Source organism: Streptomyces sp. NPDC044044 (assembly GCF_056434405.1).
In genome coordinates this window covers 224502-281396 of sequence record NZ_JBWKFG010000007.1, presented here as the reverse complement: position 1 = coordinate 281396, position 56895 = coordinate 224502, and the positions used below count along the sequence as shown (strand labels likewise).

55 protein-coding genes (2 of these 55 running past the window's edge) are annotated in these 56895 nt (G+C 70.7%); 38 read left to right on the top strand and 17 right to left on the bottom strand.

The window, feature by feature from the left end:
* From AC07AG_RS26865 to AC07AG_RS26830, 8 genes are all read left to right on the top strand, one after another.
* A protein-coding gene (locus tag AC07AG_RS26865; protein WP_478758365.1) for a carbohydrate ABC transporter permease crosses the window boundary here: on the top strand, positions 1-69 show its final stretch. It extends 876 nt beyond the left edge of the window; the window shows 69 of its 945 coding nt (coding positions 877-945); the start codon falls outside the window, past its left edge; its stop codon occupies positions 67-69.
* Positions 66-992 (top strand): carbohydrate ABC transporter permease, encoded by a 927-nt coding sequence (locus tag AC07AG_RS26860; RefSeq protein WP_478758364.1) that lies wholly within the window; start codon positions 66-68, stop codon positions 990-992. Before AC07AG_RS26865 ends, AC07AG_RS26860 begins: the two co-directional genes overlap by 4 nt.
* A gap of 66 nt (positions 993-1058) precedes the next feature.
* Positions 1059-2843 (top strand): alpha-galactosidase D, encoded by a 1785-nt coding sequence (locus AC07AG_RS26855; protein ID WP_478758362.1) that lies wholly within the window; start codon positions 1059-1061, stop codon positions 2841-2843.
* Positions 2844-2899: 56 nt separating this feature from the next.
* Positions 2900-5320 (top strand): glycoside hydrolase family 95 protein, encoded by a 2421-nt coding sequence (locus AC07AG_RS26850; RefSeq protein WP_478758360.1) that lies wholly within the window; start codon positions 2900-2902, stop codon positions 5318-5320.
* A complete protein-coding gene (locus AC07AG_RS26845; protein WP_478758358.1) occupies positions 5317-6561 on the top strand; it encodes an SGNH/GDSL hydrolase family protein in 1245 nt (414 codons plus the stop codon). The genes AC07AG_RS26850 and AC07AG_RS26845 overlap by 4 nt, the downstream gene beginning before the upstream one ends.
* A 73-nt stretch (positions 6562-6634) precedes the next feature.
* Positions 6635-7708 (top strand): NAD(P)/FAD-dependent oxidoreductase, encoded by a 1074-nt coding sequence (locus AC07AG_RS26840; protein ID WP_478758356.1) that lies wholly within the window; start codon positions 6635-6637, stop codon positions 7706-7708.
* Positions 7709-7866: 158 nt separating this feature from the next.
* Complete coding sequence (locus tag AC07AG_RS26835; RefSeq protein ID WP_478758774.1) at positions 7867-8280, top strand: DUF6010 family protein; 414 nt, start codon at positions 7867-7869, stop codon at positions 8278-8280.
* A gap of 156 nt (positions 8281-8436) precedes the next feature.
* On the top strand, positions 8437-8856 hold the full coding sequence (locus tag AC07AG_RS26830) for a hypothetical protein (RefSeq protein ID WP_478758355.1): 420 nt from the start codon (positions 8437-8439) through the stop codon (positions 8854-8856).
* Between the two features lie 41 nt (positions 8857-8897).
* Here AC07AG_RS26830 and AC07AG_RS26825 read toward each other — a convergent pair whose 3' ends face one another.
* Positions 8898-9791, bottom strand: a complete 894-nt coding sequence (locus AC07AG_RS26825) for an SAM-dependent methyltransferase (protein ID WP_478758354.1) — start codon at positions 9789-9791, stop codon at positions 8898-8900.
* A 281-nt stretch (positions 9792-10072) separates the two neighbouring features.
* Positions 10073-10363: a hypothetical protein gene (locus tag AC07AG_RS26820; protein ID WP_478758353.1), complete on the bottom strand. Its 291-nt coding sequence runs from the start codon at positions 10361-10363 to the stop codon at positions 10073-10075.
* Positions 10364-10563: 200 nt separating this feature from the next.
* Here AC07AG_RS26820 and AC07AG_RS26815 point away from each other — a divergent pair, with 200 nt between their 5' ends.
* Both AC07AG_RS26815 and AC07AG_RS26810 read left to right on the top strand, forming a co-directional pair.
* Complete coding sequence (locus AC07AG_RS26815; RefSeq protein ID WP_478758351.1) at positions 10564-11865, top strand: MFS transporter; 1302 nt, start codon at positions 10564-10566, stop codon at positions 11863-11865.
* Complete coding sequence (locus AC07AG_RS26810) at positions 11786-12415, top strand: TetR/AcrR family transcriptional regulator (RefSeq protein WP_478758772.1); 630 nt, start codon at positions 11786-11788, stop codon at positions 12413-12415. The genes AC07AG_RS26815 and AC07AG_RS26810 overlap by 80 nt, the downstream gene beginning before the upstream one ends.
* A 16-nt stretch (positions 12416-12431) precedes the next feature.
* Here AC07AG_RS26810 and AC07AG_RS26805 read toward each other — a convergent pair whose 3' ends face one another.
* On the bottom strand, positions 12432-12974 hold the full coding sequence (locus AC07AG_RS26805; RefSeq protein ID WP_478758350.1) for a four-helix bundle copper-binding protein: 543 nt from the start codon (positions 12972-12974) through the stop codon (positions 12432-12434).
* Positions 12975-13148: 174 nt separating this feature from the next.
* Between AC07AG_RS26805 and AC07AG_RS26800 the strand changes: the two genes are divergently transcribed.
* Positions 13149-14561: a PepSY-associated TM helix domain-containing protein gene (locus AC07AG_RS26800; RefSeq protein WP_478758349.1), complete on the top strand. Its 1413-nt coding sequence runs from the start codon at positions 13149-13151 to the stop codon at positions 14559-14561.
* 21 nt (positions 14562-14582) lie between these two features.
* Here the strand turns inward: AC07AG_RS26800 and AC07AG_RS26795 are convergent, their stop codons facing one another.
* The gene (locus AC07AG_RS26795; RefSeq protein WP_478758348.1) at positions 14583-14930 is read right to left on the bottom strand and encodes an ArsR/SmtB family transcription factor; all 348 of its coding nucleotides are present in this window, start codon (positions 14928-14930) and stop codon (positions 14583-14585) included.
* A 78-nt stretch (positions 14931-15008) separates the two neighbouring features.
* Here AC07AG_RS26795 and AC07AG_RS26790 point away from each other — a divergent pair, with 78 nt between their 5' ends.
* The 7 genes from AC07AG_RS26790 (at position 15009) to AC07AG_RS26760 (ending at position 19794) form a co-directional block, all read left to right on the top strand.
* Entirely contained in the window at positions 15009-16139 is a 1131-nt protein-coding gene (locus AC07AG_RS26790) for a cation diffusion facilitator family transporter (RefSeq protein WP_478758346.1), read from the top strand.
* Between the two features lie 59 nt (positions 16140-16198).
* Positions 16199-16642 (top strand): hypothetical protein, encoded by a 444-nt coding sequence (locus AC07AG_RS26785; RefSeq protein WP_478758345.1) that lies wholly within the window; start codon positions 16199-16201, stop codon positions 16640-16642.
* 129 nt (positions 16643-16771) lie between these two features.
* Positions 16772-17437, top strand: a complete 666-nt coding sequence (locus AC07AG_RS26780; protein WP_478758343.1) for a DUF3105 domain-containing protein — start codon at positions 16772-16774, stop codon at positions 17435-17437.
* 137 nt (positions 17438-17574) lie between these two features.
* Positions 17575-18312 (top strand): hypothetical protein, encoded by a 738-nt coding sequence (locus AC07AG_RS26775; RefSeq protein WP_478758341.1) that lies wholly within the window; start codon positions 17575-17577, stop codon positions 18310-18312.
* The gene (locus AC07AG_RS26770) at positions 18312-18608 is read left to right on the top strand and encodes an ArsR/SmtB family transcription factor (RefSeq protein ID WP_478758339.1); all 297 of its coding nucleotides are present in this window, start codon (positions 18312-18314) and stop codon (positions 18606-18608) included. The genes AC07AG_RS26775 and AC07AG_RS26770 overlap by 1 nt, the downstream gene beginning before the upstream one ends.
* Before the next feature lie 64 nt (positions 18609-18672).
* Entirely contained in the window at positions 18673-18843 is a 171-nt protein-coding gene (locus tag AC07AG_RS26765) for a winged helix-turn-helix domain-containing protein (RefSeq protein ID WP_478758337.1), read from the top strand.
* An 18-nt stretch (positions 18844-18861) separates the two neighbouring features.
* Positions 18862-19794: a DNA-binding protein gene (locus AC07AG_RS26760; protein ID WP_478758335.1), complete on the top strand. Its 933-nt coding sequence runs from the start codon at positions 18862-18864 to the stop codon at positions 19792-19794.
* On the opposite strand, the gene AC07AG_RS26755 is transcribed toward AC07AG_RS26760, so the two are convergent.
* The gene (locus AC07AG_RS26755) at positions 19763-20758 is read right to left on the bottom strand and encodes an NAD(P)-dependent alcohol dehydrogenase (RefSeq protein WP_478758334.1); all 996 of its coding nucleotides are present in this window, start codon (positions 20756-20758) and stop codon (positions 19763-19765) included. The genes AC07AG_RS26760 and AC07AG_RS26755 overlap by 32 nt on opposite strands.
* A gap of 97 nt (positions 20759-20855) precedes the next feature.
* Here AC07AG_RS26755 and AC07AG_RS26750 point away from each other — a divergent pair, with 97 nt between their 5' ends.
* Both AC07AG_RS26750 and AC07AG_RS26745 read left to right on the top strand, forming a co-directional pair.
* Positions 20856-21629, top strand: coding sequence for a TetR/AcrR family transcriptional regulator (locus AC07AG_RS26750; protein WP_478758333.1), 774 nt, complete (start codon positions 20856-20858; stop codon positions 21627-21629).
* Between the two features lie 106 nt (positions 21630-21735).
* Positions 21736-22212, top strand: a complete 477-nt coding sequence (locus tag AC07AG_RS26745; protein ID WP_478758332.1) for a hypothetical protein — start codon at positions 21736-21738, stop codon at positions 22210-22212.
* On the opposite strand, the gene AC07AG_RS26740 is transcribed toward AC07AG_RS26745, so the two are convergent.
* Complete coding sequence (locus AC07AG_RS26740; protein WP_478758331.1) at positions 22213-24528, bottom strand: FUSC family protein; 2316 nt, start codon at positions 24526-24528, stop codon at positions 22213-22215.
* Between the two features lie 167 nt (positions 24529-24695).
* Between AC07AG_RS26740 and AC07AG_RS26735 the strand changes: the two genes are divergently transcribed.
* Positions 24696-25007 (top strand): hypothetical protein, encoded by a 312-nt coding sequence (locus AC07AG_RS26735; RefSeq protein ID WP_478758329.1) that lies wholly within the window; start codon positions 24696-24698, stop codon positions 25005-25007.
* Here the strand turns inward: AC07AG_RS26735 and AC07AG_RS26730 are convergent.
* Positions 24973-25548, bottom strand: a complete 576-nt coding sequence (locus AC07AG_RS26730; RefSeq protein ID WP_478758327.1) for a TetR/AcrR family transcriptional regulator — start codon at positions 25546-25548, stop codon at positions 24973-24975. The two genes, AC07AG_RS26735 and AC07AG_RS26730, sit on opposite strands and share 35 nt — an antisense overlap.
* Positions 25549-25850: 302 nt before the next feature.
* Between AC07AG_RS26730 and AC07AG_RS26725 the strand changes: the two genes are divergently transcribed.
* Genes AC07AG_RS26725 through AC07AG_RS26710 form a run of 4 tightly spaced genes read left to right on the top strand, consistent with a single transcriptional unit; the run spans position 25851 to position 30673 of the window.
* Positions 25851-26408 carry a 2Fe-2S iron-sulfur cluster-binding protein gene (locus AC07AG_RS26725; RefSeq protein ID WP_478758325.1) on the top strand — a complete coding sequence of 186 codons (558 nt, stop codon included), beginning with the start codon at positions 25851-25853 and terminating at the stop codon, positions 26406-26408.
* Positions 26405-27397: an FAD binding domain-containing protein gene (locus AC07AG_RS26720; protein WP_478758323.1), complete on the top strand. Its 993-nt coding sequence runs from the start codon at positions 26405-26407 to the stop codon at positions 27395-27397. The genes AC07AG_RS26725 and AC07AG_RS26720 overlap by 4 nt, the downstream gene beginning before the upstream one ends.
* Entirely contained in the window at positions 27394-29529 is a 2136-nt protein-coding gene (locus AC07AG_RS26715; protein ID WP_478758322.1) for a xanthine dehydrogenase family protein molybdopterin-binding subunit, read from the top strand. Before AC07AG_RS26720 ends, AC07AG_RS26715 begins: the two co-directional genes overlap by 4 nt.
* Positions 29522-30673 carry an XdhC family protein gene (locus AC07AG_RS26710; RefSeq protein ID WP_478758320.1) on the top strand — a complete coding sequence of 384 codons (1152 nt, stop codon included), beginning with the start codon at positions 29522-29524 and terminating at the stop codon, positions 30671-30673. The genes AC07AG_RS26715 and AC07AG_RS26710 overlap by 8 nt, the downstream gene beginning before the upstream one ends.
* Positions 30674-30727: 54 nt before the next feature.
* On the opposite strand, the gene AC07AG_RS26705 is transcribed toward AC07AG_RS26710, so the two are convergent.
* Both AC07AG_RS26705 and AC07AG_RS26700 read right to left on the bottom strand, forming a co-directional pair.
* Positions 30728-33688, bottom strand: a complete 2961-nt coding sequence (locus AC07AG_RS26705) for an FAD-binding and (Fe-S)-binding domain-containing protein (protein WP_478758318.1) — start codon at positions 33686-33688, stop codon at positions 30728-30730.
* Between the two features lie 52 nt (positions 33689-33740).
* The gene (locus tag AC07AG_RS26700) at positions 33741-34907 is read right to left on the bottom strand and encodes a pyridoxal-phosphate-dependent aminotransferase family protein (protein ID WP_478758317.1); all 1167 of its coding nucleotides are present in this window, start codon (positions 34905-34907) and stop codon (positions 33741-33743) included.
* 97 nt (positions 34908-35004) lie between these two features.
* Here AC07AG_RS26700 and AC07AG_RS26695 point away from each other — a divergent pair, with 97 nt between their 5' ends.
* Positions 35005-35784 carry an IclR family transcriptional regulator gene (locus AC07AG_RS26695; protein ID WP_478758316.1) on the top strand — a complete coding sequence of 260 codons (780 nt, stop codon included), beginning with the start codon at positions 35005-35007 and terminating at the stop codon, positions 35782-35784.
* 283 nt (positions 35785-36067) lie between these two features.
* Positions 36068-37456, top strand: a complete 1389-nt coding sequence (locus AC07AG_RS26690) for an SLC13 family permease (RefSeq protein ID WP_478758314.1) — start codon at positions 36068-36070, stop codon at positions 37454-37456.
* 45 nt (positions 37457-37501) lie between these two features.
* Here the strand turns inward: AC07AG_RS26690 and AC07AG_RS26685 are convergent, their stop codons facing one another.
* Both AC07AG_RS26685 and AC07AG_RS26680 read right to left on the bottom strand, forming a co-directional pair.
* Positions 37502-38248, bottom strand: coding sequence for a YqjF family protein (locus tag AC07AG_RS26685; RefSeq protein WP_478758312.1), 747 nt, complete (start codon positions 38246-38248; stop codon positions 37502-37504).
* Between the two features lie 184 nt (positions 38249-38432).
* Entirely contained in the window at positions 38433-38837 is a 405-nt protein-coding gene (locus AC07AG_RS26680; protein WP_478758310.1) for a DUF5997 family protein, read from the bottom strand.
* Between the two features lie 58 nt (positions 38838-38895).
* Here AC07AG_RS26680 and AC07AG_RS26675 point away from each other — a divergent pair, with 58 nt between their 5' ends.
* A complete protein-coding gene (locus AC07AG_RS26675) occupies positions 38896-39732 on the top strand; it encodes a LysR family substrate-binding domain-containing protein (RefSeq protein ID WP_478758308.1) in 837 nt (278 codons plus the stop codon).
* A 59-nt stretch (positions 39733-39791) separates the two neighbouring features.
* On the opposite strand, the gene AC07AG_RS26670 is transcribed toward AC07AG_RS26675, so the two are convergent.
* The gene (locus AC07AG_RS26670) at positions 39792-40811 is read right to left on the bottom strand and encodes a YdcF family protein (RefSeq protein ID WP_478758307.1); all 1020 of its coding nucleotides are present in this window, start codon (positions 40809-40811) and stop codon (positions 39792-39794) included.
* 186 nt (positions 40812-40997) lie between these two features.
* Between AC07AG_RS26670 and AC07AG_RS26665 the strand changes: the two genes are divergently transcribed.
* From AC07AG_RS26665 to AC07AG_RS26640, 6 genes are all read left to right on the top strand, one after another.
* The gene (locus AC07AG_RS26665) at positions 40998-41228 is read left to right on the top strand and encodes a hypothetical protein (protein ID WP_478758305.1); all 231 of its coding nucleotides are present in this window, start codon (positions 40998-41000) and stop codon (positions 41226-41228) included.
* A 97-nt stretch (positions 41229-41325) separates the two neighbouring features.
* A complete protein-coding gene (locus tag AC07AG_RS26660) occupies positions 41326-41634 on the top strand; it encodes a hypothetical protein (protein WP_478758303.1) in 309 nt (102 codons plus the stop codon).
* Positions 41635-42192: 558 nt separating this feature from the next.
* Positions 42193-43281, top strand: a complete 1089-nt coding sequence (locus AC07AG_RS26655) for a DUF1996 domain-containing protein (RefSeq protein ID WP_478758302.1) — start codon at positions 42193-42195, stop codon at positions 43279-43281.
* Between the two features lie 110 nt (positions 43282-43391).
* Positions 43392-45146 carry a discoidin domain-containing protein gene (locus tag AC07AG_RS26650; protein ID WP_478758300.1) on the top strand — a complete coding sequence of 585 codons (1755 nt, stop codon included), beginning with the start codon at positions 43392-43394 and terminating at the stop codon, positions 45144-45146.
* A gap of 90 nt (positions 45147-45236) precedes the next feature.
* Entirely contained in the window at positions 45237-47699 is a 2463-nt protein-coding gene (locus tag AC07AG_RS26645; protein ID WP_478758298.1) for a glycoside hydrolase family 3 C-terminal domain-containing protein, read from the top strand.
* Positions 47700-47762: 63 nt separating this feature from the next.
* On the top strand, positions 47763-48803 hold the full coding sequence (locus AC07AG_RS26640; RefSeq protein WP_478758296.1) for a LacI family DNA-binding transcriptional regulator: 1041 nt from the start codon (positions 47763-47765) through the stop codon (positions 48801-48803).
* Between the two features lie 15 nt (positions 48804-48818).
* Here the strand turns inward: AC07AG_RS26640 and AC07AG_RS26635 are convergent, their stop codons facing one another.
* Positions 48819-50441 (bottom strand): oleate hydratase, encoded by a 1623-nt coding sequence (locus AC07AG_RS26635; RefSeq protein ID WP_478758295.1) that lies wholly within the window; start codon positions 50439-50441, stop codon positions 48819-48821.
* Between the two features lie 137 nt (positions 50442-50578).
* On the opposite strand from AC07AG_RS26635, the gene AC07AG_RS26630 reads away from it, so the two are divergent.
* Entirely contained in the window at positions 50579-50767 is a 189-nt protein-coding gene (locus AC07AG_RS26630) for an antitoxin (protein ID WP_478758293.1), read from the top strand.
* Positions 50768-50931: 164 nt separating this feature from the next.
* On the opposite strand, the gene AC07AG_RS26625 is transcribed toward AC07AG_RS26630, so the two are convergent.
* Positions 50932-51675, bottom strand: coding sequence for a metallophosphoesterase (locus AC07AG_RS26625; protein ID WP_478758292.1), 744 nt, complete (start codon positions 51673-51675; stop codon positions 50932-50934).
* 150 nt (positions 51676-51825) lie between these two features.
* Here AC07AG_RS26625 and AC07AG_RS26620 point away from each other — a divergent pair, with 150 nt between their 5' ends.
* Positions 51826-52437, top strand: coding sequence for a CGNR zinc finger domain-containing protein (locus AC07AG_RS26620; RefSeq protein ID WP_478758290.1), 612 nt, complete (start codon positions 51826-51828; stop codon positions 52435-52437).
* Here the strand turns inward: AC07AG_RS26620 and thpR are convergent.
* Complete coding sequence (gene thpR, locus AC07AG_RS26615) at positions 52434-53012, bottom strand: RNA 2',3'-cyclic phosphodiesterase (protein WP_478758288.1); 579 nt, start codon at positions 53010-53012, stop codon at positions 52434-52436. The genes AC07AG_RS26620 and thpR overlap by 4 nt on opposite strands.
* 271 nt (positions 53013-53283) lie before the next feature.
* Here thpR and AC07AG_RS26610 point away from each other — a divergent pair, with 271 nt between their 5' ends.
* On the top strand, positions 53284-54786 hold the full coding sequence (locus tag AC07AG_RS26610; RefSeq protein ID WP_478758287.1) for an SGNH/GDSL hydrolase family protein: 1503 nt from the start codon (positions 53284-53286) through the stop codon (positions 54784-54786).
* 140 nt (positions 54787-54926) lie between these two features.
* Positions 54927-55478 carry a carboxymuconolactone decarboxylase family protein gene (locus AC07AG_RS26605; RefSeq protein WP_478758286.1) on the top strand — a complete coding sequence of 184 codons (552 nt, stop codon included), beginning with the start codon at positions 54927-54929 and terminating at the stop codon, positions 55476-55478.
* Positions 55479-55533: 55 nt separating this feature from the next.
* Here AC07AG_RS26605 and AC07AG_RS26600 read toward each other — a convergent pair whose 3' ends face one another.
* Positions 55534-55761, bottom strand: a complete 228-nt coding sequence (locus AC07AG_RS26600) for a hypothetical protein (protein ID WP_478758285.1) — start codon at positions 55759-55761, stop codon at positions 55534-55536.
* 147 nt (positions 55762-55908) lie between these two features.
* Positions 55909-56895, bottom strand: partial view of a glycine betaine/L-proline transporter ProP gene (gene proP, locus AC07AG_RS26595; protein ID WP_478758284.1) — the 3' portion only. 558 nt of this gene lie beyond the right edge of the window; 987 of the gene's 1545 nt are visible here — the last part of the coding sequence; its start codon lies off the right edge, out of view; its stop codon occupies positions 55909-55911.

Genomic DNA, 56895 nt, shown 5'->3' with positions numbered 1-56895 from the left:
CTGCTCGTCGTCTCCCTGCTGGCCATCTGCGCCTTCCTCGTACAGACCTTCCGCAAGGAGGACCAGTGACCGCGACCGTCACCCCGCCGGCCGCAGGCCCACGCACCCGCCGCGCACCGCTCTCGGGCGACGGCCCGCCGCGCCCCAAGCGGCAGACCGGCAGGCACCTCCTCCTCGGCGGGATCGCCCTCCTGTGGCTCGTCCCGCTGCTGTGGGCGATCTACACCTCACTGCGGCCCTACGAGGACACCGCGAAGCACGGCTATCTGTCCTGGCCGCACGGCATCAGCCTGGAGAACTTCTCCAGCGCCTGGAGCCAGTCCGGGATGCCGCACTTCTTCTGGAACTCCGTCCTCATCACGATCCCCGCTGTGCTCGGCACCCTGCTGTTCTCGGCCGCCGTCGCCTTCTTCGTCTCGCGCTTCGACTTCCGGTGGAACATCGCCCTGCTCATGTTCTTCACCGCGGGCAACCTGCTGCCCGCGCAGGTGCTCATCACCCCGCTGTACCGGCTCTACCTGCAGATCCCGCTGCCCGGCTGGATGAGCGACTCGTTCCTGCTCTACGACTCCGTCTGGGGCATCATCGCGATCCACATCGCCTACCAGTGCGGCTTTTGCACCTTCGTCCTCAGCAACTACATGAGGACGATCCCCAAGGAGATCACCGAGGCCTCCCTGGTGGACGGCGCTCCCGCGTGGCGGCAGTTCTTCCAGATCGTGCTCCCGCTGTGCCGGCCCGCGTTCGCGGCGCTCGCCACCCTGGAATCGATCTGGATCTACAACGACTTCTTCTGGTCGCTCGCCCTGATCGACACCGGCGACAAGCGGCCCATCACCTCCGCACTCGCCAATCTCCAGGGCCAGTACTTCACCAACCCCAACCTCATCGCGGCCGGTGCGCTGCTGACCGCGATCCCCACGCTCCTTGTGTACTTCGCGCTCCAGCGCCAGTTCATCAGCGGACTGACCATCGGTTCCGGCAAGGGCTGACCCGATCGGCCGCGCGTACGTCCCGCACCCCCGACACGCTGCCCCCGACTTCAGGAGGTCCGGCCCATGCGGTCGTCCCTGTACTCCTCCCTGCTCGTCCTCGCCCTCGCCGCCGGTCTGACGACGGCCGTGCCCGCCGCCGCTGATCCCGTGGCCGAGGCTAAGCCCGCCGCGGATCTTGCCCGGAAGCCCTACATGGGCTGGACCAGCTGGAGCATGCAGTCCTCGAAGTACCCCGGGCTCAACCCCGACGGCGACTACAGCTACCTCACCGAGAAGAACGTTCTCCAGCAGACCGGCGCCATGGCTTCCAAGCTCAAGAAGTACGGCTACGAGTACGTCAACATCGACGCCGGCTGGTGGCGTGACATGGCGTGGAAGCCGGAGTTCGACGCCTATGCCCGCCAGGCACCGAACGCGGGCCGCTTCCCGCGCGGCATGAAGCCCGTCGCCGACGACATCCACGCCAAGGGCCTCAAGGCGGGCATCTATCTGCCGGTGGGCCTGGAGAAGGAGGCGTACGGCGAGGGAAAGGTGCCCATCTGGAACGCGGAGGGCTGCACGACCGCCGACATCGTCCACGACGACCTGCGCACCACCAACGGCTGGGACAGCGCCTACAAGCTCGACTTCTCCCGGCCCTGCGCGCAGAAGTACATCGACTCGCAGGCCCAGCTCTTCGCCGACTGGGGCTATGACTTCCTCAAGCTGGACGGCGTGGGCCCCGGCTCCTCCAAGAGCGGCGACAACTACAACAACGTCGCCGACGTGGCCGCCTGGAAGAAGGCGATCGCCAAGGCCGGACGCCCGATCCACCTGGAGATCTCCTGGGCGCTCGACATCAACCACGTCGCCGACTGGAAGCAGCACTCCAACGGCTGGCGCATCGACACGGACGTCGAGTGCTACTGCAACACCCTGGTGTCGTGGGAGAACTCCGTCGACGACCGCTGGGACGACGCACCGGGCTGGACCCGGCACGCCGGTCCCGGCGGCTGGAACGACCTCGACTCCCTGAACGTGGGCAACGGCGAGATGGACGGCCTGACCAAGGCCGAACGGCAGAGCTACGCGACGCTGTGGGCCATCGCCAAGTCTCCCCTCTACACCGGCGACGACCTCACCCGCCTCGACGACTACGGTGTATCGCTCCTGACCAACCGCGAGGTCATCGCCCTCAACCAGGGCAGCACGCCGCCCGCGAGGCCCATCACGGCATCCGGCGACCGGCAGGTATGGAGCGCGAAGAACGCCGACGGCAGCCACACCGTCGCCCTGTTCAACCTCGGCGACTCGCCCGCCGCCGTCACCGCCGACTTCTCCACCCTCGGCTTCACGGGCCGGGGCAAGGTCCGTGACCTGTGGAACCACGAGGACCTCGGCACCTACAAGGACAAGGTGACGCAGACGCTGCCCGCGCACGGCTCGCGCCTGTTCACCGTCGCACCCCGAGGCCCCGAGCAGCAGATGACGGGGTACGAGGCCGAGTCCGCCGCCAACACCCTCAGCGGCAACGCGACGGTCGGCGACTGCGCCGCGTGCTCGGGCGGCAGCAAGGTCGGCAATCTCTACCAAGGCGGAAAGCTCCGGTTCAACGACATCGTGGTGCGCGAGGCAGGGCGATACGTGATCGACGTCGCGTACGTCAGCGGTGATCCGCGCACGGTCCAGGTCTCCGCCAACGGCCAAGGCTCCACCGCCCTGAAGTTCCCCTCCACCGGTGACTGGGGAACCGCCGAGACGATCGGCGTGCCGGTGACCCTGAAGGCCGGCAGCAACACGGTCACCTTCGACAGCGGTGACGGATACGCCCCTGACGTCGACCGGATCGGCGTACCGAAGCGTTCCTGACAGGCAAGCCTCCCCGCACCTCCCGCACGCACCATCCCTCCGGAATGGAGTGCCTCGTGGACGACGACCAGCACACCGAATCGACACGCCCCAGACCGAGCCGCCGCGACATCCTCTCCGTGGCCGCCGCCGCGGGCGCCTTCACCGCACTGGGCGGTCTGCCCGCCTTCGCGGCTTCCGCCCCCGTGGCCCGGGAGACGGACTCGCCCCTGCTCGCCGCAGCGGAGACGACCCGCTTCTGGTACCAGGCGCCCGCATCCGACCGGGCGATGATCGAACAGGGCCTGCCCGTGGGCAACGGACGTCTGGGCGCGCTCACCGGCAACGACCCCGCCCGCGAACTGCTCCTCATCACCGACGCCACGATGTGGACCGGCGGCCCGAACGCCACCCTCGACGCCGACGGCCAATTCCCGTACGGCCGGGACAACTTCGGCTCCTTCACCCTCCTGGGCCGCCTGACCGTCGACCTACCCGACCACGACCTCTCGGCGGTCTCCGACTACCGCCGCGAGCTCGACATCAGCCAGGGGCTCGTCACCACCTCGTACGTCCGCTCGGGGGTGAAGTACCGGCGCCGGATCTTCGCCAGCCATCCCGACGACGCCATCGTCCTGCACTTCTCACAGCAGGGCGGCGGCCGTTACACGGGAATGGTCACCCTTGCGGGGACCCACGACGAGACCACCACCGCACACGGCCCCCGTTCCGCCTCGTTCGGTGCCGCCTTCCCGGACGGCGGTCTTCGCTACGGCGCCGCGGTGACGGCGTACAGCACCACCGGCACGGTGGCCGTCGACGGCTCGCGAATCTCCTTCACCGGATGCAAGGAGCTCACCGTCGTGGTCAGCGGCGGCACCAACTACGCGCCGGACGCGGCCGCCGGCTACCGCGACCCCGACCTCGACCCGCAGCGGCTCGCGAGGACCAAGGTCCTCGCGGCGGCCCGCCATTCGGCGACCACGCTCCTGCACTCCCATGTCGCCGACCATCGGCGCCTGTTCGAGCGGATGGCCGTCTCGCTCGGCACGTCGTCGCGGACACAACGCGGCCTCGACACCTGGGAACGTGTGCAGGCGCGCGACCGGAGCGGCGATGCGGACCCCGAACTGGAGGCGTCCTATCTGCAGTTCGGCCGCTACCTCATGATCGCCGGATCCCGCGACAGCCTGCCGCTCAACCTCCAGGGCCTGTGGCTGGACGGCAACGACCCGGACTGGATGGGGGATTACCACACCGACATCAACATCCAGATGAACTACTGGTTGGCGGACCGGGCGGCACTCTCCGCCTGCTTCGACGCGTACGCCGACTACTGCCTGGCGCAGCTTCCCTCCTGGACCGAGCTCACCAGGACCCTGTTCAACGACCCGCGCAACCGCTACCGCAACTCCAGCGGGAAGATCGCGGGCTGGACCGTGGCCATCTCCACCAACATCCACGGTGGCAACGGCTGGTGGTGGCATCCCGCGGGCAACGCCTGGCTGTCCAACTCCCTCTTCGAGCACTACGAATTCACCCAGGACAGGGCCTACCTCGCCAGGATCCACCCACTGCTCAAGGGAGCCTGCGAGTTCTGGGAGGCGCGGCTGCTCACGACGACCGTCACCGACGAGGCGACCGGCAAGGGCCGCGAGGTCCTGATCGCCGACAGCGACTGGTCCCCCGAGCACGGCCCGCTCGACGCCAAAGGCATCACGTACGCACAGGAACTGGTCTGGGCGCTCTTCGAGAACTACCGCACGGCCTGCTCCGTCCTCGGCAGGGACGCCGCCCACGGCAGGAAGGTCGGCAAGCTCCAGGACCGCCTCTACCTCCCTCAAGTCAGCTCGAAGACAGGCTGGTTGGAGGAGTGGATGTCACCCGAGAATCTCGGCGAGACCACCCACCGGCACCTCTCCCCGCTGGTCCAGCTCTTCCCCGGTGACAGGATCCGCCCCGACGCATCGACCCCGAAGGCCTTGGTCGAAGGCGCGACGGCGCTGCTCACCGCGCGCGGCATGGAGAGCTTCGGGTGGGCGAACGCCTGGCGGAGCCTGTGCTGGGCCCGGCTGAAGGACGCGGACAAGGCGTACCAGCTGGTCGTGAACAATCTGCGGCCGTCGACCGGCGGGAGCAACGGCACCGCGATGAACCTCTTCGACATCTACGAGGTCGAGAAGGGCCGCGGCATCTTCCAGATCGAGTCCAACTTCGGCACCGCGGCGGCGATGCTCGAGATGCTGGTCTACTCACGGCCGGGACACGTCGAACTGCTGCCCGCTCTGCCCGATGCCTGGGCGCGCTCCGGCTCGGTCACAGGCGTCGGCGTGCGCGGCGGCTTCGTGGTCGACGTGCGGTGGCGGGCGGGGAAGGTCACCGAGGCCAGGCTGCGCAGTGTCGGCGGACGCGGCACCACGGTGTCGTACGGGGGTGTGACCAGGAAGGTCGTCCTGGAGCCGGGCGGTTCCATCACGCTGCGGGGGGAGGGCAGTTGAGGCCCCGCGAGTGGTGCGCGCGCCGTGCGCGGGCCGTCGGGATCGCCTGCGGGCTCGTGTTCGCGCTGTGCTTACCGGCGACGGCGACGGCGACGGCTTCGGCGGCGACGGCTTCGGCCGCAGGGGAGGCGAACCGGCATCAGGTCGTCACGTGGGGAGCGAGCGCCGACCGGCTCGGCCAGGGGCTCGCCGACCGCAGCTACCGCCTCGTCGTCAGGACGAGCGTCGGCGGCGCCCATCCGCGCATCAGGCTGTCCAACGCCTTCGGCGACCAGCCGGTGACCTTCGGCAGCGCCTACGCCGGAGCGCGTGCGGAGGGCGCGCGGCTCGTCCCCGGCAGCAACCGCAGGGTCACCTTCGGGGGCGGGCGGTCCGTCACGGTGGCGCCGGGCGAGAGCGTGACCAGTGACCCGTTGCCCGGACGGCTCGCTGCACAGAGCGATCTGGTCGTCAGCCTGTACGTGGCCGAGGCCGCGGGCCGGGCGACGGGGCACGGCATGGCCATGCAGACGTCGTACGCGGCGGTCGGTGACCATGCCGGGGAGGAGGGCGAGGGCAATTGGGGCGAGCGGATCGGCTCGTGGTTCTACCTCGACGCGGTGAGTGTGGAGAGCGGGGCGGGCACGGGCGCCGTGGTCGCCCTCGGCGACTCCATCACCGACGGCTGGCAGTCCACCGGTGACACGAACCGTCGCTGGCCCGACTACCTGTCGCGGCGGCTGCAGAGTGCGTCCGGAACCGGCATCAGAGGTGTCGCCAACGAGGGCATCTCCGGCAACAAGGTGCTCGCCGACGGGGCCGGGCAGAGCGCCCTGGCCCGGCTGGAACGAGACGTCCTCTCCCAACCCGGCGTGCGCACGGTGTTCTTGTTCGAGGGCATCAACGACATCAAGGCGCACACGGGTGTCACGGCGGGTCAGCTCATCGCCGGATACCGGCAGATCATCGAGCGGGCGCACGCGGCGGGCAAGTGCGTCGTGGGCGGAACGGTGCTGCCCTTCAAGGGCTGGTCGGAGTTCGACGCCGAGGGTGAGGCGGTGCGCCAGGAGGTCAACGACTTCATCAGGGACAGTGGCGATCTTGACGCCGTCACCGACTTCGACAAGGTGCTCCGCAGCCCGTACGACCACGAGCGCCTGCTCCCGGTCTTCGACGGCGGGGACCACCTCCATCCCAACGACAAGGGCATGCGAGTGATGGCCGAGGCCGTCGACCTGAGGGATCTGGAGTGCGGGCGGTGAGGACGGCGAGGGCTACTTGCTGAAGTGGCAAAGAAGATTGCCGATCCGCGGCGGTCAGGCGCACGGTGTCCGCATGACTGAGACGAATGAGCAAGACGTGGATGTACTGGTGGTCGGGGGCGGCGCGGCCGGTCTTTCGGCCGCGTCGACCCTGTCCAGGGCCAGGCGTTCGGTGCTGGTGGTCGACTCCGGGGAGCCTCGCAACGCTCCCGCCGGCGGGGTGCACGGGTTCCTCACCCGTGAGGGCCTCGCGCCGGGCGAACTGCTGCGGATCGGCCGGGACGAGGTCGCCGGGTACGGCGGGCGGATCGTGTCGGACCTGGTGACGGGCGTCCGTCGGGTCGGCAAGCGCTTCGTGGTGGAGACCGCAGGCGGCCGTAGCCACGGCGCGCGACGCCTGCTGGTGACGACGGGGCTCGTGGACGAGCTGCCCGATGTGCCAGGCCTGCGGGAGCGGTGGGGCCGTGACGTCCTGCACTGCCCGTACTGCCATGGCTGGGAGGTGCGCGACGAGCCGATCGGCGTCCTGGCGACCGGTCCGATGGCGGTGCACCAGACGCTCCTGTTCCGCCAGTGGTCGCCGGACGTGACCCTGTTCCTGCACACCGCGGGTGAGCTGACCGGGGAGCAGTGGGAGCAACTGGCCGCCCGTGACATCGCCGTGGTCGACGGCGAGGTGACGGGTCTCGATGTCGAGGCGGACCAGCTCTCCGGCGTACGGCTGGCATCGGGCAGGCGCATCCCGGTGCGGGCTCTCGCCGTGGCGCCGCGGTTCGAGGCGCGCGGCGCGGTCCTTGCGGGGCTGGGCCTGACGGGCGTGAACCACCCGATGGGCGTGGGCAGTTACGTCGAGTCGGACGCGACCGGTCTCACGAGCGTCCCGGGGGTGTGGGTCGCGGGCAACGTCACCGATCTCGTGGCCGGAGTCATGGTGTCCGCGGCTTCCGGCATGACGGCCGCGACAGCGATCAACGCCGACCTCGTGGCCGCCGACACCGCGGCGGCGGTGGCGGCGCGGCACGTGGTGGAGTCCTTCAGCCCGGCCGCGGAAGCCGCCAACTGCCATCGGGTGCTGGGGGAGCGGCGGCACGGGATCGAGTCCGTCCTGGCCGGTGGCGAGGCGGGCCATCGCGGGGCCGAGGGGTAGTGAGGGGGGCGGGTGAAGGGTCCGTTCTGCCGGTGTCGCTATCCCGTTGAAGGCTGTCATTAATGCCACTGGGAGGCGGCCACGGCCCCGGATAACTTCGGCGGTGATCCCGGCACGGACCGGGCGCGCGCCACCAGTGAAGGAACTCCATGCAGGTCATGCCCTATGTCGCACCGGTACTGATCGGCGTCCTCTACGCCCTCGCCATGTCCCTGATCCGCGAACCGAACCGGCGCCGCTTCAACGCGATCATGGTGGCCGGTGCGGGAGCGGCCTACCTGAGCGGCGGCGGATTCGGAGGCTGGGAGTTCCTCTTCACCGCCGCCGTCACGTACTGCGCCTACCGGGGCCTGGAATCCTGGACGTTCATCGGCATCGGCTGGCTGCTCCACACCGGCTGGGACCTGCTCCACCACATCAAGGGCAACCCGATCATCCCTTTCGCCCACGACTCGTCCCTCGGCTGCGCCATCTGCGATCCCGTCATCGCGCTCTGGTGCCTGCGCGGCGGCCCCTCGCTGATCGCGCTCGTCCGGGGACGCCGGGCCGGAGACCACGCGGCCGAGCTGTGAGGGTAGTTGCGGTGCTGTGACCGGTTTTACCGGATTCCGTTACGCGCTCTCCGGGTGATCGCAATGTCGGGTGCATACGTTTATGTTCCTCATTGTGCGGCTCGTTGCACGACGAGGACCGCGTACTGACCGACGACCAAGGGGATCACTGCCGTTATGCGAAACATTCGCCGCCACAGCCTTCTGCGCACCGCCGCCGTCTCCGCCATCGCCGGATCGGTCCTGTTGATCCCCGCCACCGCCGCGCTGGCCGCCGGATCGGGCCCGGAGCCCGTCCCGGCGCAGGCCGCAGCCAAGCCCGCCCCGGCCACGCTCACGGCGAAGGCATCCGTCTCCCACGTCCGCGCCTGGCAGGAGCTGCGCATCACGGGCAAGGCGACCGGGCTCAAGGCCGGCAGCAAGGTGACCCTGCAGCAGAAGCAGCACGGGGTGTGGAAGGCCCTGCCCGCGAGCACGGTCACGAACACGTCCGGGAGCTACGGCCTGCGCGCCAAGCTCGGCCTCAAGGGCAAGAACGAACTGCGTGTCGCCAGTGGCGCGACCGTCTCGCCGGTCGTCAAGGTGACCGTGAGCTGACCCGCGGCGCGCCCACCGCTCGTGCCCGAGGCCCTGCCCCGTCAGGCCTCGGGCACGCGCACGACGAGCAGGTAGTAGTCCATGTGGTCGCGGCAGAAGGAGCGGTAGGGAGCCATGAGCGGATCGGTGTGGGCCAGGGCCTCCTTGCCGAACCGCTCCTCGATCTCGCCGCGCCGGTCCTCGTAGAGCACGCACATGAGCTCGCCGCACAGGGCCGCGTTCGCGGTCATGTCGCGCACGGACTCCACATGGAAGCCCGCCTGTTGGAGCTCGCCGACGAGCGTGGCGAAGGGGGTGAGCGGGGGACAGGTCCACATCCGCGTATAGGCCGCCACTTCCTCGGCGGTGGGGCTGCCGCGCAGGGCGAACTCCGTGAACAGGAACCGCCCGCCGGGACGCAGCACCCGCAGGGCCTCACGGAGCCCGGCGGGCCGGTCCGAGAGGTGGGGGACGCAGTCGATGGACCACGCGGCGTCGAAGGCCGCGTCCGCGTAGTCCAGCCGCATGGCGTTGCCGTAGGCGAAATCCACCCGCTCGGCCAGGCCCTGGGCCGACCGGCCCCGGGCCTTGAGGCGCTCCTGGCATCGGGCGAGCTGGCTCTTGCTGACGTTGATCCCGGTGACGCGGGCGCCGGTGCGCTCGGCCAGGCGGACGGCCGGGCCGCCGGTCCCGCAGCCGATGTCGAGCAGATGCTCGTGGGGCGCCAAGTCGATGGTGTCGACGAGGAATTCGGTCTGACGGTCCTGGGCGAGGTCGGCCAGCGCGGTCAGCGTGGTGACGGGCGGGCGCTCGCCGTGCGGCGCGTACATGCCGATGTGCACGGCGGTGGAGCCGAGTGTCAGGGCGAGCATGTCGCCGAACTGGTCGTACATCGCCCCGACTTCCTCGGGGGTGGGGGCCGTCGTGCCGCTTGCGCCGGTGTCTTCCACGGTCATGGGTGCATCCCTTTCAGCGACGGGCGGTCGGTCGTCAAGGAATCGCGCTCGATGAGTTCGAGAAGTTCGACAAGGCGTGCTCGATCGACAAGGCGTGCTCGATCGAGAGGGCGTGTTCGATCGGGAGCGCGTGCTCAAGAAGGCGTGCTCAAAAAATGGACGATGCAGGGGCGTGCGCGGTACGCGCCGGACGCTGGGACGCTAGCACCGGGCGCCGTCGCGGTGGAGCCCCGAAAGCGCCAAGCGGCTCTGCGGCTCAGCCGCCTGGCGCCCGGTGGCGGTCACTCACGCTCGGCGGGCTCCTGAGGTGCGGCGGAGCCCTCCGCCTCGGCGTGCGCGTCGACCTGCCGCCCCACCTCACGCGCCTCGTCGGTCAGCATCCGCAGTCTGGCCTCGGCCTGATCCGCGCGGGCCTGGAGACGCGCGGTGTCGTCGGCGATGACCTGGCAGGCCAGATCCATCGCGGCGTCCACGTCCTCGGCGGAACCGCGCTCCGCCAGCTCCTCCAACGCGCTCTTGACCGCGGGGATGCCGCCGCGGTGGTGGATGTCGTTCCAGAACTCATAGTCCATCCGGGCAGTTTGCCGGATCGGCGACCGCGGAGCGAACCGCGGGCTCGGAGCCGCGCATCGCCCTTCCCGTGATCAGGGCCCGCCCCTCCCGGAGGCCACCCGTGATAGAAAGTGGGACGTTCGTTCAAGTTTCTCGTGATGCGCTGCGGAGGCCCGAATGCACCACTTCCTGCTGTCCGGAAACGACCGGGGGGCGCTCGATGGCTAACCCCTACCGCGCACTGTTCTCCGCGCCGGGGGCCAAGGGCTTCTCCGCGGCCGGGCTGCTCGCGCGGCTGCCGCTGCCGATGACCCACATGGGCATCCTCACCATGCTGTCCGAGCTGCGCGGCGAGTACGCGCTCGCGGGCGCCGTCGCCGGGACGTTCACGCTGTCCATGGCCCTGATAGGCCCTCAGATATCCCGCGTGGTCGACCGGTTGGGGCAGGGGCGCGTCCTGCTCCCGGCCACAGGTGTCAGCGTCGCAGCCCTGGGCGGGCTGCTCCTGTGCGCGTACGGCGACGCGCCCGTGTGGACCCTCTTCGTCTTCGCGTTCCTGGCCGGGTTCATGCCGAGCATGGGCGCGATGGTCAGAGCCCGCTGGACCCACCTGTACCGCGGTTCGCCGCGGCTCAACGCCGCGTACTCCCTGGAATCCGTGGTCGACGAGCTCACGTACATCATCGGGCCCGCCATCGCCGTGCTCCTGGGCACGGCCCTCTTCCCCGAAGCGGGGCCGATGGTCGCCGCTGTGCTGCTCGTCGTGGGCGTACTGCTCTTCGTCCCGCAGAAGCGCACCGAACCTCCCGTGCAGCCGCAGGCCCACGGTCGGGGGCGGTCGGCGATCCGGTCGGGGTCGCTCCTCGCGATGGCGCTCACGCTGCTGTTCGGCGGCGCCATCGCGGGGACCGTCGACACGATGGGGCTCGCCTTCGCCCAGGAACAGGGGCAGAAGGGAGCGGCGGGGATCGTCTTCGCGGTGTACGCCGTCGGGTCGGCCGTCTCGGGGCTGACCTTCGGGGCGCTGAAGTGGAGCGTGCCGCTCCCAAGGCTCCTCGTGATCGGGGTGACGGGCACGGCCCTGACGACGCTGCCGTTCCTCGTCGTGAACAGCATCGCGACCCTGTCGGCCGCGGTCTTCCTCGCCGGCGTGTTCTTCGCGCCGACCATGGTCACCATCATGGGCATCGTCGAGAGGCTCACTCCCGCGGCCCGGCTCACCGAAGGCATGACCTGGATGATCGCGGGCCTGCAGATCGGCGTGGCGCTCGGCGCCGCAGCCTCGGGGCAGGTCGTGGACTCCTTCGGAATCCGCGCCGGCTTCACCGTGTCCCTGGCCATGGGCGCCCTCGCTCTCCTGACGACCCTGCTCAGCTACCGCCACGTGAGCGCGGAGACGGCACGCGCGGCCGGGCGGGAGCGGGAGGAGGCCACGAGGGAGCCTGAGCGGCCAGGTATCGTCGCGGAGACCGCCGCAGGACAGGAGTCGCACACTGAACGAGCCGATCACCGACGGCCGTAGAGCCAAGGGCGAACGCCGTCGGCGTGAACTGATCGAGGCCACCTTGCGCGTGATCGCCCGGGACGGCGCCTCCGGGGTGACGCACCGCAAGGTGGCGCGCGAGGCGGAGCTGCCGACGACCGCGAGCACGTACTACTTCGAGAGCATCGACGCCTTGCTGACCGCGGCGCTCACGTCCTGCATGTACGAGGACTCCGAGCGGCTGCGCGGGCTGATCGAGGCACCCGACGACGGTACCGACAAGCGCGGCGCCCTCGCCCGTCTGATGGCCGACCTGCTCACGGCCCCCGGGCGGCTGCTCGCCGAGTTCGAGCTGTACCTGCTCGCCTCGCGCAGGCCCGAGCTGCGAGGGTCGACACGGCACTGGACGGACACCCTGAGCGCCTTCGCCCGGCTCTTCACCGACGACCCGCTGCGCGTCAGGCTCTTCGCCAACGCCTACGACGGCATGCTTCTGCAGGCGCTCCTCGCCGACACGCCCGTCACGGCCGACGAGTTCGAGGCCATGCTGCGCGAGCTGCTCCCCGGGGACGCCAGGACGGACGCCTGAGCCCGGACCCGGCGCGCTAGCGGCGCAGGCTCCGCAAGGCCTCGCGGCAGGCGGTCGCCGCACGGTCGGTGGCCTCGGAACACAGGCGGCAGTGCTCGTGCTGCGGCGCGTGCTGGGAGCACAGCTCGTGACTGTGCTCGCAGGCCATCACGCACGCCTGCAACTGCGCGGCCAGCGGCGCGTGATCGGCGTCCGTGCCGCGCGTCAGGACCCGCCGGGTGGCGCGGGCCACGTCGGCACAGTTGAGGTCGCGGTCGATGGCGGCCCGCAGTTCATCGGCCTCCTTCTCGGTGAGCATGCCGACCACGCAGGCGGTCACGGCCAGTTCGCACGCGGAGAGGGCGTCGGCGGCGGTGGCCAGGGACTGGTTGTCGAGGTGGTCGGCACGGGAGGCGAGGCTGTCGAAGACAACTCGCGCGTCTGGAGCATCGCGTCTCCAACGGAGTCTTGAGGGGCCCCGGTTCCGGGGGTTCCCGGACCTGAGGACTCCCGGTCCCTCGACGCTGGTCCCGCCCCCCGCCGCCGGTGAAGGGCGCGGGGTACGCCCATCGCAGCGCACGAGCGTCCGCCGGATCCTCCCCGTGGACCCGGGGCTCCCGTACCGGACTGTGTGGTGCGCATCACACGACTCGTGGCCGTCGCCGGGAACTCATGCGCCCCCACGGCCGACTCCTGCACCGGCCCGCCCGCTAACGGCCGCTCCGCACCACCCCTTCATCCAGGAGAGCAGCTCATGTCCGCCGAACCCACACTCCTCGCCCCGGACGACGGGCGGGAGACCCAGGAGGCGCAGCCCTCCGCAGGACGGTCCGGATGGGCGGCGCTGCGTCCGCTCGTGCTGCGCCTGCACTTCTACGCCGGGGTGCTCATCGCGCCCTTCCTGCTCGTCGCCGCCACCACGGGACTTCTGTACGCCTGCTCGTACCAGGCCGAGAAGATCGTGTACTCCCACGAACTGCGCGTCCCCGTGGGCGAGAACAAGACCGAGCTGCCGCTCTCGAAACAAGTGGCCGCCGCCCGCAAGGCGCACCCCGAGGGCACGGTCAGCGCGGTACGGCCCTCGCCGGAGGAGGGCGCGACCACCCGCGTGCTCCTGTCCGGAACGCCGGGCGTGGACGCCGACCACACGCTCGCCGTGTTCGTGAACCCGTACAACGGCGAGGTGCGCGGCGCCCTGGAGCAGTACGGCTCCACCGGCGCGCTGCCGCTGCGCACCTGGATAGACGAGCTCCACCGCGATCTGCACCTGGGTGAGACCGGCCGGCTCTACAGCGAACTCGCCGCCAGCTGGCTGTGGGTGATCGCGGCCGGCGGTCTCGTGCTGTGGTTCGGACGGCGAAGGTCCCAGCGCAAGCTGCGCGGGGCCACCGGCCGCAGGCGCACGCTCTCGCTGCACGGTTCGGTGGGTGTGTGGGCCGCCGTCGGGCTGATCTTCCTGTCGGCGACGGGTCTTACCTGGTCGACGTACGCGGGAAAGAGCGTCGGCGACCTGCGCGAGGCCATCGGGCAGACGACACCGGCGCTGGCGGCGACCGCCGCGGGCGGGGGAGAGCACGCGGGGCACGGTGGATCGGGCTCGTCGGGCGCGACGAGTGGTGACGGTGCCGGGCTCGACGCCGTACTGAAGGCGGCCCGTGCCGAGGGGCTCTCCAACCCGGTCGAGGTCGTGCCGCCCGCCGACGCGTCGTCCGCGTACGTCGTGAGGCAGATCCAGCGCAGCTGGCCCGAGAAGCAGGACTCCGTCGCCGTCGACCCGGCCACGGGTGAGGTCACCGAAGTGCTGCGGTTCGCCGACTACCCGGTGCTCGCCAAGCTGACCCGCTGGGGCATCGACGCGCACACCGGAACGCTGTTCGGGCTGGTCAACCAGATCGCCCTCGCCGTACTCGCCCTCGGCCTGATCCTGATGATCGTGTGGGGGTACCGCATGTGGTGGCAGCGTGGGCGCGGCAGCTCCTTCGGGCGTCCGCTGCCGCGCGGTGCGTGGCAGAACGTACCTGCCCACGTCCTGGTGCCGTTGATGGCGGCGATCGCCGCGCTCGGCTACTTCGTGCCGCTGCTCGGCATTCCGTTGGCGGCTTTCCTCGCCGTGGACATCGTGCTGGGGGAGATCGCCTACCGGCGCGGCAGGCGCACCTACGCCTGAGGCCCGCTCAGGGGTCTCCGCTCAGTCGTGGGTGGCCGCACCGCTGAGGTGGTGGTCGGCGAGGTTCAGGACCTCGTCGACCACGCGGCGCAGATGGCCGTCGGGCGGGCCGTAGACCATCCGTCGCCCCTCCTTGCGTACGGAGACGAGCCCGGCGAGGCGCAGTTTGGCCAGGTGCTGGCTGACCGCAGGGCGCGCCGCGCCGCACGCGGCGGTCAGGGTCGTGACATCCGCTTCGCCCTTGCCGAGGGTGTGCAGCAGGGCGAGCCGGGTGCGGTCCGAGAGGAGGCCGAGGACCTCGGCGGCATGGGCGAAGTGCTCGGTGCCCGGATCTTGCGGGTGCGCATCGTGCGCAGGTGATAGGTGCATGCGTGCGCTCATACGCACATAATGGGTGCGGGCGCCCAGGGGTGTCCACTCTCCGTCCCGCGTCGGAAGGCCGTACCTGTGAGTGAGCAGCACGGACACCCGCACCCGCACCCGCGCCCGAACCCTTCGCACGAGCACGAGCACGAGCACCACGGCCACGAGCGCGACCACGGCCACGAGCATGAGCACGACCACGGTCATGAGTCCGGTGGCGCGAGGCACTTGGCCCGGTGGCGGCACAAGGCCGGGCATCTCCTGAAACCCCACTCGCACGAGACCGCGGACAAGGTCGACCCGGCACTGGAGTCGTCCGCGCGCGGCATGCGCGCGCTGTGGATCTCACTGGCCGTCCTGGGCGTGACCGCCGGGGCCCAGGCGGTGGTCGTGGTGCTCACCGGTTCGGTCGCGCTCCTCGGCGACACCGTGCACAACGCGGCGGACGCGCTGACCGCGATCCCCCTCGGTATCGCCTTCGTCCTGGGCCGGCGGGCCGCCACGCGCCGCTTCACCTACGGCTACGGCCGCGCCGAGGACCTCGCGGGCATCGTCATCCTCCTGACGATCGCCGCATCCGCGGCCTTCGCGGCCTGGGCGGCCGTCGACCGGCTGCTCAACCCCCGTGCCCTGGACCACCTTTGGGTGGTGGCCGCCGCTGCCGTCATCGGTTTCATCGGCAACGAATGGGTCGCCCGCTACCGCATCCGAGTCGGCCGCGAGATCGGCTCGGCCGCTCTGGTGGCCGACGGTCTGCACGCCCGTACGGACGGATTCACCTCTCTGGCCGTTCTGTTGAGCGCGGGCGGCGCCGCCCTGGGCTGGCGGCTCGCCGACCCGATCGTGGGCCTGCTGATCACCGTGGCCATCCTGCTGGTGCTGCGGGACGCGGCGCGCGAGGTGTTCCGCCGGGTGATGGACGCCGTCGACCCGGCCCTGGTCGACGCGGCGGAGGAGGCCCTCCTGGCGGTTCCCGGCGTACGCGGTGTCGGCGAGCTGCGCCTTCGCTGGATCGGCCACAGGCTGCGTGCCGAAGTGGCGGTCGTCGTGGACGGAGAGCTGTCCGTACGGGAGGCGCACGAGGTCGCGGTCGACGCGGAGCACGCCCTGCTGCACGCGGTGCCGAAACTGACCGCCGCCCTGGTGCATGCCGACCCGGCGGTCGTGCCCGGAGCCCCGGACCCGCACAAGGCCCTCGCGCACCACGGGACGTGATCGGGAAGTCCGTGCCCGGGAGGCAGGCGGTGACTTGGCAGCGGCTACTATCTGCGGCCATGGCGTCAGGTCTGCGGGACACGGTGTGCGAGGAGCGGCGCATGGCCGCGCGCTGCGCCGCGTTCGGCATCAGCCTGGCCACCCTGCTGGCCGTCCTGTGCGTGTGCTTCGGCTCGGCCGCCCATCACGACGACACGCGCGCCAGTGACGTGGAGGCTTCCGTCTCCGCCGCGTCCGCCGTCTCCGCCGCGTCCGCGGGCGAAGACGGTGGCGCGTCACCCGCCGAGGAAGCCGCACTCGGCCACAGCTGTCCGCCCGGCGACCGGTGCGCCTCCGCCACGCACGCCGCGGCGACGGCTCTCCCGGCCCCCGAACCCTCGGTGCCGATGACCCTGGTGGAGACGGGACTGCCCGCGGCCCCGGCCACCTCACATCCCGTGCCGCGGAAGCCTGTTCACCGTCAGGCCCCGGATCTCCACGTCCTTCAGGTGCAGAGGACCTAGGCCGCACCTTCGCGCGACCGGACCCGTCCGTTCACGGACGTGGTCGCGGTCGCGCGCTTGCGCCGCCCACCTCACACACCATCACCACTGCCGCGCCCCGGGCACGGCGGGGACAAGGACATCCCGGACATGGGCACCTCCAAGACAGGCAAGAAGGCCGCGACCACCGCCGCACGCAAGGCCCGCATCCAGGAGTTGCGCCGCGCCGAGCAGGCGCGCGACCGGCGCAACCGCGTCATCGCCATCACGGCGGGCGTGGCCGTGCTGGCCGGGCTCGCCGGATTCGGCTCGTACGTCCTGCTCGACGCGTCGGAGAAGAAGGACAAGGAAGAGGCCGCCGCGCAGGCCCCCGTGAGGGGCGAGAAGACGTGGGACGCGAAGAAGCTCGGGCGCAACCACGTCACGAAGGAGGTCGACTACCCGATGACCCCGGCAGCGGGCGGCGACCACAGCCAGGCGTGGGCCAACTGCCAAGGAGATGTGTACGACAAGCCGCTGGGTGAGGAGAACGCCGTCCACTCGCTGGAGCACGGCGCCGTCTGGATCACGTACAACGACAAGGCGTCGGACGGGGACATAAAGACGCTGAGCCAGAAGGTCAAGGCGACGCCCTACACGCTGATGAGCCCGGTCGAGGAGCAGAAGGGCGCCCTCACGCTCACCGCGTGGGGCAGCCAGCTCACCGTGGACAGGGCGTCCGACCCCCGGGTCGGACAGTTCCTGGGCAAGTACGTCCAGGGCGAGCAGACCCCGGAGCCCGGCGCGGCCTGCACGGGCGGGGTCGGACCGGCGTGAGCTGAGGGTCGGCGTCCGAGCGGGAGAGGGCGGCGGGAGCGGGCGGTGGGCAGGGCGGGCACGGATCCATGCCTCCAGGCCCGCCGCCTTGCTCCCGCCGCGTGCCATTGAGGAGTGGTACGCCTAGTGTTCGTGGTGTGCTGAGCATCGTGGATGATCTGGCCGGGTTCGGACCGCTGCGGATGTGCGCCCACGCGCCGTCGGCCGACGATCCCGATGACCTGACCGGTCTGCGCGTGCTGCTGGTCGCGGACGTCCTGGCCCGCGTCGCCGAGCTGCGCGGCCGGACCGTCCTCATCGGATGGACCTGCCCACCGGCGGCGTCGGCCGACGCCGCCGGTATCCGCCCGGCCGACGCCCACGGCACCCCGGACGAGATCGCCGAAGCTCTCGGCGGCCCGCCGGCCGTGCACCTCACCAGCCGTACGTATGAAGGAGCGGGCGGTCTGTCCCTGCACGTCGGTGAAGCCGTGGCCGGGGGAGGCGCGGATCAGGACGCGGGCCGGGACGCGGGCAGGGATGCGCTCGCCCTGCGGCTGTTCCTGCTCGGCCACCCGCACCACGAATCCGTCGACGTCACCGCGGAAGCCGTCGCCGCCGCAGGCGAGAGGCTGGCCAAGTGGCGCAAGGCCGTGGCCGCTTGGGCCGATGAGCCGTCCAAGGCGATGCCCGCCGACTTCGTGGACCGGGCACGGGCCGCCCTGGAGAACGGCCTCGACACCCCGGCCGTGCTACGGCTCCTGGGCGGCCTGGAAGCGGCGGTCGACGTACCGGGCGGCGCCAAGTTCGAGACGTTCGCCCACCTCGACCGCGTGCTCGGTCTGGAGGTGGTCCGCGACGTCGGCCGCTCGCACCCCGCCGAGGTGTACCGGTGATGGAGCGCGCTCGTGCGGAGCGCATCGCGGGCGTGCTCAAGGCGATCGCGGACCCCACCCGCCTGCAACTGCTTGACCTGATTCGGTCCGCCCCCGCCGGTGAGGGGTGCGTGGGGGATCTGACCGAACGGCTCGGGCTGCGGCAGCCGACGGTCAGTCATCACCTGAAGACGATGACCGCGGCGGGTCTGCTCGCGCGCGAGCGGCGCGGGACGTGGGTCTGGTACTCGGTGGATCCGGACGGCATGGAGGCGGTGCGGGAGATTCTGCGCGCGCCTGCACGGGCAGCTTCTTGACGCCTCGTCAAGAATTCTCCTGTCTCCCTCAAATGCCCCGGGTGTTACGGGAGTTCGATGCGTCGTGGGCCGCCGCAAGATCCTGTGCGAACTGTGGGGCGACGAACTCACCGACACCAACACGCTCACCGTCCACATCAAGCGACTGCGCGAGAAGATCGGTTCGGAGTCCGGCAGTTGCTGCACCATCGACACGGTCCGGGGGCTCGGATACCGCCTGGAGTCGGCCAGTTGACCGACGGAAGGTCGACGCGTGGCGGATCATGGCAATGTGCTCCCTCTGGCCGTCCACACCATCGAGCGCCTCGTGGCCCTCGACGCCACGTCCGGCGCGACCTCCGCGATGCCCGCCGTGCGCGAGGCCATGAGGCGCATTCCGGACCTGTCGGCTGATCCCGCAACCCTCCGTGCCCGGGGGAGCGACCGGTTCGCGGCGCTCGCCGAGCTGTGCGAGGTCATCGGGTGGATCCTCTTCGACGCGGGTTTCTACCGCGAGGCCCACCGGATGAACGCACGGGCGCTGGCCCTCGCGGAGCTGTGCGGCGACCGCTGGACGGCCCGCTTCGTCCTGCTGAACGACAGCATGCTCAAGGCCCATACGGGGGCGCCGCGCGCCGCCCTGGAGACCGCGGCCCGCGTGAGCGGGGCGCGAGCGCTCCCCGCCAGGGTCAGCAGTCTCGTCCTGATTCGCCAGGCGCACGCGATCGCCATGCTGGGCGGCCACCGGGAGCCCAGGGACCTCATGGCCCGCGCCCAGAGCCGGTTCCTCGACGGCATCTCGCGCCACGATCCGCCCTGGGCCTGGTGGATCGACCGCACCGAGCTGCTCGGCCACCGGGGCTGGGTCCTCGCCCGGCTGCGCCAATGGGACCAGGCCATCCCCCTCCTGTACGAGGCGGCCACGGCGCCAGGCCCGTCCTACCGGAACCTGTTCACCGCGCAGCTCCTCTCGGCCCTGGCCCGAGCCGGAGCCTGGAGGGAGGCGGAGGACCTCATCGCCGAGCTGGCCCCCGGCGCCGCCCGCACCGGATCCGTACGCACGACCCAGACACTCAGGCGGACGGCATTCCACCTGCTCAGGAGGCCCGGCGCCCCGGCGCAGCTGCGGGAGGCGGCAGCGTTCCTCCTGGAGTCCCTGCCCGCGCCACAAGCCGTCAGCTCACGTCCACGGCCTGCGACGCCCTGACGTCGACCACGAGCTTTCCACGGACTCCGCCCGCCTCGAGCGCGCGGTGCGCGCCGGCGATGTCGGCCAGCGGGTACACCGTGTCCACCACGGGCCGGATCGCCCCGCTCTCGGTCAACCGGGTCAGTTCCGCGAAGAGTTGGTGGCCGGGATTGCCGCTGAAGAACCGCACACGCCGCGGACCGAACACCGCGGATCCGAAGATGTAGGAGAACGACGCGGCCACGCGCCGGGCGTCGAACGTGACGGACACCATGCGGCCTCCCGGTGCCAGCAGCCGGCGATACGCGCCGAACTCCGTGCCGACCGTGTCCAATACGACGTCGAAGGGGCCGAGGCCGGCCGCGCCGGTCGTCGCGTAGTCGAAGGCCTCATCGGCGCCGAGGTCCCGCACGAAGTCGAGGTTCCTGGCCCCCGCGAGCGCCGTGACATGCGCGCCGTACGCACGCCCGAGCTGCACCGCCACGCTCCCGACGCCGCCGCTCGCACCGCGCACGAGCAGCCGCTCACCCGCCGCGAGCCGTGCCTTGTCCCGTAGCGCCGTGATCACCGTCGTGCCGACACCGGGCAGGGCCGCGGCCTTGACCGGATCAAGACCGGCCGGTGCCAGGGCCAGCTGCCGAGGGCGCACGACCACGTACTCCGCGGCGCTGCCGAATCCCTGGGACCGCGCCATGGCACCCCACACCCGGTCACCCGTCGCCAGGCCGGGCATGGGCGAGCCGAGCGCCGCCACCTCACCTGCGAAATCGACCCCCGTGCGCTTGGGCCAGCCCCGCCCGGCCAGGCCCGTCACCAGACGCACCTTCCCCGCCCGGCCCATCAGTTCGCCGCCGTTCACGCTGGCGGCGTGGACGCGCACCAACACCTCGCCGGGGCCGGCGACCGGCCTCGGCAACGTGCCTTCGTACAGGACCGCCGGAGAGCCGTACCCGTCGTACAGAGCCGCGCGCATGTCACTCATCGTTTCCGTATCCCCATCTGTAGCCGCCGAATGTCACTGTCAGCGACGCTAACGCGCTAAACGGAGAGGGGCATCCACTTGAGCTAATGTGAGAAACATGCCTGCTGATTCCTCTCGGATGCGGCCGACGACGGACCGTGAACCTGCCGCGCGCACGGGGCTGCGCGCGGACGCGCTCCACAACCGCCGGCGCGTCCTGGAAGCCGCCCGCGACCTGTTCGCCGCGCGTGGCCTCGACGTGCCGATGGCCGCCATCGCCCGCCGGGCCGGCGTCGGCGTGGCCACCCTCTACCGCCGTTTCCCCACGCGGGACTCCCTGGTCACGGAAGTCTTCGAGGACCAGCTCGGGGTGTGCGCGGCGATCGTCGACGACGCCCTCGCGGACCCCGACCCCTGGCACGGGTTCTGCACGGTCATCGAGAAGGTGTGCGCCATGCACGTGGCCGACCGCGGATTCACCGCGGCGTTCCTGACCGCCTTCCCGGACGCGATCGACTTCGAGCGCGAACGCGCGCGTGCCGAACGGGGCTTCGCCCGGTTGGTGCGCCGCGCGAAGGACGCCGGCCGGCTGCGCCCCGACTTCGACGCCTCGGACCTCCCGCTCCTGCTCATGGCCAACAGCGGCCTCACCGCGTGCTCCACCGAGGGGGCGCCTGCCGCGTCCCGGCGGTTCGTCGCCTACCTCCTCGATTCCTTCCGCGCCGATCGCGCCACCCCCGTGGAGCCCCTGCCCGCGCCGGTTCCCCTGGTGTTCCACCACAGGGGACTTCAGGGGGCGACATTCAGCCCTCCGCCGGAGCCGCCCCCCGGTGTATTGCGTCCCGGCCCCGGCAGTACGACAGTCAAAGTGTCCTCCGCGGAAGCGAGTTGAGGACTCGCCCGGGGAGGAACCGCCGCCCAGGACCCCGGCGATGGATCTCGCCCGTGATGTAACCCTGCCCGTCGAGTGGGCAGGCATCCCGCTGGGGAGCCGGGACATGGACCGAAGCGAACGCAGTGCGCTGTCCGAGCAGGAGTGCCGCGAGCTGCTGGCCCGTACGCAGGCCGCCCGTCTGTCCTTCGTCCATCGCGGTTGTCCGCACATCGAACTGGTCGGCCTGATCGACCTCGACGGCGAGCCGGTGGCCCTGCTGCCCGACGACAGCGACATCGCCCGCGCCCTCTCGGCCGTCATCTCCCCGCGCAGACTGGTCGTCGTGCAGACCGACGACCTGACGGAGGCCGGGCGTTGGGTGCGCTCCGTCACCGTGGTGGCCCGGCCCCGCTGGATCGTCGGCGTCGACGGGCTGCGCGCGTGCCGGCACGCCGCCGCGGCCCGCGGCCTGCACGCCGCCCTGGACGCCTGGTTCCTGGCCCTGAGCAACCCCGCGCTCTCCGGCCGGCGTACCGCACTGCGCGCGGCGCACCCCCGGCTCACGACGGCACAGGCCCCCAAGAGCGCCGTCGCGAGGTGATCAGACCCGCGGAGCCTTGCTCGCCGCCCGGCCGCGGCCCGCGACCGGCACGTCGAGAGGCCGGGCGAGGCCCACCACTCCTTCGTCGAGGCGCTGCAGATGGCGCAGGACGCGGTAGGTCACCGTGCCCGAGCGAGGCGCGCCGGACCCCTCGGCCTCCAGCATCGAGGCGATGCTGGCACCCGACTCGACCTCACCCGTGGCCTTGTCGTCGTCCACGTACGCGGCGATGACCTCGATGTTGTGCGCGATCCGCAGACCCGCCCGTTCCAGACGCGGATCGGCGGCGACGTTCTTGCTGTAGGGCACGAGCTCGGCCGTCGCCGCCAGGGAACGGGCGTGGTAGGCGCAGGTCTCCAGGAGCGCCACCAGATAGCGGGCGGTCCTGCGGCGGCCGCGCAGCGGGGTGATCGGATGGGTCAACGGCTGGATGGAGGCGCGCAGATCGTCGAGCGCGGTGTCCAAGTCGCGCGCCTTGTCCAGGAGATCGGCGGCCGGTCCGCCACTGAGCTGCTCGACCGACGCGGAGATGACGTCGGCGAGCCGGGTCAGGACCGTGTTGAGGAGCTCGTCGGTGCGATGGTCGGTGCGCACCGGCAGGACGAGGACCGCCGCGATGATGCCGCAGGCGGCCCCGAGCGCCGTCTCCTCGATGCGCAGCCAGAGCACGGAGAGGCTGTAGGTGTTCAGGAGTGTGTAGAGCAGGCCCAGCATCGCCGTGACGAAGAAGGACATGAGCGCGTACGACAGGGGAGCGGTGAAGAACATCGCGAAGATGAAGACCAGGACGAGGGCGAACGCGACCCAGGTGTGGTTGCCGACCAGACCCGCGAGCGCCACACCGGCGACCACCCCGAGCACCGTGCCGAGGAGCCGTCGATAGCCCTTGACCAGGATCTCGCCCGTGGACGCGGTGTTGAGGAACACCACCCAGCAGGTGAGCACCGCCCAGTACCAGCGCTGGGTGGAGAGGAACTCGCCGCCGATGATGGCCAGGGTCGAGCCCACGGAGACCTGGAAGGCGGCCCTTGTGGTGGGGCGCCGCAGCCCGGTGCGCTCGTCCTCGTCGGGTTCGGCGGCCTCCTCGGCACCGGCGATCGCGATGTCCTCGGCGTCGAACTCCTCGCGGGAAAGGGTCGTCGCCGGTGAGTCGTCGGACTCGTCCTGGGGGCCGTCGAGCGCGAGCCGCAGGCCGAGGATGGCGCGAGCGGCTTCACCGATGCCGCGGAAGACGTCCTGGACGGCCATCGAGGCCCGCGGCAGATTGTCCTCGTCGCGGTAGCCGAGCAGCCTGTTGCGTACGTGGGCGAGGCCCGTGCCCCGGTCGTCGGCGACAGGGCGGCCGACCAGCAGGTGCAGCGCGTTCAGGTCGCGGCGCAGGGTGACGGTCGCGTCGTCCTCGGCCCGGATGCGCGTCCCCGTCGCCGGGACGGGCGCGTGCGGCAGATGCAGGGTGAGGGTGTCCGCGCGTTCGGCGTTGCGCGCGTTCAGGAGGAGTACGCCCAGACGTTCGGCGGCGATCTCCGCGTCCGCCACGCGGCGTTGGACCAGCGTGGCCGTGGCCGCGTCGGGGGTGCCCTCCGCGAGGCGGCCCTGGATCATCAGGGCGGTCTCGTGCAGCCGCGCGGTGCCACGGCGCAGTTCGCCGAGTACCTTCTCCAACTGCTCGGGCGCGGCGTCGAGAAGCTCGATCTGCGTGGCCACCAGCTGCGCGAGGCGTGCCCTGAAGGCGACGCGCAGCCGCCCCAGATCACGGCCGGGCGTCTCCGGCACGACGGCGAACCGTACGACGGCACTGCACACGAAGGCGACGGCAAGCGCCAGATACAGGCTGGGCAGGGCGGACGTGGTGGCACCCACGAACAGCGAGACGAAGTAGACCTGAAAGCCGATCAGGCCGAGTGCCGTGCCCCGGTCGCCGAACCGGCGGCTGTAGACGGCACCGAAGATCAGCGCCACGAAGAAGATGTCACCCGCGATGACCTGGTCGTGCAGCAGCGCCCCCAGGGAGATCGCCGTGATGGCGACGGGCAGGCCGAGCGCGAGCGTGAGGGCCTGGCCGCGCACCTCCTTCTCCTTGATGGCGAAGGTGGAGACCATCGCGGTCATCGCGCCCGCGACCATGTGCGTGACATCCGTGCCGATGAGCGCGAGGACGACGAGAGTGAGCGCGATCGCGCCGACCGTCCGCAGCCCCGCCATCAGCCGCAGGAGTCCGGGATCCGACGCGACAAAGCGGTCCCATGTGCCGGTCCTGGTCCGCCGTGTCACTGCGCTCACACCCTCATCGCCGCTGTTCAGGGCGGATTCTGTCATGGCGGGGTGCAACCGGGGCTTGAGGGTTCACAGCGTGATACGCCCAGGGCGCCGACCGGAAGTGAGCAGAAGTCTCCGGGGCGACTTCAACGAAACACTTGAAGTCATGAATCCAGCAGACAACGGACTGTCCGGGGCGGAACTGCGCGCCGACGCCCCACCGACCCATGACACGGCGCCGGTGGCGGCCGCCGACTCCGCCCACCGCGAGCCTGGCCACCGCGGACGTACCGCCGCACGACATCGGGGCCGCGGCGGCGGCGTACAACGCGTCCCAGCAGCTCGGAGCGGCGCTCGGCACGGCCCTGCTCAACACGGTCGCGGCCAGCGCCACCGCGTCGCACCTGGCGTCCACCGCGGAGGCCACCGCCACGGCGGCGTCCGTGCACGGCTACACCACGGCCCTGACGGTCGCCTTCGTCATCCTGCTGGCCGCGGCAGGCGTCACCGCGGCGCTCCTGCGCGCAGACCGTCCATGACCAGGTCGAGAAGCCGTCCGGCGCGCGACTGCCAGTCGCCGTGCGGATCGATCTGCCAGAGGCCCGCGATGGCGAGCAGGAAGTCGTCGGGGGTGAGGCCGGGGCGGATGGTGCCGGCCTCCTCGTTCGCCTTCAGGAGGAGCGCGACGGCCGAACTCACAGGACCGTGGCCCACTCCGGCCAGCGTGCCCTGCGTACGGGTGGCCTTGCGCATCGCGTCGGCCAGGCCCGCCTTGGCCATGGCGTACTGCGCGAGGCGGTCCATCCACTCCCGCAGGGCCTGGTCGGGCGGGCGGGTCTGCAGGAGCTGGCAGGCGGCGTCGGCGACCTGCTGGACCTCGTAGCGGTAGACCTCGAGGACGAGTGCCTCGCGGTTGGGGAAGTTGCGGTAGAACGTCCCTTGCCCGACGCAGGCCTTCTTCGCGATGGTGCTGAGCGGGGCGTCCGCCGAGCGCGTCAACTCGTCCAGGGCGACTTCCAGGATGCGCTCGCGATTTCGTTGCGCGTCCGAGCGCAGCTGCGGGTCCTTCTTCTGGTGCACTCGTCCTCCTCCCGAGAATCGCGGCCCAAACCACTCTTGCTAAGCGGACAGCTGTCCGTTAAGTTTTGAAGCTAACGGACAGCTGTCCGCTTAGGGTCACCATACCGGCAGAACCAGCCGGTGGGGATGATCGGTCCGCGATCGCCGTGGGTCGCCCGCCCCACCGCATGGGCCATGGGTGCCCTGAGTCGACCTCCCTTACGCACAGCGCCATCCCCTACCGGGGCCTTCGCCGGGACCGTCCCGCACGACGCTCCCGCTCTTACGTGACAAAAGCTGACAGAACCGAAAGAAGGCTGATCGTGGCCCTATCGACGTCCAGCGCCATCACGCTGAACATCAACGGCGAAAAGCACACGCTGCCCGTCGACCACCGCACCACCCTGCTCGACGCCCTGCGCGAGCGCCTCGATCTGACCGGCACCAAGAAGGGCTGCGACCAAGGGCAGTGCGGCGCCTGCACGGTGCTGATCGACGGACGCCGTGCGGTCTCCTGTCTGCAGCTCGCCGTTGCCTCCGAGGGGCGTGAGATCACCACCATCGAAGGCGTGGCGGCGGAGGGGGATGAGCTGCACCCGGTGCAGCAGGCATTCCTCGACCTCGACGGTTTCCAGTGCGGCTACTGCACACCGGGCCAGATCTGTTCGGCCATCGCGGTCATCGAGGAGCACGCGGCGGGCTGGCCCAGCGCCGCGACCACCGACGTACGGCCCGAAGCGGGCGTTCCCGAGCTGAGCGCCGACGAGATCCGGGAGCGCATGAGCGGCAACCTGTGCCGCTGCGGCGCGTATGTGTCGATCGTCCAGGCGGTCGCGCAGGCGGCAGCCGCCGAGACCGAGGGTACGGAGGCCGTGGCATGAGGGAATTCGGATATCAGCGGGCGCTCGACGTCCCCGGCGCGGTCGCGCTGCTCGGCACCGACCCCGACGCGCGCGTCCTGGGCGGCGGCACGAACCTCGTCGACCTGATGAAGACCGGCGTGGAGCGGCCCGGACTGCTCATCGACGTACGCGAGTTGCCCCTCGACCGGATCGAGGCGACGGACGACGGCGGGCTGCGGATCGGCGCCACCGTCACCAACAGCGACCTCGCGGCCGATCCCGAAGTGCGCCGCCGCTACCCCGCGTTGGCGGAAGCCGTCCTGGCCGGGGCCTCGGGCCAGCTGCGCAACATGGCCACCGTCGGCGGCAACCTGCTCCAGCGCACCCGCTGCGGCTACTTCGCCGACCTGTCCAAACCGTGCAACAAACGCGACCCCGGCAGCGGCTGCCCCGCTGTCGGGGGTGAACACCACAACCACGCCATCCTCGGCGCCACCGAGCACTGCGTGGCCGTCCACCCCTCCGACATGGGGGTGGCGCTCGCCGCCTTCGACGCCGTGATCTCGTACGAAACGGCCGATGGCACCGGCGAGTTGCCGCTCGCGGACTTCTATCTGTCCGTGGGCTCCACCCCGCACCTGGAGACCGCGCTGCCGTCCGGCGCACTCATCACCGGCATCACCCTGCCGCCCGCCCCGGTCGCCGCCCACTCCCGCTACCGCAAGGTGCGCGAGCGCGCGTCGTACGCCTTCGCGATCGGCTCGATCGCCGCCGCGCTCGACGTCCAGGACGGCGTCGTACGCGAAGTGCGCCTGGCCTTCGGCGCGGTGGCGTCCCGGCCGTGGCGCGCACGGGAGGCCGAGCGGGCCCTGACCGGGGGCCCCGCGACCGCCGAAGCCTTCGCCGCCGCCGCGGACGCCGAACTGGCCGCCGCGCAGACCCTGCCCGACAACGGCTACAAGGTGACGCTGATGCGCAACCTCGTGGTCGCCCTGCTGACCGAGCTCACCGAGGAGGCGACCCGATGACGGCGCGTACCGCGACGACCACGTCCACCGGTTCCGCGAGCGCCGTCGGCGCTTCGTTCACCCGTGTGGAGGGCCGGGAGAAGGTCACCGGCGCGGCCCGGTACGCGGGGGAGATCCCCTTCGCCGAACTCGCCCACGGCTGGCTGGTCCTCTCCACGATCGCCCGCGGCCGGATCCTGTCGGTCGAGTCGGACGCCGTCCGCACGATGCCCGGCGTCCTGAGCGTCCTGCACCACGGGAACGCCCCGCGCGTCGACAGCGACTACGTCAGCATGCTCGGCCCGCCCGACCCGATCGTCGAGGTCTTCCAGCACGACCGGGTGCCCTTCGTCGGCTGGCCGGTGGCGCTCGTCGTCGCCGAGACCTCCGAGCAGGCGAGAGAGGCCGCCGAGGCGCTGGTGGTGCGGTACGAGGAGGAGTCGCACGACGTCGCCTTCTCCGCGGGCCACCCCGGCACGTACACGCCGGACGGCGACGGCATGCTGGTGGAGAAGGGCGACCTGGAGGCCGAACTCGCCGCGTCCGCCCACGTCGTGGACGCGGAGTACACCACCCCCGAAGAGCACCACAGCTCCATGGAACCGCACGCGGCGATGGCGCGCTGGGACAACGGACGCCTCGAAGTCGTCGACTCGAACCAGGGCAGCACCTGGGTCGCGGACGAGCTGGCGAAGCTGTTCTCGCTCGACCCGGCCTCGGTGCGGGTGCGGTCCGAGCACGTCGGCGGCGCCTTCGGGTCCAAGGGCGTACGCGTGCACCAGATCCTCGCCGTGATGGCGGCGACACAGCTCGACCGCCCCGTCAGGGTCGTCCTCAGCCGCCGCCAGCTGTTCTCGCTCACCGGCTACCGCAGCCCCACCGCCCAGCGCGTGCGGCTCGGCGCCGACACCGACGGACGGCTGCGCGCCGTCGACCACCAGGCGCACAGCCTCACGTCGACGGTGCACGAGTTCGTGGAGACGAGCGCCGGGTTCGGACGTCCCATGTACGCATCCGACGCCCACCGCAGCGTCAACCGCGTGGTGCGCCTCGACGTGCCGACGCCGACCTACATGCGCGCGCCCGGCGAGGCCCCCGGTTCGTTCGCCCTGGAATCCGCGCTCGACGAACTCGCCGAGCGGTGCGGCGTCGACCCGATCGCGCTGCGCGCCCGCAACGAACCGGACGTGGGCCCCGTGTCCGGTCTTCCGTTCGCAAGCCGCAATCTCCTGTCCGCCTTCCAGGAGGGTGCCCGCAGGTTCGGCTGGGCGGACCGGGACCCGCGTCCCGGGCTGCGGCGCGAGGGGCGCTGGCTGCTCGGCACCGGCACGGCGGCGGCCACCTTCCCGGTGATCGTCGCGCCGTCCACGGCCGCCGTGACGGCGGAGGCCGACGGCACCTTCACGGTGCGGATCACCGCCGCGGACGTCGGTACGGGCGCGCGGACCGCGCTGACCCTGATCGCCGCGGAAGCCCTGGAGGTGCCCCAGGAGCGCGTCCATGTGCGCATCGGGGACAGCAATTTCGGCCCGGCGGCGATCTCCGGCGGTTCGATGGGCACCCGCTCCTGGGGCTGGGCGGTCACGGCGGCGGTGGCCGAGCTGCGGGAGCAACTGGCCCTGGGCGGCGACATCCCGTCGCAGGGAATCACCGTGCGCTCCGACACCAGTGCGGCCGTCGGAGGCCTCTCGCAGAAGGAACGGCACTCCTACGGCGCGCAGTTCGCCGAGGTCGCCGTCGACGTCACCACCGGTGAGGTGCGCGTGCGGCGCATGCTCGGCATGTTCGCGGCGGGCCGGATCATCAACCCGCTGACCGCACGCAGCCAGTTCGTCGGCGGGATGACCTGGGGCCTTTCCATGGCCCTGCACGAGGAGGCCCACCGGGACCAGGCGACGGGCGGCCACGTCGGAGCCGACTTCGCGGGCTACCACTTCGCCGCCAACGCCGATGTGCCGGTCATCGAGGCGGACTGGGTGGAGGACACGGACGCGGACGACCCGATCGACATCAAGGGCATCGGCGAGATCGGCATCGTGGGGGCCGCCGCGGCGATCGCCAACGCGGTCTGGCACGCCACCGGCGTACGCCACCGGAATCTGCCGATCCGGCCCGACCGCATCCTGAACGGAGGAGGAGCCCCGGGTGCTTGACATCGCCGAAGAGCTGAACCGCTGGGCCGAGGAGGGCCGGGACTTCGCCGTCGCCACCGTCGTGACGGTGGGCGGCAGCGCGCCGCGCGACCCCGGCGCGGCCCTCGCCGTCGACAGCGAGGGCACGGCCATCGGTTCGGTCTCCGGCGGCTGCGTGGAAGGAGCGGTGTACGACCTGTGCGTCCAGGCGCTCCAGGACGGCACGGCCGTGCGCGAGCGGTTCGGCTACAGCGACGAGGACGCCTTCGCGGTCGGCCTGACCTGCGGCGGCGTCATCGAGGTCCTGGTCACGCCGCTCGGCGCGGACGCGCCCGACAGGCAGGTCTTCGCGGCGGCGCTCTCGGCCGCGGCCCGGGGGGAGGCGGCAGCCATCGCCCGGGTGGCCGAGGGCCCGGCCGAACTCCTCGGCAGGGTCGTGCTCGTCCACCCCGACGGTTCGTACGAAGGAGGTCTGGACGGTCATCCGGACCTCGACCGGACGGTGGTGGGGGAGACCCGCGCGATGCTGGACGCGGGCCGCACCGGCGAGTTCGTCGCGTCGGAGAGCGGTTCGCGCTGCGGGGCGCCCCTGACCCTGTTCGTCGAGTCGAGCGTGCCGCCGCCCCGCATGATCGTGTTCGGTGCGATCGACTTCGCCGCGGCCCTGGTGCGCACGGGCAAGTTCCTCGGCTACCACGTGACCGTGTGCGACGCCCGTCCGGTCTTCGCCACGCGGACCCGCTTCCCCGAGGCGGACGACATCGTGGTCGACTGGCCGCACCGCTACCTCCGGGACACCGCGACCGACGGCCGCACGGTCTTGTGCGTCCTCACGCATGACGCCAAGTTCGACATCCCGTTGCTGGAGGTGGCCCTGCGGCTTCCGGTCGCGTTCGTCGGTGCGATGGGCTCGCGCCGCACCCACGAGGACCGCGACCAGCGTCTGCGCGAAGTCGGCGTCGGCGACGAGGAGCTGGCCCGCCTGCACTCCCCGATAGGGCTCGACCTCGGGGCCCGCACGCCGGAGGAGACCGCCCTGTCCATCGCGGCCGAGATCGTCGCGGCGCGGCGGGGCGGGTCGGGCGTTCCGCTGACCGGTGCCGGGACGCCCATCCACCACGAGGCGGGCGCCGCCGGGGCGGGCGGCTCCCACGCGGCCGCGTGACATGACCGGGCGCGGGGCGGTCGCGGTGTTCGGTCACCGCGGCCGCCCTCGCCCTCACTGAGGCTCCACCGCCTCCCACAGCAACTGCACCGGATGCCAGGCGTCGCGCTCGGTCCCGTGGAAGATCTGCTGACGGCAGGACACACCCGTGGCGACCACGACCGTTTCGGCGTCCTCCGCCTCGATCGCGGGGAAAAGCCGGTCCTCACCGACCGTCATCGACACCTCGTAGTGCTCGGACTCGAAGCCGAAGGAACCCGCCATCCCGCAGCAGCCGGCGTCCAGTTCGTCCACCGTAGCTCCCGGGATCCGCTTCAGGAGCGCGACGGTCGCGGCCGTGCCGACCTCCGCCTTCTGGTGGCAGTGACCGTGGTAGAGCAGCTTGCGTCCAGCGAGCCAGGAGTCGCCGCGCAGCCGGAGCCGACCGTCGTCGATGGCCTCCACCAACAGCTCCTCGACCTGGCGCACCCTTCCCGCGATGTCCTTGACCGCGGCGTCGTCGGGCAGCAGGGCCCGGTGTTCGTCGCGCAGCGTCATCAGGCACGAGGGCTCGCACCCCACGATCGGCGAGCCGGGCTCGCTCGACTTCCGCAAGGCGTGCGCGAGTTGGCGCGCCTTGTTCTTGGCGTCGTCCACCAGGCCCTTGGAGAGGCTTGACCTGCCGCAGCAGCCGCCGCTCTCCAACCGCACCTGCCACCCCGCCCGTTCGAGGAGCTCGATGGCCGCGCGGCCGATGCCCGGTTCGGTGAACGTGGTGAAGGAGTCGGCGAGATAGGTGACGGTGCCCTGGGTGGCCGGATGCGCGGCGGGCGTACGGCGCCGGAACCAGCGCAGCAGATTGCGGCGCTCGAACACCGGCAGCGGCCGCTGCGGGGCGATGCCGACCAGGCGGTCCATGAGCCGGCGCACCGGTGTGATGCGGCCCGGCAGATTGGACAGCGGGGCGGTCGCGGACCCCAGGCGGTTCAGGACGCGGATCGCGCCGAACAGGCGTGAGCGCAGCGGCACTCCGTGGGTGTCGTGGTAGTGCGAGAGGGTCTCGCTCTTGAGCGTGGCCATGTCGACACCGAGGGGGCATTCGCTCTTGCACGCCTTGCACATCAGGCACAGGTCGAGGATCTCGTGCAGCCGTTCGTCCCCCAGTGCGGCCTTCGGGTCGGGCTCGGAGAGCGCCTTGACCAGGGCTCCCGCCCGGCCGCGGGTGGAGTCCTCCTCCTTGCGGGTCGCCATGTACGAGGGGCACATGGCGCCGCTGCCGGACTTGCGGCACAGGCCGATGTTCATGCACCGGTCCGCCGCCGCCCGCATGCCGCCACCGCCCACGACCTCGAAGGACAGGCGGGTGCGCAGCGGCTCGGCGGGCGTGAGCGCCGCGTCGCGCAGGTTCTCCGTCATCGGCGCCGCGTCCACGATCTTGCCGGGGTTGAGCACTCCTGCGGGGTCGAAGAGCCGCTTGACCTGGCGCATCGCCTCGTACAGCTTGTCGCCGAAGATCTCCCGGTTGAACTCGCTGCGCGCGAGACCGTCGCCGTGCTCGCTGGAGTTCACGCCGCCGTACTCGGCGACCAGGTCCTTCACCTCCTCCGCGACGGCACGCATCCGGCTCACGTCCGCCGGGTCGGCGAGGTCGAGATAGGGGCGGATGTGCAGACAGCCGACCGAGCAGTGGCCGTAGAACCCGGCCGTCATGCCGTGCCGGTCGAGGACGTCCTTGAACCTGCGGGTGTAGTCCGCGAGGTGCACGGGGTCGACCGCGGTGTCCTCGACGAAGGCGAGCGGGCGCCGGGTGCCCTCGCTGGCGGCCATCAGCAGGCCGAGCCCCGCTTTGCGGACCTTCAGGAGGGACGACTGCTGGGCCGGGGTGACGGCCTGGAGGGTGTGGTAGCCGTGTCCGTGCCGGGACCACAGCTTCGTGAGCTGCCGCATCCGGTCGAGGAGTTCGGCCTCGTCGTCGCCCGTGAAGGAGACGAAGAGCAGGGCTTCGGGTTCGCCTTCGAGGAGGTCGCCGAGCGCCGCGTACTCGATCTTGCGCCGGGACAGATCGAGGATCGTACGGTCCATCAGCTCCACGGCGGCCGGATCGCAGGCCAGCGCGTCCTCCGTGCCCGCGATGGCTGCGGCCACGGAGGTGAAGTGGCCGACGGCGATCACCGTGCGGCTCGGCTTGGGCACGAGATCGACGAGGGCGCTCGTGGCGACGGCGAGGGTCCCCTCCGAGCCGACGACGAACTTGGCCAGGTCGAAGGCCGCGTCCTCGCGGGCGAGCCGGTCCAGGCGGTAGCCGCAGGCGCGGCGCCAGTGCTCCGGGAACCCCTCGGCGATGGCTGCCGCATTGGCCCGGACGATCTCGGGCAGTTCCCGGTACAGAGCGCCCTCAAGCGTCGACTGCCCCGCGCGGTGCGCGCGTTCGGCCTCGTCGACCCGGCCCAGGGGCACCCGGCTCCCGTCCGAGAGCACCACGTCGAGTTCGCGGACGTGGTCGATGGTCATGCCGTAGCGCACCGAGCCGCTGCCGGCCGAGTTGTTGCCGATCATCCCGCCGATGGTGGCGCGGTTGCTGGTCGAGGTGTCCGGGCCGAACATCAGCCCCCACGGGCTCGCGGCGCGATTGAGCTGGTCCTGTACGACACCGGCCTCGACCAGGGCCGTGCCGGTGGCCGGGTCGAGCTCGACGATGCGGTTCATGTGCCGGGACAGATCCAGGACGAGGCCGGGCCCGACGGTCTGGCCCGCCAGGCTGGTTCCTGCCCCGCGTGGCACGACGGGCACCCGGTGGGCAGCGGCGGCCGTGACCGCCGCGGCGACGTCGTCGGCGTGCCGGGGGAAGACCACGCCCATCGGCGTGATGGCGTACATGCTCGCGTCCCGGGCGAACAAGTGCCGGGTGTAGTCGTCGAATTGGACCTCTCCGTCGAGATCCCTGACCAGGTCCTCGTGGAGACCACGGGCCTGTTCCTGGCGCTCGGCGCCTTCGGCGCTGTCGTGCGTGGGGCTCTCGCCCTCGGTGACGGTCATGCTCGGCAACCTCCTCGGCCGGTTGGGGAGTCGGGCGGGCGCACGGCCGTCGTCACCCGGCGCGCAGGACGTCCAGGGCGTCGGTGAGCCCGCCGGGGTCGATGCGTACACCGGCCAGCTGAAGGCCCATCTGCACCCCGGCGAGCGTGCCCGCGAGCGTCAGGTCGTTGAAGTGCCCGAGGTGGCCGATGCGGAAGATCCGTCCGGCGAGCTTGCCGAGGCCCGCGCCGAGGGACATGTCGAACCGCTCAAGGATGATCTTCCGCACCTTGTCGGCGTCCTGGTCCTCTGGCATGAGCACCGCGGTCAGCGAGGACGAGTACTCGCGGTCGTCGGCGCACAGCACCTCAAGTCCCCAGCCCCGTACGGCGTTTCGGGTGGCCTCCGCGTGCCGGTCGTGCCGGGCGAAGACCGCGGGAAGGCCCTCCGCCTGGAGCATCCGCAGGGCTTCGGCGAGGCCGTAGAGGAGGTTGGTCGCGGGGGTGTACGGGAAGAAGCCGCGCCGGTTCGCCTCGATGATCGGCTGCCAGTCCCAGTAGGACCTGCGCAGCCGCGCTGTGCGGGAGGCGGCCAGAGCCTTCTCGCTCACCGCGTTGAAGCCGAGCCCCGGCGGGAGCATCAGCCCTTTCTGGGACCCGGCGACGGTGACGTCGACGCCCCATTCGTCGTGTCGGTAGTCGATCGAACCCAGTGAGGAGATCGTGTCGACGAGCAGCAGCGCGGGATGTCCCGTCGCGTCCATCGCCTGCCTGATGTCGGCCACCCGGCTGGTCACGCCGGTCGACGTCTCGTTGTGCACCACGCAGACGGCCTTGATCGTACGAGCGCTGTCCGCGGCGAGGCGTTCGGCGACCGCCTCGGGTGAGGCGCCGTGGCGCCAGTCGCCGGGCACGAAGTCGACGTAGAGGCCGAGACCCGTGGCCATCTGCTGCCAGAGCGTGGCGAAGTGGCCGGTCTCCACGTGCAGCACCCTGTCGCCGGTGCTGAGCGTGTTGACCAGGGCTGCCTCCCAGGCGCCGGTGCCGGAGCCGGGGAAGAGCACGACGGGTCCCGTGGTGCCGAAGACCGGCTTCAGCGAGGCGAGCAACTCCGTGGTCAGCGCCGCGAATTCGGGGCCCCGGTGGTCGATCGTCGGCGCCGACATGGCGCGGAGCACCTGGTCGGGGACGTTCGTGGGGCCGGGTATCTGCAGGAAGTGCCGCCCGGGTCGAGAGGTCACAGTGGCCAACTCCCTTGCTATGCGTGCCGCATTGTGGCACGGTGTGTCGTAAGGTGGCACGGGGAGCGTAGGGGTCGACCCGGTGGGGAGTCAACGGATGCAGAGCGTTCTCAACGCACTTCGCGTACTGGAAGAGGTCGCCGCGCGGCAGCCGATCGGCGTCGCCGACCTGGCCCGCGGCCTGGAGCTGCCCAAGAGCTCCGCGCAGCGCGCCCTGCGCACACTGCACGAGGCGGGCTGGATCCGCCCGGCCGCCGGCGAGGTCACCCGCTGGGTCGTGACCACCAAGGCCTTGCAGGTCGGACGGCGTGCCACGGGGGAGTTGAGCCTGCGGGACGTGGCTCTGCCGCTCATGGAAGAGCTGCGGCGGCGCATCGACGAGACGGTCCATCTGACCGTCCCGGACGGCGACAAGGTGGTGCTCATCGAGCGACTGGAGACCTCCAAGCCGGTGCGAATCATCCTGGCGCTGGGCACCCAGCTGCCCCTCCACGCCTCCGCGAACGGCAAGGCGGTCCTCGCGGTGAGCCCCCGGGAAGTGATCGACCGTCAACTGGACCTGGGTCTAGAGGAGTTCACGGGCTCGACCATCACGGACAGGGAGCGGCTGCTCGCCGAGCTCGCGCGGATCAGGGAGCGGGGGTACTCCACCAACGGCGGGGAGTGGCGCGACGACGTGTCCGCGGTCGCCGCCGCCGTGTGGGACGAGTCGGGGACGCCGGTCGCGAGCATCAGCGTCAACATGCCGACGAGCCGAATGACGCAGGAGGCGAGCGCCGCGTACGGGGCCCTGGTGAGTGAGACCGCGCGGCAGGTCAGCGCGGCGTTGGGGCATCCGCGGCAGGGGGGCGGGGGCATTCCCGAGGCCGGGCGCTGACGAACTCGACCCGGTCGCCGCCCCGCTTCCACCCCGTCTCCACGCCGCGCAACGCATTCGGGCGTTCCCCTTGACGCCCCGGGAAGCGCACTCCAATACTCCCCATTGCGAAAGCTCAATTCCGCCAGGCGGAATTCATCATCCCCCCTGGGCTCATGCGGCCCAGGGGTGGACGTCCGTGCGCGCCGTCATCCACCGCGCACTCTTCGGCGCCGCGCGCACCCCTCGTCACGCGCCCCGGCGCACCGCGACATGACCATCGGCCGACGGCAAGGGAGCCCTCGTGTCAGATCAAGTCATCTCCATCATCGCCCTGGTCCTTGTCTTCGCCATCGCGACCTTCTCCGCAGTCCACCTGGGTGCGCTCGCCCTCGTGGCCGCATTCATCATCGGCTCCACCGTGGCGGACGAGTCGACGGACGATCTCTTCTCCGGGTTTCCCGGCGACCTGTTCGTCGTCCTCGTCGGCGTCACGCTTCTGTTCGCCATAGCGAAGAACAACGGCACGGTTGACTGGCTCGTGAACGCCGCCGTGAAAGCGGTGCGGGGCCGGATCGCCCTCATTCCCTGGGTCATGTTCCTCGTCACCGCCATGCTCACCGCCGTCGGCGCGGTCACCCCCGCTGCCGTCGGCATCGTCGCCCCCATCGGCCTCGGCTTCGCCGTCGCCTACGGCATCAATCCCGTGCTCATGGGGCTGCTCATCGCCAACGGAGCGAGCGCCGGAGGCTTCTCCCCGATCGGCGTGTTCGGCAGCATCACCAACAACGTGGTCGAGCGCAATCACCTGCCGGGCAACCCCGCCCTCCTGTTCACCGCCTCGTTCCTGTTCAACGTGGTGCTGTGCGTCATCGTCTTCTTCGTCTTCGGCGGACGACGATTGCTCGGGCAACGCGCAGGAACGTACAAAGACGGTGGCGACACAAACGCCGGCAGTGAACGCCATGACGACGCGCCACCGCCCGGCGAAAGCGGCGGACCCGGCGGCGAACTGGTCGGGGCGGGCGGGGCACCCCGGCGCGCCCTCGCCGTCGCCACGACCACCACCCCCACGGCGCGGGACGAACCCCTCAAGCTCGACGGCCCGCGCGCGCTCACCCTGCTCGGACTGCTCAGCCTCGTCGCCGGAGCGCTCTTCTTCGACCTCGACGTCGGCCTGATGGCGCTCAGCATCACCGTCGTCCTGTCCCTGGTCTCCCCGAAGTCGGTCACCGGAGCCGTGGACCGGTGCGCGTGGTCGACCGTGCTGCTGGTCTGCGGCATCGTCACCTACGTGAGCCAGATGGAGCGCATGGGCACCATCGACTACCTCGGCAAACAGGTCGCCTCCATCGAGGCACCCCTCATCGGCGCCCTGCTGATCTGCCTCATCGGCGCCCTGGTGTCCGCCTTCGCCTCGACGACCGGCATGCTCGGCGCGCTGATCCCGCTGGCCGTGCCCTTCCTGCTCGCCGGTGAGGTGGGAGCGGTCGGACTCATCACGGCACTGGCCATCTCCGCGTCGGTGGTGGACGCCTCACCGTTCTCCACCAGCGGAGCACTGGTGACCGCCAACACTCCCGAGGACCAGAGGGACTTCGTCTTCCGGCGCCTCATGGCCTGGGGGCTCGGCATCGCCGTGATTGGCCCCCTCGTCACCTGGGCCCTGTTCGTCGTGCCCACCTCGCTGTGAGGCCGTACGGGTATGGGCCGGTGCCGTACGTCGTCGTGCCACCCGTCAGGGTGTCGGGATGCCGCCCGGCCGCGCCGGCCGCCCGAAACGGACCGGAACGCCCGGCGAATACAGCACGCTCACCGGATCCCCGACCGGTCGCGGCAGCCCCGCGGCCGCGACCAGGTCCTCGTCGCACTCGATCAGGTCGGCCCGGTGCAGCGGCCAGCGCGGATGGACGTTCGGCAGGAACATCTGCCGCCCGAAGAAGGTGTTGTGCATCCCCCACCGGGCCGTCAGGAAGTGCTCGAAGTCGGTGGGGTCCTCGACGCGCTCGCCCACCCGGACGGCGATCCGGCTGTGTGCCCCGCGCGGGCCCGGCCAGCGCCTGGCACTCGTGTACGTGACGTTGTCGCCGCTGCGGTGGATGCTCATCCGCGACCACTGGTACGGCAGCCGGAAGGCTCCGCGTGCGACCGCCACCGGAATCAGGCGCGAGGCGTCCAGGGAGCGGAAGACGACGCCGCGGCGGCCATGGGCGTCCACCGAGTAGAGGCGCACGTTCGTCTCGGGAAACGTACCCAGATAGGGGATGCCGGGCAGCCGGAACCAACCGACCCGGTGCATGCGGAACGCGACGAGGCCCACATAGGTCACCCCGTCGTGCAGGTCGGGAACCGTCCCGGCCGGAAGGAGGGGCGCTACGTCCGCGGGGTCCACGGCCCAGTGCACGAAGGCAAGGTCGAGCCACGACTGCGTGAGCAGCGGGTTCTCGGCAAAGACGGGCGGATCGGCGGTTATCGGTTCCGGCACGGCGGGAGTGAGGACCACGGCATCAGCATCGCAGGGACCCCGGCCGCGCCCGGAACGGGGGCGGACATCCGGGCGGGCACGGCCGCTGACCTGGGGCAGCCGCGCATGACTGAGCCTGCGGCGCATGACTGAGCCCCCGGACACTGACGGTGTCAGCGTGTCCGGGGGCTCGGTCCGATCCGGTTCAGGAACGCGGCCTGCGGTCCTGCTCGGCCCGCTCCGCGTTCTTCTCCTTGATGCGTACCGTCTCCTTGCGGACCTCGGCCTGGGTGGCGCGCTCCTTCTGCAGCCACTCGGGGTTGTCCGTCTTGAGCGCGTCGATCTGCTCCGTGGTGAGGGCCTCCGTGACCCCGCCACGTGCGAGACCGGCGATGGACACGCCGAGCTTCGACGCGACGACCGGCCGGGGATGCGGGCCGTTGCGCCGCAGCTCCTGCAGCCACTCGGGCGGCTCGGTCTGCAGGGCGTTGAGCTCGGTGCGCGAGACGACACCCTCCTGGAACTCGGCGGGGGTGGCCTCGAGGTACACACCCAGCTTCTTCGCCGCGGTCGCGGGCTTCATGGTCTGGGTGGTCTGGTGCGACGTCATGGTCCCCAGGGTATCGAGCATGTGAGCTACCGCCGACCACGACCGGTAACCTGGCGGAGTGACAGACTCGCAAGTAACCCCTTCGTTCAGGCTCGCGTATGTCCCGGGGGTGACGCCCACCAAGTGGGTGCGGATCTGGAACGAGCGGCGGACCGACGTGCCGCTGACCCTCGTGGCGGTGGATCCCGGCGAGGCGTTCGAGCTCCTGCGGGGCGGCGGCGCCGACGCGGGATTCGTCCGGCTGCCGGTCGACCGCACCGACCTCAGCGCGATCCCCCTCTACACCGAGACGACGGTCGTGGTGATTCCCAAGGACCACGTCATCGCGGCGGTCGACGAAGTGACGACCGAGGACCTGGCCGACGAGATCGTGCTGCACCCCCTAGACGACACACTCGCCTGGGAGAGCCTGCCGGGACAGCCCGCGAACGAGCGCCCCGCCACCACGGCGGACGCCATCGAGCTGGTGGCGGCGGGCGTGGGCGTCCTGGCCGTCCCCCAGTCGCTCGCCCGGCTGCACCACCGCAAGGACCTCACCTACCGGCCGCTGGCGGAAGCCCCCGAGTCAAGGGTCGCCCTCTCGTGGCCCGAGGACGCGACCACGGACCTGGTGGAGGACTTCATCGGCATCGTCCGGGGACGCACGGTCAACAGCTCACGTGGCCGCACCCAGACTCCCGCCGCAGGGTCGGCCACGGACCAGTCGAAGCGCAAGAGCCCCGACAAGGGCGGCGCCAGGCGGAAGCCGACGGCCGGCAAGCCCACCGGAAAGACCGGAAAGACCGGGAACCCCGGAAAGAGCGGCAAGAGCGGGACGCCCGGCAAGAGCACACGCAGCGGTTCCGGCGGCGCCGCCAAGGGCGGCAAGAAGGGCAAGACCCGCCGTCGGCCGTAGCCCCGCCGTCGGCCGTGGCCCCGGCTTCGTCGTCTCCCTCAGGACACGTCGCGGCAGCCTCACCCGGCGCCGTTCTGCCGCGCCCACCAGGCGAGCACCCCGCCGAGCACGATCAGCAGGCAGATGGCCGCATTGGTCCGCTTGTAGGCGACGAGGACCGCGGTGAACTCGCGGATCGTCGCGGTGGGCCAGAAGTACGCGGCGGTGGGCGAGCCCACCACGTGGCCCCTGATTCCGGTCCGCCGAGCCGTGAGGGCGGCCCGGAAGGCGTGGTAGTTGTTCGTGACGATGACGCACCGGTAGTCCGGCTTCGTCTTCTCCATGATCGCCTTGCTGAACCGCAGATTCTCGTCGGTCGTCGTCGAACGGTCCTCCCGCTCGATCAGGTCGGCGGGAAATCCACGGGCGATCAGATGGTCGGCCATCGCGTGGCTCTCCGGCACGTCCTCGTCGGGACCCTGGCCTCCCGAAGTGATGAGCACCGGCGATCCGCCCCGCTTGGCGAGGCCCGCGTGCACCGCATGCGCACGCGTGAGGCGACTGGCCAGCAGAGGCGGCACGGTGGAGCCCCCGACGAGTCCCGAACCGAGTACGACCACGTAGTCGGCCTTGCGGCGCACCCGCAGCCGCCCGTACAGGAACGCGTAGAAGACGAAACTCAGGAACAGGAACGAGAGGTAGCCGGCGAGACCGCCGGCCGCCACGCCCACCCCGACCCACAGCGGTGTCCGCACGACCACGGCCGTGACCAGCAGCGCCACGACAGCCAGGACGCACAGAGCGGCCAGCAGCGAGAGCAGGTTGGTGGGGCTCCTGCCTTCCTTGCGCACCATCTGCAGGCCGTTGAGGAACAGAAGACAGGTCAGTACGAGGATGCCGAGCGCCCCCAGGACCAGCAGCGCCCACGCGACGGCCTGCCCCGATGCCGAACCGGACCTGACCAGTTGGAACACCCAGGCCGCTAGAGCACAGAGCACGGCGAGTCCCAGGATCACGGCATTGCTGAATTTCCTGCGCTCGCGCACCACGCGCACGCAGAAGACGAGGAACAGGAGCGCCGCCGGGGCGTAGACCAACATCCGCACAGCGTAGGCGCCGTGAGCCCACGCCTCGCACCGGAGTCGGAACCGGCACCAGAACCGGCACCAGAACCCGAATCAGGACCGGACCAGGATCAGGATCAGAACCAGAATCGGAGCCGTCCGCTGCAGTGATCTCCGGGGTCAGGCCGTGCCCTTTGAGGGCTACGGGGAGTTGACCCCGGTATGAAGAAGCGAAGCGTACTGGCCGTTGCCTCTCTCGCCGCCGGGGCTGTCATCGCCGCGATCAGCCCGCCCCCGGGGGCGGACACGGCCGACACGAAGGGGCCCGCCCACGCCGCGGGGACGCTGGAGGAGATCGGCGACGCCGAACCGTGGACCAACAGCGCCCCGCCGACGCCCGGTGCCGGTGTCGGTGTGGTCGCCCCTGACATCTCCAGCACTCAGACGCTCTGAGGCGACCGACGCGGGGCCGGGACGTACGCGTCCCGGCCCCGCGTCGCTCCCCCCCGGAAGAACACGTGGAGCTCGCGCCCACACCTGGAGGACCCACTTGTCCCGAACCCGACTGGCGCGCAAGAGCGCGACCCGACTCGCAGCCGCGCTGGCCTTGAGTCTGCTGACGCTTCCGCTGCTCGGCGGCACCGCCGCAGCCGGTGGCACGTGCTTTGCCACCCACGCCGATGCCCCGATCTACGCCGGTGACAACCCGTGGACCGAGATCGTCGGCTACCTCGATCCCGGCACCCCGGTGAACGGCACCCGCCAGGGCGTGGACGCCTTGTGGCAGGTCTCGCGCACCGACAACGGCCAGAAGCTCGGCTATATGCGGCCCGCCGACCTCACCTGCGACGGCGGCTGACCGCTCGACCGCACGGCCCTGGCTGATGCCCCACATGCCCCACATGCCCCTGACGGGCTGCGGAATCCAGGAGAGCGCTCCAGGAGAGCGCTCTCCTGTGCTGCATTCCCTCTGCATCCTTCATGCGCCGCACTGAGGCGCCAACGCCCGTAAGCCGCTTCTTCAAGTTGCCGCCGGACGGCGTCGACTGGCGCGGCGGCGCCCGGATGCACGGGCGCCGCGCCCCCAACGCCCTCTGACCAACCGGAAGTTGCGCAGAGCGGCTCACGCGACCGGGGGAGCGGCCGGTCTCGTACGTCATGTGCGTGCCGCGGAGCCGCAGTCGTCGGCATCCATTCGTTCACCTTCTCTTGACACGTTCGTGTCACGGTGGGAACACTCCGGGAGAGCGCTCTCCCGGCTCTGTTGCCGTAACGGGTGCTCTGCAACAGGTGCCCCAGGGCTGCCGTTTGGCGTGCCCTCGGCCACTCATGTCCCCACCCGGTGTCCGGGAGCGCACGGCCACGGCTCCCGGCAGGCCGGTCCCCCCCGTCCCTCTCCACGTGGCAGGAGGTCTCCATGGCACGGAGATCGAGAACGATCTCAGGAGCGCTCATCGCGGGCGCCCTGATACTGAGCTCACTCGGCATCGGCGGCATCGCGGTGAGCGCCGACAACGCGTCGCAGTCCCGGTCGCCGAAGGCCATGGCATCGCACGCGGGACACGCCATGGCCGCATCCACCCGCGCTTCCGATGAGGACGCCGACGCGGACGGGTACATCCCCGCGAAGCCGACCGTCACCGGCGTCAAGCCGTCGGCCAAGGCGCCCCCGCACCGCTACTTCCACGAGTTCCAGGCGCACTGTTCGGTCTCGCACACCGCCCCCGACGACCCCGTCGTCTATCCCGGGCAGCCCGGCAAGTCGCACGACCACACGTTCATGGGCAACACCACGACGAACGCCCACAGCACCACGGGGTCGCTGGACAGCGGCTCCACCAAGTGTCTTGCTCCCGGTGACAGGTCGGCGTACTGGATGCCCACGCTGTACAACGGCGACAAGGAGATCCGTCCCGTAGGGGATCAGACGATCTACTACAAGGCCGGGGTCACCGACTACACGAGCGTGCGGCCCTTCCCCAAGGGGCTCAGGTTCGTCGTCGGCAGCCCGATGCAGACCGCGCAGGAGTTCCGTGACCATCCCGGCTTCGTCGAAGGGTGGGAGTGCGGGACCAGCTACTTCAACGTCGAGTTCCCCAAGGACTGCCCCACCACGGCGGACACCCAGCTCAACATCCGTTTCCAGGCGCCCAGTTGCTGGGACGGCAAGTCGCTGGATTCCCCGAACCACCAGAGCCACATGTCCTACCCGGTGGTCAAGGACGGCACCAACGACAACATCTGCCCGACCAGTCACCCCGTCGCCCTGCCGATGGTCGAGTTCAAGATGGCGTTCCCCGTCAACGGGGATCTGTCGAAGGCCCGTCTGGCGAGCGGCGCGAGCCACTCCTTCCACTACGACTTCTTCAACGCGTGGGACGACGCGACGCTGAAGGCGATGGTGGACCACTGCATCGTCGGCGGCCTGCAGTGCGACCCGCGCGGCTATGACCAGACGCACCCCGAAGCGGGCGCGGCACTCGACGAGAACTACGAGCTGCCGTGACCGAGACCTGTGAAGGGCGGGGCTCCCTCCCGCCCTTCACAGGCGCCCGCCCCCACTCCGCACCTTCCCCCTCGCCCCGACACCTCATCCCCCTCGCCCAGGAGACCCCCATGCGCAGACCTGGTACCGCTCTCTCCCCACGCAGCATCGTGGCCCCCGCGATAGCGGGCCTGCTCGTGGCCGGCGCGCTCGCGCTACCCGCACAGCAGGCGCACGCGGCCGGCAGCGTCGTGAAGGTGACCGGTTCGCAAGGCGACTGGCAGCTCACCGTCGACGGCTCGCCCTACCAGGTCAAGGGCCTGACCTGGGGGCCTTCGGTCGCCGACGCGGACAAGTACATGCCCGACCTGCAGTCCATGGGCGTCAACACCATCCGTACCTGGGGCACCGACGCCTCCAGCAAGCCGCTGTTCGACTCCGCCGCCGCCCACGGCATCAAGGTCGTCGCGGGCTTCTGGCTCCAGCCCGGCGGCGGCCCGGGAAGCGGTGGCTGTGTCAACTACCTGACGGACACCGAGTACAAGAACAAGATGCTCGACGAGTTCCCCAAGTGGGTGGACACCTACAAGGACAACCCCGGTGTCCTGATGTGGAACGTGGGCAACGAGTCGGTGCTCGGGCTGCAGAACTGCTACGCCGGTGACGAACTGGAGAAGCAGCGCGACGCGTACACCACCTTCGTGAACGACGTCGCCAAGAAGATCCACGCGGTGGACCCCAACCACCCGGTCACCTCCACCGACGCCTGGACCGGGGCCTGGCCGTACTACAAGAAGAACGCCCCGGACCTCGACCTCTATGCCGTCAACGCCTACAACGCCGCTTGTGAGATCAAGGCCGACTGGGACAAGGGCGGCTACACCAAGCCCTACATCGTCACCGAGACCGGTCCCGCGGGGGAGTGGGAGGTCCCCGACGACGCCAACGGGGTTCCCGAGGAGCCGACCGATCAGGCGAAGGCCGCCGGTTACACCAAGGCCTGGGACTGCGTCACCGGTCACCGCGGCGTCGCGCTCGGTGCCACCATGTTCCACTACGGCACGGAGTACGACTTCGGCGGCGTCTGGTTCAACCTGCTTCCCGCGGGCCAGAAGAGACTCTCGTACTACGCGGTGAAGAAGGCCTACAAGGGCAGCACCGCCGGTGACAACACCCCGCCGGTGATCTCCGATCTGGCCGTGGACGGCGACGCGGGCAAGGTCCCCGCGGGTGGCCCGCTCACCCTCACCACCAAGGTCAGCGACCCCGACGGCGACGCGCTCTCGTATGAGGTGCTGGCCAACAGCATGTACATCGACAAGAACAAGGACCTCACCCCGCTGACCGCCACGGACCAGGGGTCGGGCCGCCTGAAGGTCACGGCGCCGGACAAGCCCGGCGTCTGGAAGATCTACGTCAAGGTCACCGACGGCAAGGGGAACGTCGGCATCGAGACGCGGTCCGTGCGCGTGGTGGTGCCGCCGGTCGACGGCACGAACGTCGCCCTGGGCAAGCCCGCGACCGCCTCCTCCTTCCAGCCCGGCAGCGGGGACTGCCCGTGCCCCGCGGCCAACGCCGTCGACGGCAAGAACGGCTCGCGCTGGGCCAGCGACTGGAGCGACCCGCAGTGGCTCCAGGTCGACCTCGGCGCCACCACCTCCTTCAAGCACGTGCAGCTCAACTGGGAGACCTCGTACGCGAAGACGTACACGATCCAGACCTCCGACGACGGACAGAACTGGAAGACCGTGCACGAGGTGCGCGGCGGCAACGGCGGTGTCGACGACTTCGATGTGAGCGGCTCCGGCCGCTACGTGCGGGTCAACGGCACGGAGCGAGGCACCGGATACGGCTACTCGCTCTACGAGTTCGGTGTCTACAAGTGATCGACGACTGACCGTCGACTGATCTGTGACCGGTCTGCGACTGATCCGGCTTCGGCGCCGCATCCTCGCCGGGGGCAGGAGGAGCAACGAATGACGCGGGACGAACTGCTCACGCTGGTGGGCACGCTGGACCTGGCGCAGAAGGTGGGTCTGCTGACCGGAGCCACGGTGTGGCGCACCCGGGCCGAACCAGCCGTGGGGCTACGGGAGATGGTCTTCTCGGACGGTCCCGCCGGAGTACGGGGGGAGGCGTGGGACGAACGCAGTCCCTCGCTGCTCCTGCCCTCCGCCTCCGCCCTTGGCTCCCTGTGGGACGAGCGACTCGCCGGTCAGCTCGGCGAGCTGCTCGCCCATGAGGCCCTGCGCAAGGGCGTGCACGCGGTCCTGGCGCCCACCTTGAATCTCCACCGCACCCCGCTGGGAGGGCGCCACTTCGAGTGCCTGGCCGAGGATCCGGAACTGGCCGCCCGCACCGGAGTCGCCCTGATCCGCGGTATCCAGGCCCACGGCGTCGCCGCGACCGCCAAGCACTACGTGGCGAACGACTCGGAGACCGAACGGCTCACCATGGACGTACGGGTGGACGAGCGGACCCTGCGCGAGGTGTATCTGGCCCCGTTCGAGGCCGCCGTCAGGGCGGGCGTGTGGCTCGTCATGAGCGCGTACAACGGCGTCAACGGCACGACGATGACCGCCAACGAACTGTTGGCCGAACCACTGAAAGGAGAGTGGGGATTCGACGGGGCCGTCGTCTCCGACTGGGGCGCCGTGCGGCTGACGGCCGAGAGTGCTGCGGCCGCCCAGGACTTCGCGATGCCCGGCCCGGAGGGTCCATGGGGCGAGGCCCTGGTGGCCGCCGTCCGGAGCGGCGGCGTTCCCGAGGAGGCGATCGACGACAAGGTGGTACGTCTGCTCACCCTGGCCGACCGGGTCGGCGCGCTCGGGAGCGGACGCACGCTCCCGCCGCGCGCATGGCCCGGTGGCACCGCCCGCCATCTGCTGCGGCGGGCCGTGGCGGCCGGCACCGTGCTGCTGCGCAACGACGACGTCCTGCCCCTGGACGTCTCAGCGCTGCACAGCGTGGTGGTCATCGGACGGCACGCCTGCGCGCCCCGGCTCCAGGGAGAAGGCAGCGCCGGGGTCTACCCGGCGGCCGTCGTCACGCCACTGGACGGTATCCGGGCGCGGCTGCGCGGTCGGGCCCAGGTGTCGTACGCCCCGGGCCTGGACCTAGGCGGGCAGCCACTGCCGCTGGATCCCGCACGGTGCGAGAACCCCCTGACCGGGGAGTCCGGCGTACTGATGCGGGTCCTGGACGCGTCCGGGCGTGAGCTCTCCGCCGAACACCGCCTGTCCGGACGGCAGTTGGAGCCTTCTCTCGCACCGCGGGCGCACACCGTCGAGATCAGCGCCCTGGTCCGCCCGCTCGGCGACGGAAAGTGGACGTTCGGCGTGGGCGGCTACGGCCGGATGAGTCTCGCCGTGGACGGACACCTGCTGGTGGAGGGGGAGTTCGCGCGCGACACCGAGGATCCCGCCGTCATCCACCTCGACCCTCCACGCCGGCATGCCTCGGTCTGGCTGGCCGGCGGCCACGCCGCGCACGTCGTGGCACGCCGGGAGCTGGCGCCCGGCACCGGCCGCGCCGTCGTCGTGACGGCCGCGGCGCCCGAGCCGGATCCCGAACAGGCGCTGGCCGAAGCGGTCGAGGCCGCGCGGGACGCGGACGTGGCCATCGTCGTGGTCGGCACCACCGGCGGCAGCGAGTCCGAGGGCCACGACCGCACCTCGCTCACACTCCCCGGCCGCCAGGACGAACTGGTCGCGGCGGTGGCGGCCGCGAATCCGCACACCGTGGTCGTCGTCAACTCGGGCGGGCCGGTGGAGCTGCCCTGGCGGGAGCAGGCAGGGGCGGTGCTGCTGTCGTGGTTCCCCGGGCAGGAAGCGGGATCCGGGCTCGCCGACGTCCTGTTCGGGCAGGCCGAACCGGGCGGCAGGCTGCCCACCACCTGGGCAGCCGCCCTGGCGGACGTGCCGGTCAGGGACACAACACCGCGCGACGGTGTGCTCGAGTACGCGGAGGGCCTGCACATCGGCTACCGGGCGTGGCTGCGGGCGGGCCTCGAACCCGCCTACTGGTTCGGTCACGGCCTGGGCTACACGACGTGGAGCTACGAACGCCTTCGGGCGGCGGGAGCGGTCGACGCCGACGGGATCGACGGGATCGAGGGTGGAGAGGCGCTGGTCGTCGAGGTCCAGTTGCGCAACACGGGCGTGCGCCCGGGACGTGAGGTGGTGCAGGTCTATCTCGCGCGGCCCGACTCCGCCGTGGAGCGCCCGGTCCGCTGGCTCGCGGGCTTCACGGCGGTCCGGGCGGAGCCGGGGGAGACGGTGACGGCATCGGTGCGGGTACCGGCCAGGATGCTGCGCCACTGGGACACGCGGGCGGGCCGATGGCGTACCGAAGCGGGTCTGTGGCGGGTCCTCGCGGGGCGCAGCGCGGGGGATCTGCCGCTGACGGCGACGGTACGCAGGTCAAACGGCCGCCGGTAGCCGGGGAGTCGGCGCGGGAGAGCGCTCTATGAGCCTTCGGGTGCGGGGCGTTAGGGTTCCCGAATGGACAGACAGATGCCGACGCTGGAGGACGTGGCGCGCGAAGCGGGGGTTTCACGCGCCACCGTCTCCCGGGTGGTCAACGGCGTGCGCAATGTCGCCCCCGCCATCCAGGACGTGGTCCGGGCGGCCATCGAGCGTACGGGCTACGCGCCCAACCGGGCGGCGCGCTCCCTGGTGACCCAGCGCGCGGGCACCATCGCCCTGGTCGTCTCGGGCGCCGGGGACAACTCCGACACCGCGCAGAACGCGTTCGCCGCCCGGGTGTTCGCCGACCCGTTCTTCGGCAGGGCGGTCAGCGGGGTGGTGGGATTCCTGCGCCCGCGTGCCATGCATCCGGTGCTGATGTTCGCGGAGACCGAGGACGCCCGCCAACAGGTCCTGACCTACCTGCGCCAGGGCAACGCGGACGGCGCCCTGGTCGTCTCGACACACGCCAAGGACCCGCTGCCTGCCCTGCTCGCCGAAGCGCGGCTGCCCGCGGTGTTCTTCGCGCGCCCCGCGCTGCGGGCCCACGCCACGTTCGTCGACTTCGCACACCGGGACGGGGCGAGGCTGGCCGCCGACCATCTCCTGGCCCGCGGCTGCAGACGGGTGGCGACCATCTCGGGCCCCTTGGACATTCCCGCGGGCCGGGAACGCCTCGCCGGTTTCCAGGACGGCATGGAACGGGGCGGCCAGCCCTACATCCCCGTCGTCGAGGGCGGGTTCACCCTGGAGAGCGGAGCGAAGGCGATGCGCCGCCTGCTGGCCGAGCATCCCGACGTCGACGGCGTGTTCGCGGCCAACGACCTGATGGCACAAGGCGTGTGCCAGGTCCTGAGGGAACAGGGCAGGCGGGCGCCTCAGGACGTGGCGGTGGTCGGATTCGACGACTCGAGCGTGGCGGTCACCTGCGTGCCCCCGCTGACGACGGTGCGGCAGCCGGTCGAAGAGATGGGCGCGGAGATGGCCCGGCTGCTGCAGGAACAGATAGAGGGCGTACGGACCGACCCCACCTCAGTGATCTTCGAGCCGGAACTTGTGGTGCGTGAGTCCGCCTAGCGCGACGGCGGGCCGTCAGCGGCGGTGCATGGTCTGCAACGCCTCGACCAGCACCTTCGGTTCGTGCCCGCCCTTGTAGACGGGCGGGGGCTGCTTGTCGAGACCGAGCAGCCGCGCGACGGCGGTCCAGGCGGTGCGCACCGAGTACTCGACCGTGAACACCACGTCGTCGGGGACCTCGGCGTACTGCCCGATGAAGGCGAGGTTGGTGGAGCCCTCCGGCACGACCGGAGCCCGGTCGCCCGCGCTGCGCACCAGGAACTGGCTGGTGATGTACGGCATCAGGGCCGGGCGCACGATCGAGTGGTCGAGGATCTCCGGGCCCTCCTCGAAGCGCAGGTGGTGCAGGACCTCGTCGAGGATCTCCCGGCCGGTGCACTCGCGCATCGGCTTGCGGACGAAGTCGCCCTCCTCGTCCGGGAACAGGGCGTAGCCCCACCAGACGAAGGTGTCCTCGGGCTGGTCATGGAAGTGCGGCTGATGGTTGAGGACGATGGTCAGGAGCCACTTGGAGTCCTTGAAGGTGATCAGCCCGCCCTTGCCGGCCTCGCTGCCGCTGAACTTCTCCATCAGCTTGAAGAAGGTGGGGTCCTTGGTCGTGACCGTGAAGGACTCCCAAGTCGACTCGGGGATCGAGGAGTTGAAGACCTCCGGCTTGCCGAGCCCCGGCCGCTTGGCGGCGAGGGTCTCCCACAGGCGCCAGGCGCCGTCGCGTCCCGAGGTGTCCAGGGCGGGCACCGTGTCGGTGGACCCGAGGGTCGAACCGGCCGTCATCGAGCCATTGGTGACCATGACGAGGTCGTCGGCCCCGAGCGTGATCTCCTCGGTCCGGCCGCCCCGCGTGCAGCTCAGAGCCTTGACGGTGAGGGCGTCGCCGTCGGTCAGGGTCAAGTCGGTCACCTGGGTGCCGAGTTGGACGCTCACGCCCTGATCGGTGAGCCACTTCAGGAGCGGGCGCACGATCGAGTCGAACTGGTTGAAGCGGGTCCGGTAGATCCCCGACATGGAGTCGAAGGTCTTGAAGAGGTGGATGAAGCGGTTGAGATAGCGGCGGAACTCGATCGCGCTGTGCCACGGCTCGAAGGCGAAGGTGGTGCACCACATCCACCAGAAGTTCGTGCGGAAGAACTCCGGGCTGAAACAGTCGGTGATGCGCTTGCCGTCGAGCAGCTTCTCGGGGGTGCCCACGCACTTGACCAGTTCGAGACGGTCACGCTCCGAGAAGCCCATGGAGTGCGAGTCGATCACCTTGCCGTTGGCATCGACGAGCCGGGCGTGGTCGTCCCAGGCGAAGTCCTCGTGGAAGGCGAAGGTGTCATCGGTCACCGACTTCGACGGATCGTCGAGTGAGGGGATCGAACCGAGCAGGTCGTACGTGCATTCGAAGTGGATCTCGAACATCCGGCCGCCACGCATCGTGTACCCGGTCTCGGGTGACCCGGAGGCGTCCAGACTCCCGCCCTCACGATCCTGTTCCTCCAGCACGACGATGTCGGATCCCGCGAATCCGCCCTCGCGGATCAGGAACGCCGCCGCCGACAGGGACGCGATTCCGCTGCCCACCAGATACGCCTTCGCCATGAACGCCTTCTTCCGAGTTGGATGCGTACGCCGTGCCGCTCGCGCCCTCAGCTTCAAGGGGTCCCCCCTCCCGTGCAGCAGGGGGCGCCCGAACGGGTTACCGCAGGCAGGGGCGCCGGGGCGGGCCACCGGATGCGTATCGCGCCCCGCAATGTGAGTCTGGTGGTGGGGGCGACACAGAGAGGCGACTGCGCATGTCAGTCATGGACAAGCTCAAGCAGATGCTCAAGGGCCACGAGGACAAGGCCGGGCAGGGAATCGACAAGGCGGGTGACTTCGTCGACGGGAAGACCCAGAACAAGTACTCCGGCCAGGTCGACACCGCCCAGGACAAGCTCAAGGACCAGCTCGGCAGGGACCAGGGCCAGCCCCCGCAGCCGTAGGTCCGGCCTCGCAGTCGTAGGTCCGGCCCCGGCAGCCCTAGGGCGCCCGGCGATTGTCAGTGCCCGCCGCTAGCCTGGGTTCTTCCATCCGCGCTGTGGCTGCAGCGCTGCCGCCCCGCCCCCGTGATGCAGGGGGCGGGGCACTCGGCTGTCCCCTCCCGGCTTCACGGGAGGACGCGGTAATGGGTGGTCAGGCGGTGGTCGTCGTCGAGGACGTGGAAGGCGAGGCCGGGCGGCTGCGCGCGGTCGGCGGGCTGGTCGCTCTCCCAGGGCAGGCGAAGCGTCCAGGTGATGGCGGGGCCGACGATCAGCGGGCGTCCGGCGAAGGTCGTGGCGGCCGCGGTGTGGGCGTGGCCGGTGAGGACGGCGGCGATGCGCGGGTGCGCATCGAGGAGCGCGGCGAGCTGCTCGGGCTGCTGGAGGCTGTGGGCGTCGGGCAGCGGGTGGTGGAGTGCGACGGGCGGCTGGTGGAAGGCGATCAGCGCGGGGGTGCCGTCGGGCAGCGCGGCAAGGGTGGAGTCGATCCAGGCGAGTGTCTCCGCGTCGAGGCGCCCCTCGTCGCGGCCGGGAATGGTGGAGTCGCACATCAGGACGGCGGTGCCGGCGATGTGGTGCACCTGGTTGATGGGGCCGTCGTCGGGTGTCTCGCCGAGCAGGGCCTTGCGGTAGGCGGCGCGCGCGTCGTGGTTGCCGGGGCAGGTGAGGACGGGGAAGGGTGCGGCCAGGATCCGGGCCGCCTCCTCGTACTCGGCCTCGTCGCCGTGGTCGGCGATGTCCCCGGTGACCAGGAGGGCGTCGACCGGGCGGGGCAGGGCGCGCAGGTGGTCCATGACGTGTGTGGCGCGCCGGGTCGCCCTTTCGCTGCCGTCCAGGTGCAGGTCGCTGATGTGGGCAAGCAACGCTGTCATCGCTCTGTCGCCTCCAGTCGGCGGATGCCCGCCGCAATGTCTAACGGAAGTTAACGTATTTACCGTTAGGGAGATTAGGGTGTGCGGGGGATGTGATCAAGTGGTTGAGAGCGGATCTCGGTGCGGGCATGGGGAGAAGGAGACAGACGGGTGGAGCGTTGGCTGGCACTGGAGTTGGCGAGCACGGTCCGCCATGACGGGGACGGCGGCGTCGCCGACGACCTGGCCACGGTCGAGGACGTCACCCGCTGGATCCGCGGGCAGGAGGACCTGCTGCCCGTCCATGTCCGGGCGGGGCACCTCATGGCGGACGACCGCCTCAGGCAGGGGATCGTCGAACTGAGGGGAGCGGTGCGGGCGTTGTTCGCGCGGGCGGTGAGCCCGGCGCCGCCCAGCCCGGCGGACGCCCGTCACCTGATGCCCGCTGACGCGGCGCTGGACCATCTCAACAAGGTCGCCGCACGGGAACTGGTGGCCCCGCAGCTGGAGTGGCCCCGAGACGGGGCCCCCACCGCACGGCTCCTGACGGAGCAGCCTGACCCGCACACCGCCGTCTTGGCGACCCTGGCCCGCGCCGCGGTCGACTTTCTGAGCGGCCCGCAGCGCGAGCAGCTGCGCGCCTGTACGGCGCCTCGGTGCGTGCGCTATTTCGTCAAGAGTCACGGCCGGCAGGAGTGGTGCAAGGCCTCCTGCGGCAACCGCGCCCGCGCGGCCCGCCACTACAGGCGCCACCACGTGACACCGGGCGATCAAGCTCGCTAGGCACCGAAGTCCCAGGCGCCGACATCGCGGTAGTGGATGGGTCCGGGCCCGCGGCCGATGTTGCTGGCGACCAGGTGCAGACGGGCGGCCTCCCACTTGCGGCCGCTGAACCCGGCGAGCCCGGCGGCGGCTTCCACCGCGCAGGACGGGGTGTCGCGCCGGGCGCGGGCCAGGGTCAGATGCGGGCGGAACGGCCGATCGGCATGAGTGAGGCCGCAGTCGTCGACAACGGCACGCACCTCGGTGGCGAGCTGATGCAACTCATCGAGGTCGCCGTCGATCCCGCTCCACAGCACACGCTCGTCGAAGTGCCCGCCACCGCGCAGCGCCAGGGTGAGAGGGCTGCGGGCGGCCGCGATGCGCGCGAGCGGCGTACGCAGGAGGGCAACCGCCGAGGCGGGAACCTCACCGAGGAACGCCAGAGTGATGTGCCAGTCCTCGATGCGGTTCCACCGCATCCGTGGATGCGCGCGGTAGGCGGGTTCGAGTACCCGGGCCAGTTCCTGTTTCGCGTCGTCGGGCGGGGCGAGGGCGATGAACACCCGAACGGTCGCGGGCTGAATCTGTTCGTTCACAGAAGACTTCGTACCGCATGAGGGCCGCCTACCGGCTGCTGCCCCCTGCCCCTGGTCGCGGGCCACCGAGAGACGCTTGATGCCCCAGGAGCCCGGCCGCACCGAGTTCTGCGTATCTCTCGTCCGGGACGTGCCGCCCGCGGGCAGGCTCTGCTACGCAGGAACAGGCCCCGTGCGAGGGCGCAGCCGGTGCCCCGCGGTGTGCCAGGGGGGAATCATGGCCGGTTCCGTACGTCGTGAAGGACCGCGGGTACCCGAAATCGATCCCAGGGTGGGGGTCGACATCAGTACGAAGTGGGCGGGGGATCCGCGGCACCGGCTGGTCGCGGTGGGGGATTCGCTGACGCAGGGATTCCAGAGCGCGGCCATCTTCAACACCCCGCTGTCGTACCCGGCGATCGTCGCCCACGAGCTGGGATGCCTGCCGGACTTCCGCCATCCCCTGTACGGGGGCTTCGGCGGGCTGCCCTTCAACCTCGAGCTCTTCCTGCGTGACCTGGAGTCCCGCTACGGGCGGTCCGTGGACTGGTGGGAGGCGCCGCTGGCCTTGTTCCGGGCCCGCAGTGTGATGGACCGCGTGGAGGACTACTGGGAGCGCGGGCCGGGCCGAACCGTGCCCTCGACCACGGCGATCATGCACAACCTCGCCGTGTTCGGCTGGGACCTGCGCGATGCGCTGTCGAAGTCGGCGGACGAGTGCCGCAAGCGGATCGATGTGCCCAAGGACAACGTGGTGAATCAGGTGGTGCAGAACGCCGGTGAGCGGGCGGCGCTGCGGGTGCTGCCCACCCGGCCTCAGGCGGCGGGGGCCCTGACGCAGTTGAGCGCGGCGGCCGAGCTGGGCAAGGACATCGAGGGAACCGGGGCGAAGCACGGTATCGAGACGCTGATCGTGTTCCTGGGCGCGAACAACGCGCTGCGCGCGGTGACCGAACTGAGGGTGGTGTGGAGTGAGGACTCCGGCTTCGACAGCTTGGACGACAAGCGGCGCTTCACGGTCTGGCAGCCCAAGCACTTCACGTCCGAACTGCGCAAAGTGGCCGCGGAAGTAGCCGCCATCAAGGCGCGTCACGTCATCTGGTGCACGGTTCCGCACGTGACGATCGCGCCGATCGCGCGCGGGGTGGCGAGCAAGGTGCAGCCCGGCTCGCGGTACTACCCCTACTACACCCGTCCGTGGATCAAGGACAGGGACTTCGACGCCGGCCGGGATCCGAAGATCACTGCGGACGAGGCGCGGCAGGTGGACGAGGCGATCGACGAGTACAACGACGCGATCACCGCGACGGTCCGCGCTGCCCGGAAGAACGGGAAGGACTGGTATCTGCTGGAGACCTGCGGCCTGATGGACCGCCTGGCATCGCGCCGCTACGCCGAGGACCCGCAGGCGCGTCCGGACTGGTGGCAGCCGTATCCGCTGCCATCGGCGCTGCAGGCTCTGTCGCCGCCACCGAACTCCCACTTCCTCGCCGGCGACGGCGAACGGCGCACCGACGGCGGCCTGTTCTCGCTCGACGGCGTGCACCCCACGACCGTCGGGTACGGGATTCTCGCGCAGGAGGTGATCAATGTGATGCGGTTGGCGGGAGTCCGGTTCTTCCGCCCGGACGGCGGCACCCTCCGCCAGGACCCGGTGCTCGTCGACTTCGACCGGCTCATCCGCCACGACACACTGGTCAACCGGCCGCCGGGAAATCTGGGTTCGTCCCTGAAGGCCCTTGGCTGGGCCGATGAGGCATTGGACCTGTTCCGGCGGGTGTTCTCCCTTCTCTGACGGCGGCACCAGTACTCCCGGTGAGCAAGAGCGCCCCGGGAATCCTGCTCCGGGTGATAGGGCGGCGCACGTGCTGTTCGCCTAGGCTCACGCGCGCAGAGCTCGGCCTAGCCCGTCGCCCTTTCTCGAACGGAGCCGCCATGGAGTATCCGGACCTCTCCGCACTGCCCGTGGAACTACAGGAGGTTGTGACGTCCCACGGCTCGCTCAACGTCTTCCGGATGATCATGCACTCACCGAACCTCGCACCGGGCGTGCTCAGGCTCGGCGACGCGATTCTGCAGCGGAACTCGCTGCCGGACACCTTGCGCGAACTCGCGATCGTGCGGGTCGGTCGTGCCTACGGAGCGGCCTACGAGGTCCACCACCACGAGAAGGCCGCGCGTCTGGTCGGGCTGGGCGAAGAGGCGCTGGCCGCCGCCGAGACCGGTGCGCCAGAAAAGCTCTCCGGCCCCGAAGCCGCGGTGCTGGCCGCCACGGACCAGCTGCTGGCACGGCACACCCTCGATGAGGCCGCACGGGAGGCGCTGCTGGCGTTCCTGACGGTGAACCAGCTCGCCGACCTTGTCGTCACCGTGGGCTTCTACCAGCTCATCTGCGATTTCCTCAACACCTTCGAGGTGGGTGTCGAGGGCCGGACCCCGTCGTCCGACCGAGACGGGCCCCCGGCCGGAGGCCGGGGGCCCGTCTAGACGGCCTTGCGGAGGCCGGGGGAGGAACCTGTCACCGCCCCTGGTGGTGCCGGCGTCACAGGTGGCGTGGCGGATTGTTGCGAATGGCCGAGCGTCGGGCCCACAGCGCGCAGGCGAGCAGAATCAGACCGGCGAAACAGTAGACCCATGCGTTGGTGCTGCCCCTGGCCACGCCGATCGCCCAGGCCAGAGTCCAGACGGCGAGGAGGACGCACAGGGCGGTCCAGGCCACCGTCCACATCCCGTTGCGCGCCGCGAGACGGTGCGGGGTACCTCGTTCCATCTCGCCGATGTCGGGCGAGCCGCCATGCTCATCACGGATTGTCATACTTCGCCGAATGCCCCCGCCTCGGTGAGCCAATCACCTTTTGTGGCCCACGCGGCAGAGGGAGGCCGTGAGCACGCTGGTCAACCCGTCGCCCGCGCCACGTCATTGCCCGCGCTTACGGCCTCGCGTGGAGTCGTTCCGGCCCCCACGGGGATGCCACAACCGCAGCCATACGTCGCGTGCGTGGCGCCCCGCCTCCGTGCGGCTGCGCGCCACCATCTCGCGGGCCTCGTCGTGCGTCTCGACCATGGGGCCTGAGCCACGCAGTGGTCGGCCCGCTGTCTCGTGCAGGAAGAACGTCGAGACCAGGCCGATGACTCCGGCCACCATCAAGTAGAAGGCCGGCACCAGGGTGTTGCCGGTCCTGTCGACCAGGAAGGAGGCGAGCAGCGGGGTGGTGCCGCCGAAGAGGGAGACGGAGATGTTGTAGGCGATCGACAGGGCGCCGTAGCGCAGACGGGTGGGGAACAGGGCCGGCAGCGTCGCCGCGGCCGTGCCGGCGAAGCAGACAAGCAGCAGACCGAGGATGGCGCAGCCGAACGCGGGCAGCAGGATGCCGCCCTCCCGGATCAGCAGGAACGCGGGGATGGCGAGTGCGATCAGCGCGATGCTGCCGCCCATGAACATCGGGCGTCTGCCCCACCGGTCGGAGCTGCGCCCCACGGTGGTGATGGCGAGAGCGACAAGGAGCATGGTGCCGAGCACCAGCAACTGGGCGGTCGTGTCGCTCTCGCCCAACGTCACGGTCATGAAGGTGGGCAGATACGACGTCACCATGTAGTTCGTGACGTTGTAGAGCAGCACAAGACCCATGCAGATCAGCACCGCCTGCCAGTGGCGGGTGAAGATCTCCTTGAGGCGCCCCTTGCCGGACTGGCGGGCCTGCTCGACGGGGTCGTCCTCACCGCTCTCGGGACCTGCCTCTCGCTCCGCGGCGACGGAGGCGGCTTCCTGCTGGAAGGCGGGTGTCTCCTCCAGCTTCAGCCGCATGTACAGGCCGATGAGCCCGAGCGGTCCCGCGATGAAGAAGGGGATGCGCCAGCCCCAGCTCTCCAGGCCGTCCGATCCGAGGGTGAGCGTAAGGACCGT

Bases quoted from the DNA above. Each gene is read 5' to 3' on its own strand.
- AC07AG_RS26855 (WP_478758362.1), top strand. From the start codon at position 1,059: ATGCGGTCGTCCCTGTACTCCTCCCTGCTCGTCCTCGCCCTCGCCGCC.
- AC07AG_RS26840 (WP_478758356.1), top strand. From the start codon at position 6,635: ATGACTGAGACGAATGAGCAAGACGTGGATGTACTGGTGGTCGGGGGC.
- AC07AG_RS26835 (WP_478758774.1), top strand. From the start codon at position 7,867: ATGCCCTATGTCGCACCGGTACTGATCGGCGTCCTCTACGCCCTCGCC.
- AC07AG_RS26830 (WP_478758355.1), top strand. From the start codon at position 8,437: ATGCGAAACATTCGCCGCCACAGCCTTCTGCGCACCGCCGCCGTCTCC.
- AC07AG_RS26825 (WP_478758354.1), bottom strand. From the start codon at position 9,791: ATGACCGTGGAAGACACCGGCGCAAGCGGCACGACGGCCCCCACCCCC.
- AC07AG_RS26820 (WP_478758353.1), bottom strand. From the start codon at position 10,363: ATGGACTATGAGTTCTGGAACGACATCCACCACCGCGGCGGCATCCCC.
- AC07AG_RS26815 (WP_478758351.1), top strand. From the start codon at position 10,564: ATGGCTAACCCCTACCGCGCACTGTTCTCCGCGCCGGGGGCCAAGGGC.
- AC07AG_RS26800 (WP_478758349.1), top strand. From the start codon at position 13,149: ATGTCCGCCGAACCCACACTCCTCGCCCCGGACGACGGGCGGGAGACC.
- AC07AG_RS26795 (WP_478758348.1), bottom strand. From the start codon at position 14,930: ATGCACCTATCACCTGCGCACGATGCGCACCCGCAAGATCCGGGCACC.
- AC07AG_RS26785 (WP_478758345.1), top strand. From the start codon at position 16,199: ATGGCGTCAGGTCTGCGGGACACGGTGTGCGAGGAGCGGCGCATGGCC.
- AC07AG_RS26780 (WP_478758343.1), top strand. From the start codon at position 16,772: ATGGGCACCTCCAAGACAGGCAAGAAGGCCGCGACCACCGCCGCACGC.
- AC07AG_RS26770 (WP_478758339.1), top strand. From the start codon at position 18,312: ATGGAGCGCGCTCGTGCGGAGCGCATCGCGGGCGTGCTCAAGGCGATC.
- AC07AG_RS26755 (WP_478758334.1), bottom strand. From the start codon at position 20,758: ATGAGTGACATGCGCGCGGCTCTGTACGACGGGTACGGCTCTCCGGCG.
- AC07AG_RS26750 (WP_478758333.1), top strand. From the start codon at position 20,856: ATGCCTGCTGATTCCTCTCGGATGCGGCCGACGACGGACCGTGAACCT.
- AC07AG_RS26745 (WP_478758332.1), top strand. From the start codon at position 21,736: ATGGACCGAAGCGAACGCAGTGCGCTGTCCGAGCAGGAGTGCCGCGAG.
- AC07AG_RS26740 (WP_478758331.1), bottom strand. From the start codon at position 24,528: ATGACAGAATCCGCCCTGAACAGCGGCGATGAGGGTGTGAGCGCAGTG.
- AC07AG_RS26735 (WP_478758329.1), top strand. From the start codon at position 24,696: ATGACACGGCGCCGGTGGCGGCCGCCGACTCCGCCCACCGCGAGCCTG.
- AC07AG_RS26720 (WP_478758323.1), top strand. From the start codon at position 26,405: ATGAGGGAATTCGGATATCAGCGGGCGCTCGACGTCCCCGGCGCGGTC.
- AC07AG_RS26715 (WP_478758322.1), top strand. From the start codon at position 27,394: ATGACGGCGCGTACCGCGACGACCACGTCCACCGGTTCCGCGAGCGCC.
- AC07AG_RS26705 (WP_478758318.1), bottom strand. From the start codon at position 33,688: ATGACCGTCACCGAGGGCGAGAGCCCCACGCACGACAGCGCCGAAGGC.
- AC07AG_RS26695 (WP_478758316.1), top strand. From the start codon at position 35,005: ATGCAGAGCGTTCTCAACGCACTTCGCGTACTGGAAGAGGTCGCCGCG.
- AC07AG_RS26680 (WP_478758310.1), bottom strand. From the start codon at position 38,837: ATGACGTCGCACCAGACCACCCAGACCATGAAGCCCGCGACCGCGGCG.
- AC07AG_RS26670 (WP_478758307.1), bottom strand. From the start codon at position 40,811: ATGTTGGTCTACGCCCCGGCGGCGCTCCTGTTCCTCGTCTTCTGCGTG.
- AC07AG_RS26665 (WP_478758305.1), top strand. From the start codon at position 40,998: ATGAAGAAGCGAAGCGTACTGGCCGTTGCCTCTCTCGCCGCCGGGGCT.
- AC07AG_RS26655 (WP_478758302.1), top strand. From the start codon at position 42,193: ATGGCACGGAGATCGAGAACGATCTCAGGAGCGCTCATCGCGGGCGCC.
- AC07AG_RS26650 (WP_478758300.1), top strand. From the start codon at position 43,392: ATGCGCAGACCTGGTACCGCTCTCTCCCCACGCAGCATCGTGGCCCCC.
- AC07AG_RS26645 (WP_478758298.1), top strand. From the start codon at position 45,237: ATGACGCGGGACGAACTGCTCACGCTGGTGGGCACGCTGGACCTGGCG.
- AC07AG_RS26640 (WP_478758296.1), top strand. From the start codon at position 47,763: ATGGACAGACAGATGCCGACGCTGGAGGACGTGGCGCGCGAAGCGGGG.
- AC07AG_RS26630 (WP_478758293.1), top strand. From the start codon at position 50,579: ATGTCAGTCATGGACAAGCTCAAGCAGATGCTCAAGGGCCACGAGGAC.
- AC07AG_RS26625 (WP_478758292.1), bottom strand. From the start codon at position 51,675: ATGACAGCGTTGCTTGCCCACATCAGCGACCTGCACCTGGACGGCAGC.
- AC07AG_RS26605 (WP_478758286.1), top strand. From the start codon at position 54,927: ATGGAGTATCCGGACCTCTCCGCACTGCCCGTGGAACTACAGGAGGTT.
- AC07AG_RS26600 (WP_478758285.1), bottom strand. From the start codon at position 55,761: ATGGAACGAGGTACCCCGCACCGTCTCGCGGCGCGCAACGGGATGTGG.